The organism is Streptomyces boetiae, from assembly GCF_031845405.1.
Classification (GTDB): Bacteria; Actinomycetota; Actinomycetes; order Streptomycetales; family Streptomycetaceae; genus Streptomyces; species Streptomyces boetiae.
Genome location: NZ_JAVREN010000043.1, coordinates 1 through 42,810, shown reverse-complemented (window position 1 = coordinate 42,810; position 42,810 = coordinate 1). Strand labels below are relative to the sequence as shown.

The following is a 42,810-nucleotide window of genomic DNA, read 5'->3' as shown; positions in this document are numbered from 1 at the left end:
CCCCCCCCCATCGGATGAGGGGGTAAACGTGTTTTGTGGTGACGGTCTGTGGTTGGCGCAGTCGGGAATCCTCATATGGGTTTTAGGGGGTGAGAAATTAATTAACCCATCCGAGGAGATTTACCGTAATGGCTATGCCCATCCCCCACTACCAACCTAATACCGGAGATGACGACTGGTTCCCGTCGCTGGTGATTCCAGCGGGCGGCACACATAGCGTTGAGCTGGGGGAGTTCGAGGACGAGCGCCTGATCCCGCGCTTTGTCTTTGAGTCCACACCCGGCGAACCGTCCAGCATTACCCACACGGAGACCCGCCGCGTCATGCCGGACGGAATGATCTGGTTGCAGTTGGACTTCCAGAACTCCGGGCCGGTGGCGACGACGGTGCGAGTGCGGGAGGTTGTGGAGTGAGGCTCGGGTGGTCGGTCGTCGGGGTTCGACAGGCATTGAGGAGGCGCAGCGCGGGCAGGCGTGCAGTCCCTGAAGGTCGTGCCGCGAGATAAATTCACGCTGGGTACTTCATCATGAAGCTCCGCACGCCATCGATAAACAACCGCACCTGATCCTCGTCGTAATCGGCGTAGTCACCGTGAGCGGCCTTATTGCGCAGGTCCATCCAGGCCGTGATCTGCTTCTGGCGCAGCCCGTCATAGACGCCAGCCTTCTTTAGGTCGGCGTTCATGGTGTCGGCCTTCTTCGGCTTTCCCGCCACGGCGGTTGTCAAGTTATTCTTCACGCAAAGGGCGCGCACATGCACTTCAAGCGAGGTCCCGGTGATCACCGCTGCCGCGTCCTTGTATCCCTTGTTGAGCAAGGCATCGGCCATCTCTAGGTAGTCGCTGTACGTGTCAGCGTGCACCAGCTCGACAACTGTCTCAGTCCATCCCGCGTTGAGGTCGTCCCTCAAGGAAACAGCAACCTGCCAGTTATGCTGCAATCGATACCGCGGGACAAGCCCCTTGCCACGCCCGAGCTGCTCGGTATACACAGACCCCTTGATCGTCAGTCGAGTTACTGCTGCTTCCAAGCGGTTAGCCAAGATGCTGGCCTGAGTGGCCTCTTCGGAGCGGTGAGACCAGTCTTCGTCGGCCAGAAGAACATCGCTCTTATCGATCAACTCGTCCAACTGAGTAACCATGTTCGCGATACCTGACAACGCAGTCTCCTCCGTGGGTAGTGAGCCGAATAAGTGAACATACAATCCGCAGTGCTCTACGAGCTAGTGCAATGCAGGCGGGCCAGCGTCATCCACAGAGAAGGGAGCCGCAAAGTAATCCCGGATGGCGCGATCGGTTGCGGCTGCACTTCCAAAACTCCGCGGCGGTGGCGGAGACGGTACGGGTGCGGGGAATCACGGAGTGAAGCCCGACCGGTCGGTCGTCAAACCAGCGCCGGCCCCCGCGGTCGTGGTGACGCTCCGAGCCTCACCTTCACCGGCCCATCGTCGTGACCAACGCCGGGATCACGCGCACCCTACCAACAGGCTGCCCCACAGGATGCTAGGGGCGCCCGAAGCAGCGGATGACCTCCTCGGGCATGACGCCGAACTCGACGCTGAAGTCGCCCAGCCCGACCGCTAGGCACAGACGATCACCGGCTCTACACTCCAACTCCCCCCACCTGTCGGTCTCCATCCAAGTTGCGCAGTGGGCAAAATGAGGTACCCGTGTCACTGATCCCCGATGGCCTCCCTGAGTCACACCGCGCCATCGCGCAGGAGGCCGACCGCATCCACGAGAGCGCCATGTGGAGCGCCCAGGGCCAGTTCGAGCAGGCCAAGTTGTGGCGCCTCATCAATCTTGTACTCGGTGTGCCAGCGGCAGGACTTGCCGCAGTATCCGGTGGAACGGCGCTTGCGGGTGACGTCGGCATCTGGCCTGGCGTCCTCGCCCTCGGCGCTGCGGCGCTGAGCGCGACGCTCACAACCGTCAACGCCTCACGTCGCATGACGCAAGCGCAAGCCTCGGCCAACGCCTACCTACAGCTCCAGACGGCGGCGCGGCAGTTCCTCACCATCGATTTGGCCGACATGAACCGCGAGGACGCACGGGACGGCCTGCGTAACCTCACCAACACGCGAGACGAACTCAACAAGACGTCCGACCCGCCGGGCCGCCTGGCCTATAAGAGATCGAGCCGGAACATCAGCGGCGGCGGTCAGACGTACGCAACCGATGAGGGGGAATGAGACGGATGGCAACGACCACAGCTGGCGCTTTCAATGAATTCGACACCATAGTCACTCCAACGGCATCGACCTGGGAAAAGGTGTATCAGCGCCGGGATGCCGTCATGTCGGTCATCAAGGAAGCCTTTCCCTCCACGGCTAACGTGCAGTTTGAATCGCACAAGCTTATCGGTTCCCTGGGGCGCAGGACAGCTAGCAATCCCGTTGCTGACATTGACCTGATGGTGCACCTGCACGTCGATAACGACCTATGGGCCGATAGCTATCGCGACGACTCGTCGGACTTCCTGTATCGCGTCCGTCGAAGCCTGAACAACGCATCAACCGTGAAGAAAGTTGGTGCCAGAGGCCAGGCCGTGCGCCTCTTCTACGCTGATGGACTCTACGTTGATGTGGCGGCCGTCGTGAAGTACACCTCTGGGGGCTACGGCATACCGGATGGCTCAGGCGGCTGGCTCACCACCGATCCGGTGAAGCATGAGACGTATCTCAACGAGTGTAATGCCAGGCTCACTGGCGACCTGAAGAAGGTCATCCGGTTCGCCAAGAAATGGAACGCGGCACACAGCTCGCGCCTGGCCTCATTTCATCTGGAGATGCTGGTCGCGCGCACCTACGCGAAGTTGGGAGATAACCCCTGCTCGGCACTTCGATTGTTCTTCGACTATAATCATCAGTTTCTATCGGTGCAGGATCCTGCCGGGTACAGCGGGGATCTTTCCACTTACCTGACATCGACAAAGCGTGATGCAGTTAATGACAGCCTTAAGAGCGCTCGCGATAGGGCAGACCTTGCGCTCGAAGCGGAGCGCGATGGCAACCACCGGGAGGCCATTCGGCTTTGGCGGATCATTCTGGGCGATCAGTTCCCGACGTATGGGTAAGGCCAGCAAGGATTCGGAGAGTAGACAACTCGCGCTAAGAGCTCGTAACACGATCATGGTGTGTGGTGTTTCAGGCGTCGCCAGCAGATGAGGCCGCTGGCGAGGGAGACGAGGGCGTTGTGCAGGTCGAGTCGGCGTTCCCAGCGGTTGGCGAGGCGTTTGAACTGGTGCAGCAGGGCGAAGGTCTGCTCGACGACGTAGCGGAGCTTGCCCAGGCCCTCGATGTTTGGGGTTCCCTTGCGCGAGATGACCGGCAGGATGCGGCGTTTCCGCAGCTCACGGCGGTTGGGGTCGCTGTCGTAACCCTTGTCGCCCAGGAGGGTGTCAGGGCGCTTGCGCGGGTGTCCGACCCGGCCGGCGACGGGCGGGACGCCGTCGGCCAGGGCAAGGGTCTGCGTGACGTCGTTGACGTTGGCGGCGGTAGTGATCACCTTCAGCGGTGTGCCCCTGCCGTCGCAGATGAGGTGGTGCTTGCTGCCGGTCTTGCCCCGGTCGACAGGCGACGGGCCGGTCGCCTCGCCCCCTTTTTCGCCTTCACGTGGGAGGCGTCCACGCAGGCACGCGTCCAGTCGATCTGCCCGGCCGCGTTCAACTCGGCCAGGAGTATGCGGTGCAGCTGGTCAAAGACACCGGCCTCGTGCCACCGGCCCAGCCTGCGCCAGCAGGTCTGACCGGAGCCGAAGCCCAGTTCCAGCGGCAGTTGCTGCCAGGTGATCCCGGTGTACAGCACGAACAGGATGCCTTGCAGGCACCGCCGGTCGTCCACCGGCCGCGGGCCCGGTGACCGCTCGGGCCACTTCGGCAGCAGCGGCTCGATCACCGCCCACAACGCGTCGTCCACGATCCACGGCCTGTTGTTCACACCCTCACGAACGGCCCAATCCTCACACCGACACGGCCACCAGCACCGCATCACAAGATCGTGTTACGAGCTCTAACTAGCGGGACGAAAAGCATGACTTCAGAGACGCCGGTTTCCTATCGATTGAATTCCACCAGCACAGAAGTCACAATGACCATTTCCTCAGTCAACGGAAGTAAGTGTTTCAATGAGGGAACGGAAACCTTCGTCGTGTGAGGCTAGAAGTTCTACATCGATTGCACACGCCATGTGGTGAAGTTCCTGAAAACCATGATTCTTTGCCTCATCTCGAGAGGTCATTCCGACCCACCGCTCGACGCCCGGGTCAACCACAACAACCGAAACGTGGTCCTTTCGGCCAAGTTCGGCAAGGTGAGTTTCTCCATATCCGCCATCCGTATCTGCCAATACGAGAACCTCACCTCCGTCATCTTCGGCGAGAGCTGATGCGATATTGGGGATACCTGCACGCCCTCGCGCGACAATTATTCGAAATTTACGGACTTGAATCGACCTTGCACGAAGACCCTCGACAATACCTTCCACGATCACCTGATCTCGATATCCCTCAACGACGAGGGAGATTCCATCGAGTTTGAGCGAGTCCTGCCACTGCGTATCTGTCGGGAGCTGATCTCCAACCCTGCCTTGAGCGACGTAGGGCATGAATACCTCGCCCCGCTCAGCCGCCACGCGAAGCTTGAAGTCCAGCACTCTAGCAAAGCCAAACTCGGCAGCGAGGTAGACATCTTTCCGGTCGAATAGGACAACGTTGAGCTCCTTTCCGACCCGCAATGCATCGACCGCATCATCACTATAGCCTGACATAGAGATGAAAAGGCCAACAGTCCCGCTCAATTTGCCGTCGACCTTACCTTTGAACTGGTAGATCGCCGAGGCCGGAACCGGGTCCTTCCACCACTTCGCTTCAATCAGGTACACCCTTCCGCAGCGTATGAATGACCCATCGACCTCTTCCCCGTCCGGTCGATAAGAAGTTTTGGGACTCAAGTTCTCCTGAGAGAGAAGGGTCTGGAGCCACTTCTCGAAATGCCGACCCCGAGCTTGCGGCGACAACCTGCTCCGTTCAGAACCAGCCAGTGTCTTGAGGTCCTCCAAGAGCGTCACTCTATTTCCTCTCCTATGCAATTGAGGGGCTGTATTCGCTACGTTCGGCAAGGGAGAGCACGCTGCCCCCAAAGCCGCCCAGCACCACCACTGACGATCCGATGGCGGCCACATCCTGCTATGGCGATGGAGCCCTACGCGGTGCGCCGGGCTCGCCATCACACATCGGAAACCTCGGGTCCGACAAGCGCCCGAACGCCGGCGATCCGTCCCCTCACCGCGAGGACGTCGGCGATGAGCTGCACGACAGGCGTCGTGATGTCGTCGGCGGCGTACTCGGCTTCCGCCTTGGCAAGCAGGGTCGGCCAGAGCAGGCCGGCCAAGGCGACCTTTTCCTCACGCATACCCAGTCGCCCCAGTGGTGCCTTGATGTCGAGGTGCTTGCTCCTCGCCTCCGCGAGATACGTGCGCGCGTTGTGCTCCCAGTCGGCGGCCGTGACACGCGGGTTACCCTGCCGCGTGGCCAGGGTGGTGATCGCTGCAACCAGCTCGTCGTCGGTGAAGTTCGCCAGCTCGTACTTGTCCTCGCCCCAGACGCGGATCTGAACGAGATAGTCGAGGAAGTCCTGGCCGATGTCTGCGTCCTGGTAGCGCACTTCTTCGCGGATGGCGTCTTGGAGGTCGCGCCGTACCTTGTCGCGGTCGGCCTGGGTGGCGAAGTGGTTCTCCGGGTCCATGGCGATAACCAGCGCTGTCGGCGTGGCGTCGAGCAGCCAGCGGTCGCTCAGTCGCCGGCCGACCCGCGGCGTCACGCCGTAGCGTGCGATGAGATGTGCATTGATCTTCGACCCCTTCGTGCGCTGTACCCGGACATCCTGTGGTCGGTTCACGCCGAGCTCCTCCAGGAGGCGGGTGACGTGGTATAGCTCCGTCTCGCCCTCGACCAAGAGGATAACTTTCGGGTGGGGTGACAGGCCGAAGTCCGCCAGTGCCCGCTCCAGCGTGGTGGCCTCGACATGCCGCTGTGTCAGCCGGTCATGCTGCACCGTCCACCATGTGGTGCCCGTAAGGTCGGGCAATGGGTCGAGGACGCCACTCGTGGTCAGGTCCTCGTGTGCTCGTAGGAGAATCTCGGCCGCGACCCGACGCCACATGGCTTGCAGCGGCTCGCCGCGGAGCTGCGACCAGGCGCGGTAGCTGGCGTGGCGTAGGATGGGCAGCCACTTGTGCAGGGGATCGCTGTGAGCGTCGAACAAGAAGCGCTCCGCCGCGCCTCGAAGGTCCGCCGGATCGAAGCCGACTCTGTGGAGCGTGTCCAGGACTTCGGCCCCCGTGCGGTAGCGGCGCAGCGGCTCTTCTTCTTTGGGGTTGGAGAACCGAACCCTGCCCAGCACACTCGGCAAGTACTGCGTTGAAAGTGCAGACAAAGCCAGCATCTGGCGACGGTGCTGCATCATGTCCTTGCGGCGCTCGACCGGCCATGGGGGTCGCTCGAAGTGGAGATTTTGGTGGCGTCTTAGCAACCGCGGGAGATCGAGAAGCTGCCAGGACGAGTAGACGAACCCGTTCCACCATCCCCGTTGAGGCTCATCCGACGGGCGAACGTGCGGCCAAGCCGCTGCGTAGCCCTCCTCGGCGGGGTCGCGCAGACGGCCTTCCGACGCAGCGCGGAAGACTTGGAAGCGGGTGTCGAAGGTGCCAGGATCGGCGATGGCTATCTGGCGGCCGGCCGCTGGCGTGTCAGATACCCGGTAGAGCGGAAGGAGCAGCCGCTCGCTGTGGAGCACCTGCAGCAGATCGAGGCTGATCCGTATCCCCCGGTCTTTCGCCTGCGCAATGAACTTGTCCGTGCTGAGCAGGTCGTCTTGGGTGAAGATGTACGGCTCGATCAGGAGGGCGAGAGAGCTACCGGGTGCTGGCCACGGTGCTTGTACTGTCGGCGCTGCCATGCGGCCATCGTAACGACACGTCGCTGGTTCCCAGCCCAGCAAGGTCAGAACTGAAGGAGAGCGTTTCAGCGACCGTCTGCGCGAGCGGCTTATGAAGGTCGCGGTACCAGTCAGCAATCCAGGAAAACCCGCTATAAAAGCCGGGAGGTACCCTCCCAGCTCTCTCGTCTTGTGGCTCGTCGGCGTCAGCCTCGTCGTCGCGTTCGCCAGTCACGTAGGCATCTTGCCACCAGTTCCAGTGTCCTTCTAGTGATTCGAGTAGACCGGACAAGAGATGCGGCTGTCGGGCTTGGGCCTGCCCTCACACGTTCAGGTCCTCGCCGTGCTGGTATCGCAACTGCGTGAGAATGAGGCTCCCAATGCCCAACACGCCAAACGCATAGCGTTTAGCGTCATGCCGCTTCTGGATATTGTGGCGATCCACGTTACTCAGAGCTTGCGCGAATCCTGTCCCAAGCGCACGCCAGCCCTCCCACTCGCCCGGTTCTTTTCCTAGTCGGTACTGCGCATCGTTGGCGAAAACCTTCACGAAGAGGTCCTTACCAACAAGCGTCCTGCCTTCTCTGCCTCTCGGGTCGCCGCACCACTGGCGCACGTGATGTTCAACAAAGATAGCCGTCTGGCTCGCAACTGCCTGCCAGTCCTCGTTTTGCATATGCGTCTGCACATGTGCCCACAAGGCTGGGTCGAACGCGGTCTCGTCCACCGCGTCATCGCTGGTTCCGGCGTCTTCAATCTCGAAGATGGCGGCCTCGATCACCCCACACGCTCTGCGGACTCCTCCCAAAAATGCCTGGTCGAACGCCGAATCGGGCGTAGTCGTTGAGTACACGGAGAGGCTGTATCTGACACTCTCGAAATCTGCAAGAAGGTGATGATCCTTCCCGAGCGCCCGGATGAGGACTGACCGTACGCGCCCCTTCCACGAAGAAAACTGACCCGATCTTTGCAACCCAAGACCTTGCGTATCCGCCTCAGCCTTGAGCTGCTTCAAATTCTCGATAGCTCGTTGACTCTTCATGAACTACCACCTTCTCGCCTTTGATCAATAGCAGCACTTGCCGCCGCCTCACGGGCGTCACGACTCCAGAGCCCGCCGCTACCGCCCCACCCGTGCCGCCAACACCGGAATCCCCGCGATCTTCTCCGCCGTCAGGTCGTCCCACAGGATGCCGCTGGGCCGCCGCCGTTCGGGGCAGCGGATGACCTCGTCGGGCGTGACGATGAGGTCGACGCTGAAGTCGTGTGGTGTCTCGGGGATGTCCTCCTCGACGACCTGGAGCTGGTGGACGGGCGCCACGATGACGGTCTTCTCCGTGACGAGCCCCGCCTCGATGAGCAGTGCCACCTCGATGTCGGAGTAGCCGGCGCCCTTGCCGATGCGAGCCCCGGAGCGGTTGACGGCGACACTGCCACAGATCACCAGGTCGATGGGCGTCATGTCTTCGACGCCGACGCGGCGGGCGTGGTCGCGAGCCGCCCGCTTGTCGGCGGCTTCCTCCGGCGGCAGCGTCAGCGTGCGCGGGTCGAGCAAGAAGAACGGCTTCAAGCTCGCCATCCTGGGCACGGCCATGTAGAGGAGCTTGCCGTCTGCCAGGGCACGCACCCGCACCGGGAGCTGCGCCCAGTCGGGGTTGGCCTTGACCGTGGTGGCCTGCTGCCACTCCGATGTCTGGCTCAGGAGCTCTGCGGTCGCCGCGGTGCCGGCGAAGCCGGGGATCTTGCCGTAGGAGTCGGGCGGGGCGGCACCTGATTCCACCAGCCGTCGCCATACCTGGTCGCGGACGTGTTGCTTGGCCTGGTCGATGGTGTTCACGCCCGCCCCTGTTCTACATCGCGGCCATGAGGGCAAGCAGTCGGTCGTTGATCTCCTGCGCCCATGGCTCCTGTCGCCACTGCCGCAGCTCGCGTCCGGCAGCAAAGGCCAGGTTAAGGCCCCCGCCGCCCCTGGTCAGCTCCACGGCGTCGATCGTGCGGTGCATGGTGGCCGCCGCCTCGTCGAGCTTGCCTTGCCGGAGGAGCGCCAGGGCCAGGTTGCCCAACGCGATGGCCTGGCTCTTCTTCTTGCTGACCAGTGCGCTCGCCGTCGTGGCGAGGACGGTCTCGGCCTTCGCCGGCAGGGAGAGGAACAAGTAGCACGACCCGGCGAGCCGGTGGTACTCGTTCACCGTGTAGTAGGCCGCCGCCATGTCGTCGGCCCCGACGCGGCCGAGCTGCTCCTCGGCCTTGCCGATCGCGCCCTCGCACGACGCGACGTCGCCGTTCATAGCGTGGCCTTCGGCAACGTGCAGCAGCGCCAAGCCGGTGAGCGCCGGACTGGCCGGTCGCGCCACGTCGGCCGCTGCCGCTGCCAGGGCCGCGCCCTTCGTGGGTTCGCCCTCGCCGTAGAGCGCCACGAAGCTCTTGCGCAGCGTGGCGTATGCCTCGGTGTAGGGGTCGCGCACCTGGCGGGCGGCGTGCACGGCGTTGTCGAAGTAGAGGTTCGGGGCGACGTGGTCCCGCCGGTGGCTGACGTCCCAGACAAGTTGTCCCATGAAGGTGGCGGAGTCGGCCTCGACCTCGAAGAGCGCCCGCTTCACCCGCGCGTCGGTGGCGTTCTCGCGCAGCAGCTTGACCTGCCCGTGGACTTGTCCGGCCGGGCCGAGCAGCGCGGTAGAGGGCACCCGGTCGTAGCGTTCATCGAGCTGGCGGACGCGTTCGTGGAGGTGGGCAACGGCCACCAGGTCGGCGTGCGCGGGGTGTTCGAGCACGTAGGCGATGCGGTCGCTGGGTTCCGGCTGGACGACCGTCACGTCGTCGAGAAGCTCTTGGAGCTCGTCGGCCGTCACCCGGAGCGCGGCGGCAACCTTCGGCCGCTGCCAGGGCTGCGGGTCGTTCTCGGCGCGTTCCCAACGCGCGACGGTTGACCGCTCGACGCCGAGGGCCTCGGCCAGCTTCTCCTGGGTGAATCCCGCTGCCTTACGGCGCTGGGCAAGTCGTGCTCGTTTAGCCGCCATTGCGCGCTTCCTCCCGGGGCGGGGCGTACCCACCATAGCCACCCCGGCGGCAACGGCGCAGGCCACGGGGGCCGTTGCCCCATTTTTGCGCCCTTTCCGCCCCTCTTTCGCTCTGGGTTTTGCCTGGTCACCGCCGCTTTCCTGGCACTTACGCCGTCCCCGGCGGGCCACCCCCCATAGGGCCCGCTGGCCCGGGATTTGCGCACCCCAAGGAGCCAGATGCGACCCCTCATGTACGCGTACATGCGCGTCGTCGGCAGCGACCACCCCGACGCCGACATTGATGCGTTGAAACGCGAACTCGCCACCTACGCCGCCCGCGAAGGCTTCACGCTCGACCAAGTGTTCACCGAACACCACGGCTCGTCCGAGTCGGCGTTCCTCACCATGCTCGACGCGCTGCGGCAGAGCACCGTGACGCACGTCATCGTGCCCTCGCTGTGGCACTTCGCCCGGCTGCCGGGTCTCCAGGACGCCATGCGCCAGCACATCGAGAGGGAGACCGGCGCGCGGTTGTGGGTCGTGCAAGGAGCGCGGCGATGACGGACCCGGCGCGCCCGCTGCTCGGCTACCTCCGCGCCCTGCCAGATCTTCCCGATCACGCCCTTGACCATCTCTGCGACGAACTGCGTCGCTTCGCCGAGCGGGAAAACTTCGTGCTGCTCGACGTCTATGTCGAGCGGCAGTGGCTCCAGGACGCGGCCTGGGACGTCCTGGTCGAGCGCTGCGCCCGCGACCAGGTGCGCCACGTCGTCGTGCCGACCTACGAGCACCTGCACGTCATGCCCGCACTCAGCGTCGTGATGCAGCGCGCCGTCGAGGCAGCCATAGACGGCTACGTGTGGTTCGTCCACCCCGACGCCACGGTGCCGCCGCGTCCCCTACCCGGGCTGAGGGGAGTGGGAACGTGACGGCCGACCAGGGCAGCCCGAGCTGGTTGTACGTGGCGAGCTTGCGCCTCGCCGCCGTCAGCACAGCCGCCAGCGTGGCACGGGCTTTCGTGCGGCAGCACCTGATGTACCTGAAGCTGCCCGATCAGGTCGAGGACGCCGAGCTGGTGGTGAGTGAGCTGGTGAGCAACGCGGTGGTGGCTACCGGCATCGCTGACCCAGACGTGAAGCTGCATGAGATACAGGGCGAGCACCTGATCGCGGTGCAGCTCCGTGTCGTAGACAGTCGCCTGTATATAGAGGTCTGGGACCGGAGCACCACGGCACCCGTGAAGCAGGACGCCAACGACGAGGCGGAACACGGCCGGGGCCTGGTGCTCATCGAGGGCACAGCCAAGCGGTGGGGCGTCGCCCGGCCGCCGGCCGGAGGGAAAGTGGTGTGGGCAGAGCTGGTGATCGGGACGCCGCCCATCCCCCGCGACTCACCCAGTACCCGACCAGACCTCCAGCGGCGGGTGCCGCAGGCGACCCGACCACCGCGGGGCGAGGTGTCGGAGATGGCGAGCGTGGCGTTGCTGGAGCGGGTGTTGGAGGGGTTGGGGAGGGTGTAGACGCAACGACGCTGGACGGCCGACTAGCTCAACAAGTAGCCCCCGGGGTTCCCCATCCACCCATCAGTGTGATTACAGTATGTTCTGTAATGTCGCGGAGGGTGGGGGAAGGTACATGGAGGGGCGCTGTTGATACCGCCGCTGACCTCGGGGGGGTTGCTGCCTCCTGGCCGCCACCCGGCCACGCTGGAGGAGATTCGCGACGCCTTCGTGGAGCTCGCGCCTCACTCGGCCCACCGTGCTCGCCTGTTCGCGGCACTCGAACTCTACGTTTCACTGGTGCGGGACCTCGTTCCACGCGCCACACTGTGGGTAGACGGGGGTTTCTGTACCTACAAGTCGGCAGCCCCTGCGGACATCGACCTTGTGCTAGTCGTGTCCGAGCACGCACTTCAACGCTTGGGAGAGGAGGAGTGGAAGCGCATGCACAACCTGATCACGCTGCAAGGCGTTTCTGCTCAGCACCCCCCGTGGGTGGCCCATCGCGCTCAGCCCATGGGCGGCCTCATCGATGCGTTCCTGGCCTCTGCTGACTCTCCTGATGAACTCGCTTACTGGCACGAGATGTGGTCGAGCGTGAAAGGGCCGGACGGAAAGATAATCGAGGACGCGCGCAAGGGGTACTTGGAGGTCTCGCTGTGAATTCACACCTTCGCGACCTTTATCTTCGCGCACTAGCCTCGGCCGCCGGGAGTGACGAGTCCTCGAAACTTCGACGGGCTTCCCTACAAGCTTCCGCCGCAGAATTCGGCATAGCCTCAGAAAGCGAGGCAACCTCTGCAGTGCAGCTTCGACTAGCTGACATAAATGCGCCTGATAATGAGGTTGCCGCTATCGAAGCTGGTGACTTCCTCCAGCGTATACAGAAAGCTGTGGCACGGCTCGCTAAGGCGCGGCGCGCACGGTTGGCTGATGTGGCGAGGCTCTCTCAGGTTGACTTCGAATCCGCTCGGCTAAATATGTCGGCGGCGACATCCGGATCTTGGGTCGTTCAGCTAAAGTACGCCCAAGATAGTGAGCGTCGAGTCGTCCCCACTTTCGATACAACATGGGCCGAGCTGGGCTTGGTCGAGCTCATGCGAGCCCTACCCGAGGACAGTAATGACGATAGGTCCATCGAATCAGTGACTGCCGCTTCCCCCGTGATCAGGCGAGCAGTATGGGACTTGATATCTGATCGTCAGGAGTCCAGCCTCAGTATCCAACTTGATCTGGTCAGGTTCACGGGAGAGTCACTCAAGTCCGTGATCACGCCGGCCCAAGCAGTTTCTTTGCGGACAAGGCTCGACGCTGTGCGGGAAGAACGTGAGATCGTCCGGCATCGGGGACGCCTAGATGGATTGCGTACACGCCGTCAGATCTTCTATTTTGAGACAGAGGCTGGGCGCGAGATTCATGGCTATGTCGATGACTCACTCATGGCCGCAGTAAAGGAGAATCTCGACCGAGAAGTAGATATCACCCTCGAAAGCTTCATAAATCGGGCTCGATCTGGGAGAGTAACCCAGAGGCAGTATCGACTGATAGAAGTAGCAGGACACCAGTCACAGCTACCTGTGGGCGAAGACACCGAAGACGAATTTTGATCTCTCGCCTACGTCGATAGAAGCCTTCTTGGCTAGCCAAGCCCAGAGCATAGGCATATCTCAGCCAGCCAGTGGCGCTGCTGTGTTCTCTACAACGTGAGATGTTTACCCACCACGCTGCCATAATTAGCCCAGCAACAGCGGTGCGGGGAGATATGTTCACGCGGAGGCTCGCCCGAAGATTCGAGCGAGCCGACGATTTTCCTCCTCGCCGCGATGCGTCATAAAGGAAGGCGCCGGGGCGACCACCCTCGGCGTCGTCGGTGTCCTGCGGCATCCGCGATGAACCCAACAGGGGGTTCGTCGGCCGCAATTCACCGAGGAGGTGGCTCGCAGTGAGCGAGTCCGAACCGAACGCGGGAGGCCAGCTCCGCACGCTGGCTGTCCGCATCACCGAGGATCTGCGGGCGCGACTTGACGTCGTCGCCCAGATCACCGGGCGCAGCACCACCGAGGAGATCCGGGTCGCCCTGGAGCACTGGGTCGAGCGGACGAAGTCCGACCCGACCATCCTCAAAAAGGCGGCGGCGATCCGGGCCGAGATCGAGCGTGAGGCGCAGACGCGCCGCAACGCCATCTCGGCAATCTTCGGTGCCGAGGAGCCCGCGGAGCCGGAGACCGAACCGTCTCCGCCCGCCGGCCGCTCCTCTACCCGTCGAGGCAAGACGCCAGACGGGGAGTAGCGTCTCGCCTTTGAACGTCAGCATCGTTCGGGCAGAGCGTGAAGGCGGGAGCCTGCTTGGACACGACGCACCGTCGTTGTCTGGGCAGGGCTCCCGCCTATTTCATCTTGCAATCTAAATTTATCGCTCCACACGCAATGACAAATGCGTTGTTTCGGATTACCAGTAGCGCTCTGGTCTGAACTGATAGGGCGAGGCAAAATTCGATCCGTACTCCTATTTCTTGGCTGCCCCAAAGACCTCTGGGAAGACCCGGGTACCGAAGCTGCGGTCATGGTTACGAATAAGGTCGAGAAGGAGACTCCGCAGAGTAGGCGTAATGTTGGCGCGGCTGAGCGTTTGAAGGTGCTCGCGAGCGTCGGCGTAGTGGCGCTCGGCGATAGCGGTTGTGATGACCTCAGCTATGTTGTCGTCCATGATGCGGCAGGTGGTGACAAGAGATTCGATAATCTTCCGGTCGTCGTGTGCGCAGGCATGTTGGACGGCATTGCGGAGTTCGCGCCGCCACAGAACGGGCATGATACCGTAAAATTCGCCGCACGCCAGTGCTGCGAGGTAGTCGATAAGGTTCTCCCCGGCTTGGCGTGGGTTCGTTTGGCCAAGGCGCGCGAGATAGTCGCAGACGATAAGGAATTTCCTGCCCTCGACGAAAATCTCATCCTGCTCGACCTCGTAGAGCCCGAGCGTCCGCACCAGGGGCCAGCGGTCGGTGTTGGCCTCGGTGCGACTGCCTAGGATATAGAGCATTGCCCAGGCCGATGCAACGGCGACCGAGATCTCGATGGGCCGGCCGGGTGGACGTGTCACCGGTCTTTCGGCGTTAGGCTCAATCACGATGAACTGGCCGAGGTAGTCGAGTTGGGCAGAGACATCCCCGGCGGGCGTCTGCTGCCAGAGTTTCTGGATGAGCTGAACGAGAATCTTCGGGTCGTCGACCTCATCGAAGACGGCGCGTAGTTCGGGCCATGCCATCTCTGTGTCGATCGTGGCCATGAGTTCCGCGAGAAACTGGCTGCCGCGGCGCTTGGACTCGTCGGAGCCCGCCAGAAGTTCGCGGGCGTGCATCAGGAGCGCTGGGCTGTGCTTGTCGATACGCCTGTCTCGGCGCTCGGTGGAGTGAACGATCTTGTTCAGGTCTACCGTCCGCCCAGTCTGGGTGGCGATGGACATGATGATGTCGAAAATTTCATCCCTTTTGGGCGTGTGCACGGCTCGGGTGGAGAAGAGCGTATCGAGCTGGGCTGTCAAAAGCATCCGTGGATTACGGTTCACCCGTTCCAGAAACCGTTGCGCTGAGAGGTGCCCGTGGTCGGCTGCGGCTGGTGTGATCCGTAGGAGACGGTCGTCGCTCGTCCAGTCTTGGCTTTCAAGGTGCGGGGGGAGAAGCCGGGCGAGGAGCCCTTCAGGGAGCTGAGCCTGAGCGAGCAGATCAAGGAGGAGCTGCTGACGGTTATTGATCAAACCGCGCTGGGCGGCATACCCAATGGTCGCGAGCGAGGTCGTGGCGACGCTGTCGAGGATGGCGGCGGCGTCTGATTCGGACGAGAGAATGTCACGGAGCACGCTCTGGCAGGCGAAATCGCGCACGCGCGGGTCCGTTGCGTCGAGCAGCGCCTCGATGGCAAGGCGGATACGGTCGTCGTCGTTCGTGGTGACGACAAAGGCGCCAATCGCGCCCAGCGTTGCTTCGCCGTGCAGCGTGAGTTCGGCGGGGCCAGGATCGATAGCATGTGCGAGGAAGTCCGTCCAGGTCTCGGCATCCTCCCAGATTCCTGTTCGGTGCCATTCCTTTGCGATGATCTTGCTGAGTCTCGCAGCGACGGTGTGGTTGGGTGGGCCGTCGGCGTCGAGTTTCCGGACAACCTCAGCCAGCAAGTGGTGGTCGCCGATATCGGACCATTGACCGGCTAGGTAGTCCAGTTCGATAGACGCTCGATCGTCATCACTACTCATGAGCATTCCGACAAGCGTGGACCGTACGAGGGAGCGCGCCTCTGAGGAGATCGCATGGAGGACATTGAGGAGGCTATGCCGCATGGTGTGAGTGACAGTGGTACCCGCGAAGGCTTGTAGCGGCTCCAGATAGTTCAATGCCTCGGCCACGTCCCGCGCTGCGCGCAATGCGAGGCGAGCAAACGCGTCGAGCACCACAGCTCGGACATGCGGCTCGCTCGTGGACTGCCAGATAAGAATGAGCTGACTGATTGTCTGCCCGGTCGGTTTGGCCGCGATAGTAGGCAGGATCCGCGTCACACGTTCAAGCGCCGATATCCCAGCCGCCCGCAGGCTGTTGGTGGCGCTATCGAGGAGCGCTGGGTAGTGAGCCCAGGCCACGAGTCCGATCCCCTGAAGGGCCTCGCTGTCCGAGGTGACCAACGTTTCGACGGCGCCTTGGGCTGCGGCCTGGAGAAGCGGATTGGCACCCGCAAGAATCAATACCTGCTCGAGAACGGCGCCGACGAACAGGTCTCCACCGCGACTGATTGCCCGGATCGCCAACGTGTCGATTGTCGCCGGGTCTGAGCGAGCGAGCAGCCCCTTGGCGGCGGCGAACTCGAACATGACCTGGTGAAAAAATCCGAGATGCTCCCTGCTGGGGACGAGCACACCGCGTTCAGTGAGGATCGCGAGCCCTTCTTCGACAGACGCGACGTCGCCCGGTGATCCAGCCGCCGCAGCGGTCGTGTCGCGCAGTATGGCGCCGGGCAGCTCAGGCAAGCCGGACGCAAGCAACCCGATCGCCGTGTGGCCGGCCAAGGCGCTGAGATTATCGGCGGCACGGGCACGCAGACCGGTCTCGGTATCGGTGCGGGCGTCGCGAATCACTCGTCGGTTCCAGTAGGCGTCGAAAAGCCGAGTGACGTCTACGTCGCTGAGTTCGGGCTCCGCAGGCGCGGAGAGGTCGAACAATATGCGCAGGAGCAACGGGCTTCTACACACATCGGCGACCGGCAGGCCGCGGGCGGTCGCCTGGCGGACACGCTTGGCAACCTCGACGTAAGGAACATCCGGACAGTAGCAGGCCACCAGGGCGGCAACAGCGCGATCAAGCTCGGTGTCGTCGTAGGGCTGAAGGTCGTGACGACGCAGGTCCTCGTGCGAAAGGAGTGCGGCCTCCTGTGGCCTGGTGGAGTACAGACCGGTAAAGCCAGCCGCCCGAACCGTATCGAGGAGACGCAATAGCGTCTGCCTCATTTCCTCATCATGGAGCATCAGGTCGGCGGTGTCGAGTAGCAAGACGGGCGTGCTGCCGACTTGGGCGATCTTTTGAAACGATCTGGCGAGTCTCTCAGCGAGTTCGTTATTCCGGTCGTGTAGCAACCACGTCGCGGGCAGCAGCACCGGCTGCATATCTGGCTGGGCGGCCAGGCTTTGGTGGAGCGACCAGAGCAATGTGCTTTTTCCGGATCCAGCTTCCCCGACGATCACCCGCGGCCATGGGTGGCTCGTATCCTTGAGCTGTTCAAGCAGAGCGGGTTCGAGAGTGCGCACTACATGCAGCTCGGCGTCGATACTGATGTCATGCACATACATGGCAGAGGTCGCGAGCAACTCGCGGACGCCGGTGTCGTAGTCATCCGTGGACGGCGACCGAACGGCCGACACCCGGCCTGCCCGCACAGGCTCAGGCGCCACGGTGAACGGGAAATCCGGATCGAGGAGGATCTCAGCGAGCCGGTAACGAAGCTTCCTCAAGTACGCACGAAGCCTCTCGTCGCTTCTGTCAAACGCTATAGCATTCTTTAACGCGTGAAAGACTTTGACATAGCGATCACCTCCAAGACCGTCGAATGACGCATCATTGAAGTCGATAGATTCGACCCTTCCCAGGTCCGTCGAACCGTCGAGGTTGAAATAGCGCAGAGCTACTTCTTCGTTTGTGATCCTTCTGCCCGGTTTCCATGTTGAGTTGCTGGCGAACTGCCCTTTGAGCTGACCTATCGCCCGCTTAAGCGTTAACTCAAGCGCGTGGCCCCAGTCTCCTCTTCGCCACTCATCGCGAAAGCTTTGTTCCGCGATGCCCTTCAGTATTGGAATGTCCAGCGGCTCCCGTGACTTCTGGCCATCCTTGGCATCGACACCGAACGCACCGGGGACCAGTCGGTTCACTACGCTGCCCAACTCGTCCACCAATGCGTTGACGTCCGGAACGTCGAGTGACACCTCTACCTCCGCCAGTTAAGCATGTGGCACGCACGCCGCTGAGGTCAGCATCCCGGCGCGCTTGGGGAGCGCCTACCAGCGCTGCGCCTCGTCAGGCAGGTGACTGTCGAGGAAGCGCGCAGTGGGCTCGTCAAGCCAATCAGCCTGCCAGACAAGTTGGGACACGATCAGGCGGGCTCCATCATAAGCCAAGCCGCCACCTCGGAGCATCGCCACGAGCGAGTCGGTGATCTGCCTTTTTACATCGGGGTTATCCAGATGCCGACGGAGCAGATCAGGAACCATTTCAACTGCCCCTCCTTTCGAGGCATCGGTCGATAGGTCACTTTCCGTAAGCTCTCGATAAATTTCCAGCGCTTTATCCGACGTGCGCGCCACCTCTCTCAACTCCCCATAAAGGCTATCGAGTAACTCGTCATACAGGGCGACTTCTGGCGCCGAATGGCTAGAACCATCTGCCTCTCGCTCCTTGGCCTCCAGTGCCACACCTAATGCGCAGACGAGACCAACAACTTCACGTGGCTCCATCCGCTCAACATTAAATAATCGTCTCGGGTCTTCCCCGTTTTCGTGTCGCTCTGGTGTCGGTGCCGATGGCCTGCTTTCGTGATACATGGCTGTTTCCTGTTTACAAGATCAACTATGTGCTGGGGCATCACTTTTGTCAACATCCCCTATAGCGCACGCACGCACGTAACCAATGTTTGTCAGTTAGCCAATGACTTGCCGCTTGACTTGGCGTTCAGGGTAAGAACCAACATGAACGCCAAGTCAAGCGGCAAGCAATAGCCCCCTCGCCCATCGATCTCTACCTTCGATATCAGTGAGGGATTCACCCGGCGGCCGACGGCAGGGCTTCCCCGCTTCAGTCCTTTTCCCTGAATGACGAGAGGAGCACCCCTATGCCTCGAAACCGCTACACCCCGGAAATCCGCAAGGTCGAGCGTGCCCAGATGGAGCGCCAGATAGAGGAGCTGGCCGTACTCGCGAAGGAGCTGCGCCGTGAGACCACGGAGGTCACCACGGCTCCCCCGGCCGGCGGCGCCAAGGAACGTCGGAGCGCTCGTCTGGCACAGAAGCAGCGGCACAAGCGTGACCGCCGGGGCGCCGCCGACGCCAGCTAATCCCTGGTCCAGGGCACCGGGGGCTCTCAGGCGAGGAGCCCCCGGTGCGGATCACCTCGCACGCCCTTTCCACCACGCAGATTGGAGGCATCTTCATGCACAAGGACACCCATTCCGGGACCAGGCAGCGGCGTTTGCGGCTCGTCGCCTCGATTGCGCTCGTGGTCGCCGCAACCGCAACGGCCTGTACCGTCACCCCGTCCGCACGCGGCGACCTGGCGGAGAACCGGCAGATCCTCGATGCCTGCGACGCGTCGGCGCCGCCCGCCGCGGACGTGCAGCTCGATGGCAGCGGGTCGAGCGACTCGGCCGCCATCGTCGCGGAGCGGATGGCGGCGGTCGAGGAGATCGTCCGCCAGACCGCTATATGTTCCGGCCGCCTGCGGGTGAGCGTGTTCTCCGCGTCCAGCGCGGCGAACACCGTGCTCTTCGACGAGCCACTGCACCTCGACGGCGCGACAGAGAACGCGCGGCTCAAGCGGGTGCCGCACGTGGTCGAGGAGACCATGTCGGAGATCGAGGAGGCGTACGAGCCCGCGGTGGCCGAGCTGCCCGGCGGAGGTAGCGACATCCGTGGGCAGTACCGGATGGCCTCGGAGTGGTCGGCCCAGGTGGGCGACGACTTCCGACTCCACCTCTACGTCCTCACGGACGGCTTCCAGAACGTCGGCGTCGACGTCGGCGGCCAGGCGATGACCCCGCAGGAGGCCGCGGCGCTGGCCGACGAGACGGCAGTCCCGACGCTGCCGGGCGCGTTCGTCACCGTGGCGGGCATCGGCAGGGTGGCGGGGTCGCCGCCCTCCTCGACGGTGACCGAACGGCTGGTCGCCTACTACGACGCCGTGTGCGCGCAGGCCGAGGCCGACGTCTGCACCTCCGTCACCGACTACACGTCGGGGAGCTGGTGACCGGCGTGCGGCGGCGGTCGCCCATGCGGAACAACACGGCGGCGGACGACTGGCTGCGGGAGGCGGACGCCATCTCGCTGCCCCGGCTGGACGAGATCGGCGGACACCCGCGTCCGTCCGGCGTCGGCACCACCTACGTCGAGTACGAGTACTTCGCGCTTGCCGATGAACAGGAGCTGCTCTGGCCGGCGGAGGGCGAACGGGCCGCGCGTCGCTTCCAGATGCGGGCGCGCGGCTTCGACGGCGCCGCGGCGGCCACGGAGTTTTTGTTGCGGGAGAGCGAGGCCGAGGTGCGCCAGGCCCGCGCCGACTACCAGCACGCCGTGCGGGTGCTGACCCCGTACGTCCGGCGGGAACCTGCCGCCAAGCTGCGGTACTGGATTTGTTGGCTGGTCCTGTGCGGAGGAGATACCGCAGGCGTCTGGTCGGCCGCGATCACTAACGGCGACGTGCCCTTCATCGCGTTCGGCCAGGCGCTTGCGGCCGGGGTGAGCGCGGCCTGCGCCGGGTTGGTCGGCTCGGAACTCAAAGACCGGCGTCTGGCACGGGCGCGGCAGCGCGATCCCGACTCCTTGAGCGAGGACGAGCAGCGCTACCGGCGGCTGTTCACGACGGGCGGCGGCATGGGCGTCGTGATGCTCATCGGCGTGCTGTCGCTGGTCGTCGTGGCCTTGCTCTCCGTGGGCATCTTCACGCTGCGGGCCGGGATCGAGGGCAGCACGGCGGGGCTGACGTTCGGGTTGCTGGCGGCGGCCACGGCACTGGGGTCGGGGCTGCTGGGCTACGCGGCGGCCGACGAGGTGGCGGATCTGCTTGCCACCATGGCGGGCCGCGTGCACAAGGCAGAGAAGCGCCACCTGAAGCTCGCCACCTCTGCACCGGTGCATCGTCGTGCTCAGGCGGAAGAAGCCGCACGGTCGCTCCACACCGAATACCTGCTGCGGGGACAGGCTGCTGCCCGCCGGGTCGAGTCCTTGTCCTGGCGCGTGCAGCGGCGTAATCCACAAGTCCTTGGCCACGGCTATCCGGTGGGCGATCAGAGCGGCGTCATCGGCAGGCGGTCGCGTCGAGGCGGTGCGGCGTGAGGCTACGCGCCCATCTGCTCGCCAGCGGCTTCCTCCCCGGCGGCCTGCTGGGCCGGACGACGCCACGCAGGCCGTCCCCGTCGCCTCGGCTGCGTGCCCGCCTCGGTGATCCCGGGCGGCCGGCGCTGGTGCCGACGCTGCTCATCACCATCTTCGACGACTCCGGCTCGGTCGCCGGTCCGGCGGGCACGGACCCGCTGTCCAACCGGTACGGCGAAGCGGCCTACGCCTTCTCGGTCGTTGCCCGCAAGGGAGGACGACACGAACTCGGCGCGGTGCTGCACTTCGACAGCCCGTGCAGCACGGACGTCGGCCCGGTGCCCATCACCAGGCGCGGTCTCCTCATGCTGCGTTCCGGCTTGCGGACGCCGGGCGACGGCGTGGGCAGCAGCGAACTCGCCCTGGGTCTGGAGCGCGCGGTGGCCTTGGCCGAGACGCACGCCGACCACGAGGTGACGCTGGTGGTGCTGTCCGACTTCCTGCTCATGGACCCCGAACCCGGCCCCGTGCTCTCGGCGTTGGCGGCCTTCCCGGGCGCGGTACATGCCGTCGTCCTCGGCCATCGCCTGCCTGCGGGGGTGTTGGACGAGCGCATCGTCGAGACGCACATCCAGCGGGGCGATCCGCCCGGCGCTTTGGCCCGCGCGTTGTTTGCCAGCCTCATCACGCATCGGCCGGGAAGCTTTCTCGCCGGGTAGTCGGGGCGCCACCGCGACGCGAATCGTTGACCATTCCGCAACACGTTCTCACCGCCCGCCCGTGCGCGCAAACAGCAGCAGCTACCAGCGGCGAACGCCCGTCAGTTCGGGCGACGCTTCGGTCGAAGATTCGCCCGAACTGACGGCTTCCCAAATTCATCCCTGAGCCTCATAACGAGGCACATCCCAACCGAGCGAGCGGCCTGCGTTCCCGCCCTTGCAGCGCCGCTCGCCCGTGGCGGGATACGAAAGGAGGAACATGCATGACAGAAATCTCGAACGTGCCGCAGCGGTTCCGGACGATCCTGGCCGACCCGCCGTGGGATGTCCACCAAAGCGGAGAACGCGGCGCACAGCGGCACTATCCCCTGATGAACCTCAGCCGCATCAAGGCCATGCCCGTCGCGGCCCTGGCCGAGGCGGAAGCCCACCTCTGGTTGTGGGTCACCAACGCCACGCTGCGCGACGGCTACGACGTGGCCGAGGCGTGGGGCTTCACGGTCCGGTCGCCGCTCACCTGGATCAAGTTCCGCCTCGGCCTGGGCCACTACCTGCGCAACGCGACCGAACACCTGCTGTTCGCCACCCGCGGCCAGGCCCCGGTCCTGTTCCGCTCGCAACCAACCTGGATTACCGCGCCGGTCCAAGACCACTCCCACAAGCCGGAGGAGGTCTATCCGCTCATCGAGCGGGTCTCGCCCGGACCGTACCTGGAACTGTTTGCGCGACGTCGGCCGCCGAGCAACCGGCCCTGGTCCGTCTGGGGCAACGAAGTTGACGCCGACATCGTGCTGCCGGGCTACCCGGTGCCGAGCGACGTCACGAATCGGCCGCGCCAGCAAGGCCGGCCATGACCAACAACAAGAAGCCGGAGGAACCCATGAACCCGATGGAACAACTGCTCCGCACCAGCGTCCTGATCCTCGCCACCGTCATCGCGCTCAACCTGGCTGTCGTGCTGCTGCGCCCGATTCTGCCCTGGGTGATAACCGGCGGCGCCCTTGCCGCCGTCATCTGGCTGACGGTGACCGTCGAGCGATGGCGGCGCTCCAAATGGTAGTCGTCACGACGGCACGGTCGCGACAGAGGTCAAATGATGTGGAATTTACAAACGTCATTGACGCATTGGCCAAAATTGGTCATAAGTGGGGCGACCACCCATGCTGCTTTTGGGCAGCACCCTATCCGTGTAACTGAAAGGAGGTGATCTATGGCATCAAGAAAACGAATCAACAAACGCCGTAACCCACGTGAGGAGCGCCGGTTGACGGTGCGCGGCATCCGCCGCGACCCGCCCGACCTGCGCAAGCTGAGCAAGGCGCTGACCGCCCTGGCGATGGCCGAGGCGGAACGCGAAGCCCAGGCCGAACAAGCCGCCCGCGACGCTGCCGACGAACAGCGGGGTGAGCCGGATGCCTAACGCCAGCCAGCTCGTGTTCTCCGAACTGCACCTGCCCCGGCCGCTCGACGCGGCGGCCGTCGAACGGCTGCTGACGCGCTTGGCTTCCGACCGCGACGCGCCCCGTGTCGTCCTGGAAGTCCGTGCCGACCACGATGGTCTTCGGCATCTGCTCGCCTGCCGCGCTACGGACATCGACGCGCTCCGCCGACTGCTTGCCGATCTGCTCCACGGCAGCACGCTCACCGCGCACAGCACCAAGTCGCCTCGCCCGACGGTCGACGTCGCCGGACGCCTGCGCGTCCATCCGCCGGGCTTGCCGCTGCGCACCGATAGCGCCGAGGCCACCACGCGCGCGCTGCTCTCCGGCCTGGCCACGCCGCTCCGCAAGGGCGAAGTCATCGCCTTGCAGGTGGTGTTGGGGCCGCGCCACACGCCGCGCGCCCTGCCGACCAACGCGCCCGACCCAGGTACCACGCTGGCCCAGGCTCTCACCCAAGGACAGCGTCCGGCCAGCCCTGATACCCGGTCGCGGCTCAAGGAACGTCTGTCGCGGGCGGGCTTCGCGGCCACCATCCGGATCGGCGCGGCCAGTTCCGATCCCGGCCGGCGGCGCCGGTTCGTCATGACGCTGCTCGGCGCCGTCGCCACCGCGCAGAGTCCGGGCGTGCACATCGACCTGGTGCAGGGGCCGGCCAAGCACTTCAACGATGTGCGGCTGCCGTGGCGCTGGCCGCTCCATCTGAGCACCACCGAACTGGTCGGGCTGCTCGCCTGGCCGATCGGCGACGACGACCTCCCCGGCCTGCCGCCCGCCCATCCCAAGCCGCTACGTGCCAGCGCCACCGTCCACACCGGCCCGCGCGTCTTCGCCGCCAGCGCTGTCCCCGGCGACGATCGCCAGCTCGGTATCTCGCCCACGGACCAGACGTTTCACGCCGTTGCCTACGGCCCCAGCGGGTCGGGCAAGACAAATGCCCTGCTTCACCTCATCCTGGCGGATATCCGAGCGGGCCGCCCCGTCGCCGTGCTCGACCCCAAGCGCCAGCTCATCGACGACATCCTGGCCCGCATCCCGGACGACCGCGTGGCCGATGTGGTCGAACTCGACGCCAGTCACGAGACGCCGGTGGGCTTCAATCCGTTGGAGGTAGCGGGCCGCGACCCCGACGTGGTGGTCGACGGCATCCTGGCCGTCTTCGAGGCGGTCTTCCACGACGGGTGGGGACCGCGCACAGCCGACATTTTCTCCGCCAGCCTGCGCACCCTGGCGCGCGCCAGCACCCCGGACCGACCGGCGACCTTGCTGGATCTGCCGCGCCTGCTGACCGATCCGCGCTTCCGCCGCAAGCAAGTCGGTCGGGTACGGGGCGACCTGGCGCTGGCGGGCTTCTGGTCCTGGTACGAGGCGCAGTCGCCCCAGGCCCAGGCCGCCGTTATCGCGCCGCCGCTCAACAAGCTACGTCAATTCCTGCTGCGTCCGGCGCTCACGCGCATGCTCGACCAGCCTGACGGCCGCTTCCGGCTGCGCGACATGTTCCGCGACAACAAGATCGTGCTGCTGCCGCTCAACGAGGGCCTCATCGGCCCCGGCACGGCGTCGCTGCTCGGCAGCCTCGCCATCGCGGACCTGTGGCAGGCCACCCAGGAACGCGCCAACGAACCCGGCGCCGACCAGCGGCCCGGCACCGTCTACGTGGACGAGGCGCCCCGCTTCCTCAACCTGCCGGTGTCGCTGGCCGACGCGCTCGCGGTCTCGCGCTCGCTGTCGGTCGGCTGGTTCCTGGCGGCCCAGTTTCGCGGCCAGTTCCCCGCGCCGCTGCGTGCCGCGGTGGACATGAACGCCCGCAGCAAGATCGTGTTCGCCACCGAGTACGAGGACGCCCGCGACACCGCCAAACTCACCCACGACCTCACCACCGACGACTTCTTGTCGCTGCCGCGCTACCACGCCTACGCCAACCTCGTTGCCGAAGGCATCCCCTCCGGTTGGGCCTTGGTGCGCACCCTGCCGCCGCCACCGGTCACCAGCGACTCCGATGTCGTGCGCCAGGCATCACGGGCCACCTACGCGCCCCTCCCGACCCCGACACCCGACGAGACAACCCCGCCACTCCCCGACGACCAGGGGACGGCCGCGCCGCCTCCAATCGCGCCGGAACGCATCGGCCGGAAACGGAGGCAGCCATGACGACGCCGACCAAACGAGACCATCAGATCGCCCCTGCCTTCGCCCATCGGTTCGTGTTGCCGCCCTCACGGCGTTCGCCCAGCTCATCCGGCGGACCCTGCCCCTTCCGGGATGGGACTGACTCCCTACGCGGGAGTCAGACGGCCGTACCGGACGGCCGCGACGCGGCGGCACGTACCGAGGGAGGTGCGGCATGAGCCCGACCGCTGTGGCCACCCTGCTGCTGCGCCTGTCCGACCGCGACATGGCGGTGCTGGAATCCATCCGCAGCTACCGCCTGCTCAGCACCGACCTGATCCGTCGTCTGCACTTCGCCCAGGGGCACGCCACGATCGGGGCGGCGTCCGGCGCCACGATGCGGGTGCTCGGTCGCCTGGAATCTCACGGGTTGGTCGCGCGGCTCACCCGGCGCATCGGCGGCGTGCGGCGCGGTTCGTCGGGCATCGTCTGGCAACTCGGCGCCACGGGCGAGCGGCTGCTACGCACCGTCCACGGCGAGAAACGGCGACGCCGCTACGTCGAGCCTTCGGCGGACTTCATTCTGCACACGCTGGCCGTCGCGCAGCACGCCATCCGCCTGCACGAGGTCGCCGGCCGGGGCGCGATCGAACTGGTCAGCGTCGAGACGGAGCCGTCGTGCTGGCGCTCGTTCGTCAGCCCGCACGGCACGCTGGAATGGCTCAAGCCGGACCTGGCGGTCGTCACCGCCAGCGGCGACTTCGAGGATCACTGGTTCTTGGAGATCGACCGGGCGACCGAGCACCCGCCGGTCGTCGTGCGCAAGGCCAAGACGTACCTGCGCTACGCCGCCACCGGCGCCCACCAGGCGCGCCACGGCCTGTTCCCGGCCGTCGCCTGGGTCGTACCCGACGCTGCCCGCCAGAAGGCGCTTGAGGCGGCGCTGTCGGCCGACAGCAGCGTCCAGCCCGGGGTGTTCCAGGTGGTCACCAGCGACGCGTTCGAGGCGCTGATCACCGGTCAGGCGACCGCTGAGGAAAGCGCGTCGTGAACCATCGTCCGGCAACAAGAACTATCCGCGACGGATAGCACATCGGGACGCGGCGCAATTCCTGTGCGTAATTCCGGTATTACGTTGCGGAATTGGCAACAATCGCCGCCAATTCCCCCTAATTCGAGGTAGAATAGGAAAACAGAAAAGGAGTGCGCGGAAAATATGAAACATGACGCAGGACAACGGTTTGGCGAATACATCACGCACCTTCGCCGCGAGAAGAACCTCAGCACACGGCGGCTTGCCAGCCTGGCGGGTATCGACGACGGCGCGCTAACCCGACTGGAATGCGGCAAAGTACGGACACCACGCCCAACGACGGTGAAGGCGTTAGCGACCGCGCTGGACGTACCTTTGGCAGATATGTTCGCGCGAGCGGGCTACGTCATTCCCTATGACCTTCCTGACGTCAGCACCTATCTCCGCGTGCGCTACGGCCACCTGCCGGACGAAGCACTCTCATCGCTCGACACGTATCTCCGCGACCTCATCGACAAACACGGCCTCGACCCGGACGGCCCCCTGAGCCGCGAAGACGAGCGCGAAGATTTCCCCACGCAATAACGAAGAGGGCGGGGAAAGGAGGAACACGATATGAACACCACCGACAACACCGCCCCTGGAGCACTGACCTCGCTGCGTGCCCTCGGGGGCCAACCCGACAGCTCCCTGGCGGCGCTGCGACGGATCGCGGCCGAGCAGGCGCGACTGCTGCGCGACCTGTTGACCGTCCCGGTACCGCAGACCCCGGCCCGCCTGAGCGTGCTGATCCCCAGCCTGCTGATCGAGTACATCACCCAACTACCCACACACGGGATTGCCTTCTGGGCACGGCCGTACTGGCACATCCGCATCAGCGCCAGCGATCCGTCAGCCAGGCAGACGTTTACGGTGCTGCACCAGTTCAAGCACATTATCGACCATCCGTTACGCCAACGACTCACCGCTCTTGGCGACGCGGATTGGGAGGAGCTGGCGGACTATTTCGCCGGGCAAGCACTGCGCGAGAAAGCCAGTCCTGACCCCAGCGGTTGGGCGAGCGACACGTCGGAGCTACAGGCAGCAACACCAGGAAAGGGAGGGACGAAAAAATGACCAGCGCCTACACCAACCCGTACGACGACGAACTGTACGAGGACTTCCCAGAGATGGCGGCCGTGGCGACGCCACCCACTGCAACAGCCAGATCCGGCACCCGCGCGGTCATCTATCTGCGCGTCTCCTCCCCTGGCCAGGTCAAGACCGACTACGACCCCGAAGGCATCTCGATACCCGCTCAGCGCGTAGCCTGCCAGCGCAAGGCCGAGCAACTCGGCCTGACCATCGTGGACGAGTACATCGAACCGGGCCGCTCCGCCACTGAAATGACCAAGCGGGTCAAGTTCCAGGAAATGCTTGCCCGTGTGCGAACCGCCCGCGACGTCGACGTCATCATCGTCTACAAGCTCTCGCGCATGGCGCGCAACCGCCTCGACGACGCCATCGTCATGGCCGACCTGCGCAAGCGCGGCGTCACCCTCGTCTCGGCCATGGAGTCCATCGACGACACGCCAGTCGGCCAGCTCATGCACGGCATCCTGGCCACCTTCAACGAGTACCAGTCCCGCGAGTCCGGCGCCGACATCGCCTACAAGATGGGCCAGAAGGCCAAGAACGGCGGCACCCTCGGGCGCGCACCCCTCGGCTACCTCAACGTCCGCGACTACGTTGACGGCCGCGAGATCCGCACGGTCGCCATCGACCCGGAACGCGCTCCCTACGTCCAGCTGGCCTTCGAGCTGTACGCCACCGGCGACTACACGCTGGAGGACCTGTCGGACGAACTGTACGACCGCGGTCTGCGGACCCGGCCCACCGCCAAGTACCCGGCGCAGCAGGTGTCGGTCAGCAAGCTGTCCGAGATGCTCCACGACCGCTACTACCTCGGCTACGTGACCTACAAAGGCGACGAGGTCGATGGCCGTCACGAACCGCTTATCGACGAGGACCTCTTCGAGCGTGTCCAGGAGATCAGTGAGGTCCGGGCCGCCGCCGGCGAACGGCGACGGGTGCATCACCACTACCTCAAGGGGTCGTTGTTCTGCGGTCGCTGCAAGCGGAAGGGCATCAGGCAGCGCCTGATCCTCCAGCGCGCGGTCAACTCGCGCGGCACGGAGTACTTCTACTTCTTCTGCCGCAACCGGCAGCAGGGCACCTGTGACAGCCCGTACGTCAACGTCGTCTACATCGAAGACGCCGTCGCGGACCACTACGCCTGGGTGCGCTTCACCCCGGAGTTCATCGCGGACGTCCGCGCCTACCTGGCCGCGCGCATCGACGCGGAGGCCGCCGCCACCCGCCTGCTGCACCAGCAGCTCACCACGGAGCTGCGGGCGCTGGACACGCGCGAGGAGAATCTCATCGAGCTGGCGGCGGACGGCACGCTGCCGCAGGCGAAGATCAAGACCAAGCTGCGGGAGATCGAACGGCAGCGACGCCACCTGACCGAACGCCTGGGGCAGACGAACGAGGATCTGGCGGACGAGGCCCGTCTCATCGAGGTGAGTCTGACGCTGCTGGCCGATCCGCAGGCGCTGTACCGGCGCTGCGACGAGCACCAGCGCCGTCTGCTGAACCAGGCGATCTTCCACAGCCTGTACGTGGAGGAGGATGCGGTCACCGAGCACAGCCTCAAGGAGCCGTTCGCGCGGCTGCACGCCGTGCAGCGCGCCGGTGCCGTGCCGGAGGCCCGGACGGCGCTGTCAGCGCCCCAGAAAGCCGCCAGGGCCGCCTCCCCGGAGGGAAGCGGCCCTGGCGGCCTGGTTACCGTCGAGGACCTACTAGGGGGCGTTTACGTGGCCCCGTGTTCTAGTAAGCCGTCGATGGTGGAGCTAAGGAGAATTGAACTCCTGACCTCTTGCATGCCATGCAAACCGACCGCCCGATCGACGACCAGCCGAAACGGGCTCCCCGTCCACAGTCCGCCCGCATCCTCCCGGCCGTCGCCGACACCGGCGGTCTCACAGTCCCCAGCAAGCCCTGCCCGCCAACGCCGAGGCCTCGACCATTCACTGATCCAGATTTCCTTAGAGCTCGTAACACGATCATGGTGTGTGGTGTTTCAGGCGTCGCCAGCAGATGAGGCCGCTGGCGAGGGAGACGAGGGCGTTGTGCAGGTCGAGTCGGCGTTCCCAGCGGTTGGCGAGGCGTTTGAACTGGTGCAGCAGGGCGAAGGTCTGCTCGACGACGTAGCGGAGCTTGCCCAGGCCCTCGATGTTTGGGGTTCCCTTGCGCGAGATGACCGGCAGGATGCGGCGTTTCCGCAGCTCACGGCGGTTGGGGTCGCTGTCGTAACCCTTGTCGCCCAGGAGGGTGTCAGGGCGCTTGCGCGGGTGTCCGACCCGGCCGGCGACGGGCGGGACGCCGTCGGCCAGGGCAAGGGTCTGCGTGACGTCGTTGACGTTGGCGGCGGTAGTGATCACCTTCAGCGGTGTGCCCCTGCCGTCGCAGATGAGGTGGTGCTTGCTGCCGGTCTTGCCCCGGTCGACAGGCGACGGGCCGGTCGCCTCGCCCCCTTTTTCGCCTTCACGTGGGAGGCGTCCACGCAGGCACGCGTCCAGTCGATCTGCCCGGCCGCGTTCAACTCGGCCAGGAGTATGCGGTGCAGCTGGTCAAAGACACCGGCCTCGTGCCACCGGCCCAGCCTGCGCCAGCAGGTCTGACCGGAGCCGAAGCCCAGTTCCAGCGGCAGTTGCTGCCAGGTGATCCCGGTGTACAGCACGAACAGGATGCCTTGCAGGCACCGCCGGTCGTCCACCGGCCGCGGGCCTGGTGACCGCTCGGGCCACTTCGGCAGCAGCGGCTCGATCACCGCCCACAACGCGTCGTCCACGATCCACGGCCTGTTGTTCACACCCTCACGAACGGCCCAATCCTCACACCGACACGGCCACCAGCACCGCATCACAAGATCGTGTTACGAGCTCTTAACGAGGGGACACTCAACGGGCCAGAGGGCGCTTGCCGAAGCCAAGTCCTGCCCCCGCAGTACAGCCGCTACGGACGGAACATCCCCGCGCCTGCAGGGTCCACAAGGCCAGTCGGCCGCCGCCGCGGGGGGAGAGGGAACAGCCCCGCACCTGCGGAGTCCACCGATCCGCGAGCCACGGACGCGGGAGGAGATCAGGAACATCCCCGCGCCTGGGGGTCCACTCCGGGCACCGGGCGACGGCCAGTTTCGGGTACGGAACATCCCCGCGCCTGGGGGGTCCACGCGAGCAGCACGCCGACAGGCGACAACCCGGAGGGAACATCCCCGCGCCTGCGGGGCCCACCTGGTCGCCGCCGTCGTCACCGGCCGCAGGGCGGGAACATCCCCGCGCCTGCGGGGTCCACAGCTGGTTCTCGGCCGCCGCCTGGGTGTAGAGGGGAACATCCCCGCGCCTGCGGAGTCCACACCCCGGACAGCAGGGCGATCAGCATCAGCTCAGGAACATCCCCGCGCCTGCGGGGTCCACATCGAGGCCGGGCCGCCGAACGGCTACCGGCCGGGAACATCCCCGCTGTCCCGTCTCATCGAAGGTTGAGCATTCTCATCGAAGATTGCGTGACGGGCGCCCGGACGCCTGGCCGTCCTAGTTCCATGAACGAGGACGGAGCACGCCCTGCGTGTCGGTCTTCAGTTCGCGACGAATCCGCTCCCGCAGCGCTCCCACGGCGCGGCTGCGTGCCTCGTTGATGAGAGCCAGCTCTGCTTTCTCCTCCTCGGAGGGCTCGCCGACGATCTCCTCACTCATGTAGAAGCTCACGTCGAAGATGCGATCAAGAGCCTCCCGCCACAGCCGCGCGACCTCCTCTGTAGCGAAAACATCCACATGGGCCGACAGAGTCCGAAGGAGCTCGTACTCTTCCGCCGTCTCCGGACCGAAGTACCGAAACGTCCACCAGTCCGTGCCCCTCGTCGCTAGGTAAGGATGCTGATGCGTGAGTAACTCCACATAGAGGTCAGCACGCCGCTCCCAGACCCGCGCCTGCTCACCTATTCGCCGTTGATGCCACCAGCCGCCCAGCGCGGTCACGGTCGTCGCCACGATGGCCAGCGCGGGAATCAGGGTCTCAGCCACATTCACGCCCGTAGGGTCGCACGCGCGCTGCCCGCGGACGGAACAACAGGAACAGGCCCGGCATCCCGCCCTCCGCCGTGCCCCGCCCCGTTGGCGCGTGGCATGGCGCGCTGGGCTGTGGCTGGTTTACCGCGGTAAACCAGCGCCTTGAGCGATTCTCAGCGAAGGTTGAATGGAGGCAGAACCGGTTCTGGCGGTAGGGCCCGGCGCTCTCCAGTTACCGACCGCCGAGGCGGCCGACCTGCCAGTGCCCCCGGCCGGTGACGTCCACGAACATCGGGTGGGCGGTCAGCACTTCCAGGACGGTCGCCATCCGCCCGGTGTGCCTGGCACCGGGGACGGCCTCGCCCAGGCGCTCCACTATCGCCGTGCGGGTCAAGGGCTCCCGGGACCCGACCAGCGTTCGGGCGACCCGGTGCAGCAGTGTGTCGCCGGGCGTCCCCAGCTCCGCCTGCCGCCACCGGTCCTCGCCGCGGATGTGCCGCTCGGTGAGTGCGGCCATCCGCGTCGAGAAGTGCTCCAGCACCACGGGCAGCACTGGCTTCCGCTGCGAGGGGACTCGCGGGCGCTTCCGCTGCCGCCAGTACTGAGTCCCGATCACCACCGTGCCCACCACCGCCCCGGCCGCCAGCCGCTTCGGATTGCTGCTGAACCGCACCGCCCCCCAGATCGCCTTACCCGTGAAGTTCAGCAGGACACTGGCCTGCCGCTCCAGGTCGGCCATCCGACCTTCCGTCACCCCCACGTCCCCCAGGGCAGTGCGTAGGGCGACCCAGTCGCCGACCGCGAGCCCGCTGTCGACCAGGTCCGCGTCGGTCCCGATGATGACTACCGGAGCGATTGCCCCGGCCAGCAGCAGCATCGGCACATCGGAGGCGTCCCGTCCGGCGAGAACCTGAGCCTGCGGGGTCATCGGCAGGCCGGAGGTGTCCACGACGTACAGGACGGGCGCGTACCGGGACTGCCACAGCTCCAGCGCCCGCCCCAGGTCGAACCGGCCGCCCTCGTGGTGCCGGTCGGCCAACACCCGCGGCACCTCTTCCCACACGTGAACCGGGATCAGGCACCGCACCGTCCCTGCCCGCGCCCCGGCGACAAACGACGATGGGGCCGGCCGCCGGGTGGCCGCGATGATGTCGGTGGTCAGCACGGAGGTGTCCAGCAGTGCGCGGCGCAGCGGCCCGCGTTGGTACAGGGTGCGTCGTCCAGACGGCGCCAGCTCGCTCATCCGCGCATCGTAGTGCGGGCGTTGACCGGCCGGTGCGGGATTCCGGCGCCGTGCGCGGGCTGCACCGACCCCTTCAAAGAGCGCTGCGGCCTACCGCCAGAACCGGTTCCAGTACCGGACCGCTAAGGGCGCCCACCGGTCAGCGAGCAGGCTACCGGCCTCGGCGCAGGCCGCTATGGCATGCGCTCAGCCTTCGGTGAGAATCGCTCAACCTTCGCTGCGAGGGGACACCCGCGCCTGCGGGGTCCACTCCGGGACTTCCGGGGTCTTCCGCCGTTTACCGGGAACATCCCCGCGCCTGCGGGGTCCACGCCGCCGGGCGCCTCCTGACGGGCCGAGAGGGCGGAACATCCCCGCGCCTGCGGGGTCCACTCGGCGATGGCGGTGAAGACGGGCTGGAGGACGGGAACATCCCCGCGCCTGCGGGGTCCACCCTGCGTCAAGGATCTCTACGTGTTCACCGGGCGGAACATCCCCGCGCCTGCGGGGTCCACGACACGGAGCCGTGCTCCCGCTCGTAGGCGAACGGAACATCCCCGCGCCTGAGGGGTCCACGCCGGGCCCGCCGCCGAGTGGCTGGTCGTTCGAGGGAACATCCCCGCGCCTGCGGGGTCCACTGCGCTCATGCCGCCGCCTCCGTCGTCGCTGCCGGAACATCCCCGCGCCTGCGGGGTCCACACGCCTGGCCCCGCCCCATAGTGGCGCACGCCAGGAACATCCCCGCGCCTGCGGGGTCCACCGCGGGGTGCGGCGCGGCAGCTCGCACTCCGGGGGAACATCCCCGCGCCTGCGGGGTCCACGAGTGGCTGCACCCGGAGTGGGTCAGTGACGAGGGAACATCCCCGCGCCTGCGGGGTCCACTGGGAGCTGTCCTGGCCCAGCCCGGCCGCCATGGGAACATCCCCGCGCCTGCGGGGTCCACTTCGTGGTGGAGGCGCCGCAGGAGGGCTCCGACGGAACATCCCCGCGCCTGCGGGGCCCACCTCGGCGGGCACCCCCTCCTCGATGAGGCGCTGCGGAACATCCCCGCGCCTGCGGGGTCCACGGGGAGGCGGACACCTCCGGTTGGACGGCGGAGGGAACATCCCCGCGCCTGCGGGGTCCACCCGGACAGCCGCCTGGCCACGTCGAAGAGGTGGACCCCGCGCCTGCGGGGTCCACTCCCCCCACACCAGCACGAAGCTGCGTGCCGAGGGAACATCCCCGCGCCTGCGGGGTCCACCTCGCCGCCGCTGACGCACGGGCGCCGCCCGACGGAACATCCCCGCGCCTGCGGGGTCCACTTCGTGTCGCGGGCCCGCGCGGCGGGGCTGCCGGGAACATCCCCGCGCCTGCGGGGTCCACGCACGGACTCCCTAGAGCGCGAGACGGCGGATCGGAACATCCCCGCGCCTGCGGGGTCCACGCTATGCGCCGGCTGCGTCCCAGCGTGTGGGACGGAACATCCCCGCGCCTGCGGGGTCCACGGACGGGTGCCCTGGGTTGCGGCCATAGCCCTCGGAACATCCCCGCGCCTGCGGGGTCCACCTCCGCTGAGGAGATTTCGCGCCGGGCGCGGAAGGAACATCCCCGCGCCTGCGGGGTCCACTCCAGGCCGAGCCAGACGGTAGATACCGTGTACGGAACATCCCCGCGCCTGCGGGGTCCACGAGGCGAAGCAGTCCCCGGCGGACCTGGCGAAGGGAACATCCCCGCGCCTGCGGGGTCCACCTCCCGCTGAAGTGGCGCAAGCCCCGCCGGGTGGGAACATCCCCGCGCCTGCGGGGTCCACTGGCGGCGTCGCGCGTCCGCCCGCTGCTCGTCCGGAACATCCCCGCGCCTGCGGGGACCACCGGACCTTCGCCAGATCCGCCGGGTCGAGAGGCGGACCATCCCCGCGCCTGCGGGGACCACTCCCGCCACCCGCCCATGTCCTCCGAGAGCGAGGGACCATCCCCGCGCCTGCGGGGACCACGCCGGGGCATGCCCCACCCGGTAACCAGCCAGGGGACCATCCCCGCGCCTGCGGGGACCACTGCGCGCGGTACTTGCCGTACCGCCGCTGCGGGGGACCATCCCCGCGCCTGCGGGGACCACCGCGACAGCACCGCTCGCCGGATGCGGCGCCCGGGACCATCCCCGCGCCTGCGGGGACCACTCGCACGTGCCGACCAGCTCGACCTGCACCGCGGGACCATCCCCGCGCCTGCGGGGACCACATCAGCGCGCGCCGGCTGCGCTGGTACCAGCACGGACCATCCCCGCGCCTGCGGGGACCACATCAACCCGACGCTCGGGTGCCCGGCCTGCCAGGGACCATCCCCGCGCCTGCGGGGACCACATCAACCCGACGCTCGGGTGCCCGGCCTGCCAGGGACCATCCCCGCGCCTGCGGGGACCACCCCGACCTCGCCGGCGGCATGTGCGTGCACTGTGGACCATCCCCGCGCCTGCGGGGACCACACCCCGGCGGACGCGCTGTGCGGCTGGCTGCGAGGACCATCCCCGCGCCTGCGGGGACCACGTGATGACGACGAAGCACGAACACGGCCCCAACGGACCATCCCCGCGCCTGCGGGGACCACCCCGGCCAGGAGGCCGACCTGGCCGCCGAGCTCGGACCATCCCCGCGCCTGCGGGGACCACCGCTCGGCTGCGTCGTCGGGTCTGGTGGTCACGGGACCATCCCCGCGCCTGCGGGGACCACTCGATCGGCGGGCGCTCCCCGCGCTCTACGGAGGGACCATCCCCGCGCCTGCGGGGACCACGTCGCTCACGCCGCGGCCCTCCCCTCGGCCGCGGGACCATCCCCGCGCCTGCGGGGACCACTAAACGCGTCCGCCGTACTGCATCCACAGCGACGGACCATCCCCGCGCCTGCGGGGACCACTTCGCCGCGGTCAGCCCCAGGAGCAGCACCGCCGGACCATCCCCGCGCCTGCGGGGACCACGCCTCCTGCGCCTTCAGCCCGGCCAGGAAGCCCGGACCATCCCCGCGCCTGCGGGGACCACTCCGCGGCAGCCGGTATCCGCGCGGTGAGGAGAGGACCATCCCCGCGCCTGCGGGGACCACGCAGCGGGCTCCCTACGTTCCTGGGCACGGAGAGGACCATCCCCGCGCCTGCGGGGACCACGGGTCCATCCGCAGCAGCGCGTCGCTGTTCAGCGGACCATCCCCGCGCCTGCGGGGACCACGTGATGATGCCCTGCTGCTGGAGCTGGGCGAGCGGACCATCCCCGCGCCTGCGGGGACCACGCTTGCCGACCTGCAGGTTTACGGCGACCGACACCCGTTCTTATTCAGTTGGTAATCCATACTGTCTCCAGAGGGAAGGACGACGAGCAGTCAGGGCCGCCGCCGGTTGCGGGCCGACAGGATGAGGCCGTCGTAGTCGACGGGGTGCCAGCGGTCGTGGCCGGCGGTGCGGATGGCCCAGCCCTGTTCGTTGGTGGCGGGTTCGACGAGGACGGCCTGGCCGTCGCCGATGCGGGTGGCGAGGAGGTCCCAGAGGCGGTCGCGGATGCGGCGGCTCGGGTTGCCGACGAAGACGCCGGCGTTGACCTCCACCATCCACCGGGTGAGGTGGCCGCGCAGGCCCTCGGGGGCGGCGATGAGGACGATGACGGTCATCGGTCCGCCTCCGGCGCGTCGGGGGAGTCGAACTCGGGGCCGACGACGGCGATGTGCTGCTCGCCGATCCCGGGCCCGGCCCAGTTGACACCGGCGGGGACGGTGCCGAGGCGTTCGTCCCACAGCTCGCTGGTCTCGGGGGTGTCGAAGTCCGTGCCCTCGGGGCTGAGGAGCGTCTTGATGTCGTCGACGATCCGGCCCAGGAGCTTGGTGCGGGCGATGGCGTCGCGCAGGCCGAGGCGGGCGTCGCGTTCCTCGGTGAGTCCCGCGGCGGCGAGGTCGAAGGCGAGAGGGATGGTGTAGTCGGCCTTGTAGAGGTCGGCGATGTCGAGGACGAACGAGACGGCCGAGCCGGTGTGCACGAAGCCCAGGCCGGGGCTGGCGCCCAGGCCGACGATGACGGCGTGGCTGATGCCGTAGAGCGCTGCGTTGGCCGCCGAGAGCAGGCGGTTGAGGTCGTCCCCGGCGGCGAAGGCGTCGCCCGGCTTGTAGACGCGGCCGTCCCAGGGAACGCCCGTGCGGCGCGCGTGCTGCTGGTAGAGCTTCCGGATGCGCGAGCCCTCGCGGCCACGGAGCTGCTGCATGGTGGCCTGGGAGACGTCCTCGCCGGGGAAGCGCATGCCGTACATCGCCCGCGCGACCGCGAGCCGTTCCTTGGGGCGCGTCACGAGCCAGGCCTGCCGGTGCAGGAGGCCCGCGCCCCGGCTCGGGCCGAGGCCGGCCGCGTACAGGCGAACGCCCTGCTCGCCGACCCAGGCCACGGCGGTTCCGGAGTCGGCGAGCAGGCGGACCGCCCCGTGGGTGACGCGGGTGCCCGGCCCCAGCAGCATGACGGCGATCATGGCCGCCGGGACGCGGACGGTCTCGCGCTTGTTGACGATGACGACGGCGTTCTCGTCGCGGTCCAGGTGGCTGCGTTCGACGTAGATGCTGGAGACGCGGTCGACGAGGCGGTGCAGGTCGTGCGGGTCGGCTTTCCACCAGATGTCGGCCATCGCCTCAGCGGCTCCGTCCGGCCAGCGGGGCGAGGGTGAGCAGGCCGCAGCCGTACGCCTTGGAGGGACCGATGCCGCCCAGGAGACGCTCGGTGAACGCGGCGGGGTCGGTGACGCGCAGGCGGCCCTCGAACGTGGCGGTCCGCAGCGTGACGTTGGCCCCTCGGCCCTTCTTCGCGAACGAGTGGCGTCTGCGCGAGGTGATCCGGACCTCGCGTGCGGGGCCCGGATCACGGGCGGAGCCGCCGGTGTCCTCGGTCTCCTCCTCGCACGGGGTGAACGCCAGCCCCGGGGCCGGCTCGTCGGTGCGCGAGGCGGGGATGTCGAAGCCCCAGCGTTCCGTGCGCGCGAGGAGCCACTGGAGCTGGGCGGCGGCCGTGCGGTGGCTCATGCGCAGCCCCCGGGGGCGCTTCCCGTCGGCGTCGGGGGCGAGGGCCGCGGCCTGAGCGGGGGTGGGCTTGGTGGGCGAGTACGTGTTCTGAACCGGGTGGGCGGTGAGGCGGAAGGCGAACTCCCGCCCCCGAGCGACCTGTTCCAACAGCGGGGCGTAGTCGCGGACGGTGACGTGCTCGCCTTCCGCGTCCGGCCAGCCGGCCTGCTCGACGATGTGGGTCCAGTCGGGCTTGGTGACGGTGAGGACCAGAAGGCTGGGGCGGTAGGGGTTGTCGGCGTCCAGGCGCCACAGGATGCGTTCGGCGCCGGGGTGCCCCGGGACGCCGCCGGAGACGGCGCCGTGCATGGCATGCGGGTTGGCCAGCAGCTTTCCGGCCTCGGCGCGCAGGGGGTTGATGCGGATACGGGAGAGGTAGGTCATGGCGATCACCAGCCCAGGAGGGCGAAGGGGTCGTGGTCAGCGGGGTCTTCCGGCGCGTCGGCCTCGGCGTCGGGCCGGGGAAAGCCAGTCGGGACGCGCAGCCACTCGTGCCGGACGCGCCGGCTGGTGAAGCCGCGCGCACGCGGGTCGAACGTGCGTGGCACGTCGTGGCGGACGTCATCCCCGGCCGGGTCCTCCAGCGTGGCGGAGAGGTCGATCCTCGGGGGGCGGACCGGGTGGCCGGCGCCGCGCTCCCGTCCGAGCAAGGCCGCGTACTCCTCTTGAGCGCGCGAGGATGCCTGCCACGGCTCGGCCGCGAGCGCTTCGCGCAGGGGCAGGTCCCGCAGGCCGAGCACGAGCGGCTGGGTGGGCGGACAGGAACGCCGGCCCAGCGCGAGGGGGAACGCCGGGGCGCGCAACGCCTGTTCCAGCGTGGCGAGCAGTTCCCGGGGCCCGGCCGCTCCGACGAGGAAGACCGCGTCCTGGAGGTAGTAACGGGTCGTGACATGGGTGTACTTGGCCGGGGCGGTCGGCTTCTGCACGCCCTTGGCGGAGACGCCCGCCTGGGGTAGCGGGCGGCCCCGGAAGTCGCTGACGGTGTGGTAGTCGCGCAGCAGGCTGCCCGGCTGGTCGACGCGCACGCCCAGGCGCAGGGGCACCAGGTCCTCGATGGGCTCCTCGCGGGCGCGGCCCGAGGCGGCGGCGAGCAGGCCGACCACTCCTGACTTGGTCGGTTCGGGCCGCGTCTCCCGGTGGTTGAACGCGCTGCGGTCGCCCCAGGACTGCAGCGGGCCGGCGAGGCGGAGCAGGAGAACGGCCTCGGCGGGCGCGGTGGGCGCGGTGGGCGCGGTGGGCGCGGTCACGGCGCGACCTTCTGGACGGCGGTCGTGAGGTGCGTGCGCAGGGAGTCCAGCAACCGGTCGAAGGCGACCGCCTCACCGAAGGCGGCCTCCAGCCGTTCGGCTGTGTCGCCCGCGCCGGACTGGAAGGTGTGGCACAGGCGGGTGAAGGCGGGAGCGTTGCCCCAGACTCGGGTGGCGGTGACGTGCTCGTCGGCGAGACGACGGGCCGAGGCGGCGGCGATGCCCGGTGCCGAGCCGGTGCTCACGGGAACGGTCACGGGCTCCTCGAAGGCGGAGACGAGGTTCACCGGCTGATCGGTGCGCACGGTCACGGCGACGAGGCTGGGCAGCGTGCGGTGGGCGAAAGAGTTTCCGTAGCCGGTGGGGATGGAACGCGCGAAGGAGGTGACGAACTCCACCGCGGCCGAGACGGCGGCGCCCTCGTCGGCGAGGTTGTCCAGGAGCTGGTGCAGACTCACGGTGGCGTAGCGGTAGAGCGTGGCGGAGTTGAAGCCGATGGTGCCGATCATGCCGGCGCCGGTCTCCTCCTGGGTGTTCTCGTCGTCGACGGCCGTGTAGTAGTCGAACTCCAGCTCCGTCGCGTGCGTGGACAGGGCGTGCGCGACCTGGGTGGCGGCGTCGACGTTGAGGGCCGGGATGTCGGCGACCATGCGTCCGAACAGGGCGACGTCCATGGGGTGCGCGGTCCTCAACTGCTCCTGCACCGCAAGCTGCTCGACCTCCTTGGCCAGCGCCGCGTCGTCCAGGGCGGCGAGTTCGGCGGCGCGGTCGCGGACCAGTGCGGCGACCGCATCGAGCTGGCGGCGTCCGTAGAAGAAGAGGTAGGCGGTGTCGCCCTCCTTCTTGCCGGCGCTGAGTTTCAGAGGGGCCAGCAGGGCACCGGCGAGGCGGGCCGCGGGCTCGCCTGCCAGGTCGGCCTGCACGGCGATGCGCTCGGCGAGCTTGGCGGAGACCCGCTTGGTGCGGGTCGCGAGATCCTCCTTCGGAATCCGCTCGGCGAAGTGGAGGCGCGTGGCGCGCTTCCACGCCTGCGACGAGACCCGGGAACGGCGGACGCCCCCGAAGTAGGCCTCCTTCGGGTTCCCTTGGTCGTCGCGGTTGAGGTTGGCCGGGGGAACGGTCTGCAGGATGTGCACGTCGACGTAGGCGCGCGGTGCCATGGTGGTCTCCGGAGAGGTCAAGAGGTTCAGGGGTTCGGTGAACGGCACCCCCTGCGGCGGGGGCGCTGGTGAAGCTGGGTAACGGCAGGAGTGCTGGGCTCAGGCGGACGTTGCGCCCGGGCCCTTGGCGGGCGTGCCCCTGCCTGAGGCGCCGTCGCCGGGCGCGTCCTTGTCGGGAACGGCCGCCCACGCGGTGTAGGCCAGGCCCCAGGCCCGGCGGACGCGCTGCCGGCTGTCCGGGTAGTGCCAGTCCCTGATGTCGCTGAGCAGCCTGTCGTAGTCCAGGGGCTGGGCGATGTCGCGCAGTTGGGTGATCAGGCCGCGGAGCCGGTACAGGAAGGCGGGCACCGAGGTGGCGTTCGCAGCGGCGTGCACCCGGCGGTCCACGGCCTCCTCGCTGAAACGGCCGCTGCGGTGCAGCGAGCGCAGGGCGGCGCCGGGGCTGACGCGGGGCCGGTGCATGGGGAGGCGCTGGCTCTGCTGGTGGAGTCCGAAGAGGGCCAACGCCGCGTGCTCGGCCTCCAGTTCGGTCGTGACCCGGCCGTCCGGGTTCAGGCTCGTGTAGTGCTCCCAGAGGGCGGGAACGGTCCCGGCGGCGCGGCCGAGTCCGGAGCGCATGGCGGCCAGGTGCTCGCCGGGCGCCTCCATCGGCCGCCGACTGCGAGGGTCGATGCGCCAGCCTCCGTCCTGGTCGATCCGGACGCTCCAGTAGCGCCGGGCGGGCCCAGCGGATGCGCGGGCAGCGCTGGGGGCGGGCTCGGTGTCCGCGGGAAAACGCCCTGCGCCGCCCGGGTCGTTGGGGGCCATGGTCACCCTTCGGTGGTCGGGAGGCCACCGGCCTCCGGGTCTTCTGCGGCGGGCGCGACCTTGAGCGCAGCCGCGCGGCGGTGGAGCACGGCGTTCAGCCGGAGGCGGAAGTTCCGCTCGGCGGTGGCGAGGCGGTAGACGTGCTCCTTGCCGTCCTTGCTGGCCTTGGCGGAGACGGTCCGCCCGGTGAAGGCAGCAGGGGGAGCCGCGGCGAGGACGTGCTCGGCGACCTTCCACGCCTCGCGCGCGGCCGTGCGTTCCCACGCGAGCAGGCCGCGCTCGGACTCCTCGAAGTCCTCGCCGGTTTCCCGCAGTCCGGTCAGCAGGCGACGCATGAACGGATCGAGGGCATGCAACAGCGTCTCCCCCGGTCGCTGGCCCTTGTCCCACGGGATCGGGTCGCTGCCGGTGGCACGGCGCAGGTCGGCGGAGAGGTTGTTGACCGCCATGGCGAGCTTCTCGGCCTGGTCGGCGGCCTCCCGCACGGTGCCGTACGCGACGCTGTCCGCGTCCAGGGCGGCGACCGGCAGGGGGATGGCGTCGGCGTAGATGTCCTCCACCACCGCGGACTGGTTGCCGTAGAAGACGCCGGTCAGCTCCGCCTGCAACGGGTACGCCGCAGGCAGGCGCTCCCAGACCTCGCGGAGCTGGCTGAGCAGGACGCTGGTGAACGCCCCGGCGCGGGTCGCGGTCGCGTGGCGGTCCTCGCGCCGGACGGTCAGCAGCGCTTCCAGCCCTCGCCAGGCCGCCTTGCCCATGCGGTGCCTGCGGGGGCGGATGGGGGAAGCAGCCGCGCGTTTGCCGGACTTCTTGGCCCGGGTGCCTGCCGGCTCCACGGTCCAGGCCGTGTGCGGCTCGTCGTCCGGTACGGCCGTCAGGCGGTCGCCCGCCGCGACGATCACGCGGCTGACGCGCGTCCCGCGGGGCGTCTCCTCCGGAACAAGCCGTATGCGGCGGGACTGCCAGGTCCAGAGGTCGAGCAGGCCGCGCGCGGCGCGTGCCTGCCCCGCCGGGGTGGCGCAGCTCAGTGTCTCCTCGACCCGGCCCTCGGTCGCGCGGCGCCGCCACTGGGGCGCGTCGTCGGGTGAGAGTGGTGGGCCGATGGGGACGTTGAGGAGGAGCGTCTCGAACACGGTGCGGCCGACGGGCATGATGACGCCCAACTGTCCCAGGGGCCCGGTCGGATTGCCTGTCGTTTTGCCGGATTTGACGTTCGGGTCTCCCACGGCCCCCGTCTTGATGGCGGCCGTGTCCCAGCAGTGGGTGTGCAGCAGCCACCGCGCGGCCTCGGCGGGTGTCAGCTCCAGCGGATCGCCTTCGGTGCGGGAGGAGAAGAGGGGCACGTTGTTGCCGTTGGCGGCGGTGGCGACCAGCAGCGCCGACCCCTTGGTCTCGTTCTTCGCGGTGCGCAGGCCGGCCACCTGGGCGAAGGGGTCGGCCGGGCCGAACAGGTCGAACGAGGCGGTGTGCTCGTCGAGATAGGCGCTCAGCCGCTCGCGTTGCGCCGGAGTGAAGGCCCCGGCGTTGAACATATCCGCCCACTCGGCGGCGTTGGCCGGGCGGCCCAGAGCGTCTACCAGGAGAGGCAGCAGCAGCTGCCGGTAGATCGCGGGCTTCTGCGTGGGCAGGTCGACGACGAGATCCTGGAACTCATGTGCGTCCAAGAGGAGGCGGCGCGCGCCCACAGCAGGAGGCAGGCAGCCGTCCCCGAGCTGCGGCGGACTCGCGCCCGGTGCCGGGCGCGTCGGCAGCCAGGGTCCCTCGAGTAAGCAGAATGGCATGGCTACTTTCAATTCACTAGGTATAGAGGCTAGTTGGGCGTCCAGTGTGGCACATCACTGACGGCCGCGCGGGCGAATGCGAGAATCCCCCGACCCCGCGGTCCGGGCCAGGGACTCGGCGCGGGGATGTTCCGTCACTCGGTATCCCGG

38 protein-coding genes, 1 pseudogene and 2 CRISPR repeat arrays are annotated in these 42,810 nt (G+C 67.1%); of the genes and pseudogenes, 20 read left to right on the top strand and 19 right to left on the bottom strand.

Annotation, left to right across the window (positions count from 1 at the left end; genetic code table 11):
- Positions 1-134: 134 nt before the first annotated feature.
- The gene (locus tag RM780_RS22405) at positions 135-413 is read left to right on the top strand and encodes a hypothetical protein (RefSeq protein WP_311632649.1); all 279 of its coding nucleotides are present in this window, start codon (positions 135-137) and stop codon (positions 411-413) included.
- A gap of 94 nt (positions 414-507) precedes the next feature.
- On the opposite strand, the gene RM780_RS22400 is transcribed toward RM780_RS22405, so the two are convergent.
- A complete protein-coding gene (locus RM780_RS22400; RefSeq protein ID WP_311632648.1) occupies positions 508-1,128 on the bottom strand; it encodes a hypothetical protein in 621 nt (206 codons plus the stop codon).
- Between the two features lie 540 nt (positions 1,129-1,668).
- Here RM780_RS22400 and RM780_RS22395 point away from each other — a divergent pair.
- Both RM780_RS22395 and RM780_RS22390 read left to right on the top strand, forming a co-directional pair.
- Positions 1,669-2,190: an SLATT domain-containing protein gene (locus RM780_RS22395; protein WP_311632647.1), complete on the top strand. Its 522-nt coding sequence runs from the start codon at positions 1,669-1,671 to the stop codon at positions 2,188-2,190.
- Positions 2,191-2,195: 5 nt separating this feature from the next.
- A complete protein-coding gene (locus RM780_RS22390) occupies positions 2,196-3,074 on the top strand; it encodes an SMODS domain-containing nucleotidyltransferase (RefSeq protein ID WP_311632646.1) in 879 nt (292 codons plus the stop codon).
- A 53-nt stretch (positions 3,075-3,127) separates the two neighbouring features.
- Here RM780_RS22390 and RM780_RS22385 read toward each other — a convergent pair.
- From RM780_RS22385 to RM780_RS22360, 6 genes are all read right to left on the bottom strand, one after another.
- A protein-coding gene (locus tag RM780_RS22385) for an IS5 family transposase (protein WP_311632645.1) occupies positions 3,128-3,987 on the bottom strand; the annotation gives its coding sequence in 2 pieces (ribosomal slippage) (positions 3,128-3,616 and positions 3,619-3,987; 858 coding nt in all).
- Between the two features lie 111 nt (positions 3,988-4,098).
- Positions 4,099-5,064 carry a restriction endonuclease gene (locus RM780_RS22380; protein ID WP_311632644.1) on the bottom strand — a complete coding sequence of 322 codons (966 nt, stop codon included), beginning with the start codon at positions 5,062-5,064 and terminating at the stop codon, positions 4,099-4,101.
- 158 nt (positions 5,065-5,222) lie between these two features.
- Positions 5,223-6,953: a hypothetical protein gene (locus tag RM780_RS22375; RefSeq protein ID WP_311632643.1), complete on the bottom strand. Its 1,731-nt coding sequence runs from the start codon at positions 6,951-6,953 to the stop codon at positions 5,223-5,225.
- 301 nt (positions 6,954-7,254) lie between these two features.
- On the bottom strand, positions 7,255-7,974 hold the full coding sequence (locus RM780_RS22370; protein WP_311632642.1) for a TIGR02391 family protein: 720 nt from the start codon (positions 7,972-7,974) through the stop codon (positions 7,255-7,257).
- 78 nt (positions 7,975-8,052) lie between these two features.
- Positions 8,053-8,769 (bottom strand): 5-formyltetrahydrofolate cyclo-ligase, encoded by a 717-nt coding sequence (locus RM780_RS22365; protein ID WP_311632641.1) that lies wholly within the window; start codon positions 8,767-8,769, stop codon positions 8,053-8,055.
- A 13-nt stretch (positions 8,770-8,782) separates the two neighbouring features.
- Complete coding sequence (locus RM780_RS22360; protein ID WP_311632640.1) at positions 8,783-9,949, bottom strand: helix-turn-helix transcriptional regulator; 1,167 nt, start codon at positions 9,947-9,949, stop codon at positions 8,783-8,785.
- A gap of 219 nt (positions 9,950-10,168) precedes the next feature.
- On the opposite strand from RM780_RS22360, the gene RM780_RS22355 reads away from it, so the two are divergent.
- The 5 genes from RM780_RS22355 (at position 10,169) to RM780_RS22335 (ending at position 13,719) form a co-directional block, all read left to right on the top strand.
- Positions 10,169-10,492, top strand: a complete 324-nt coding sequence (locus RM780_RS22355) for a recombinase family protein (protein ID WP_311632639.1) — start codon at positions 10,169-10,171, stop codon at positions 10,490-10,492.
- Positions 10,489-10,860, top strand: coding sequence for a hypothetical protein (locus RM780_RS22350; protein ID WP_311632638.1), 372 nt, complete (start codon positions 10,489-10,491; stop codon positions 10,858-10,860). Before RM780_RS22355 ends, RM780_RS22350 begins: the two co-directional genes overlap by 4 nt.
- Positions 10,857-11,450 carry an ATP-binding protein gene (locus RM780_RS22345; RefSeq protein ID WP_311632637.1) on the top strand — a complete coding sequence of 198 codons (594 nt, stop codon included), beginning with the start codon at positions 10,857-10,859 and terminating at the stop codon, positions 11,448-11,450. Before RM780_RS22350 ends, RM780_RS22345 begins: the two co-directional genes overlap by 4 nt.
- A 129-nt stretch (positions 11,451-11,579) precedes the next feature.
- Positions 11,580-12,092, top strand: a complete 513-nt coding sequence (locus RM780_RS27895) for a DUF6932 family protein (RefSeq protein WP_394813052.1) — start codon at positions 11,580-11,582, stop codon at positions 12,090-12,092.
- Positions 12,093-13,371: 1,279 nt separating this feature from the next.
- Positions 13,372-13,719 (top strand): ribbon-helix-helix domain-containing protein, encoded by a 348-nt coding sequence (locus RM780_RS22335; RefSeq protein ID WP_311632635.1) that lies wholly within the window; start codon positions 13,372-13,374, stop codon positions 13,717-13,719.
- Between the two features lie 216 nt (positions 13,720-13,935).
- Here RM780_RS22335 and RM780_RS22330 read toward each other — a convergent pair whose 3' ends face one another.
- Together RM780_RS22330 and RM780_RS22325 are read right to left on the bottom strand one after the other, a co-directional pair.
- Positions 13,936-17,883 carry an NACHT domain-containing protein gene (locus RM780_RS22330; protein WP_311632634.1) on the bottom strand — a complete coding sequence of 1,316 codons (3,948 nt, stop codon included), beginning with the start codon at positions 17,881-17,883 and terminating at the stop codon, positions 13,936-13,938.
- Positions 17,884-17,955: 72 nt separating this feature from the next.
- A complete protein-coding gene (locus RM780_RS22325) occupies positions 17,956-18,498 on the bottom strand; it encodes a hypothetical protein (protein ID WP_311632633.1) in 543 nt (180 codons plus the stop codon).
- Positions 18,499-18,836: 338 nt separating this feature from the next.
- Here RM780_RS22325 and RM780_RS22320 point away from each other — a divergent pair, with 338 nt between their 5' ends.
- The 12 genes and pseudogenes from RM780_RS22320 to RM780_RS22265 all read left to right on the top strand — a co-directional run.
- The gene (locus RM780_RS22320) at positions 18,837-19,007 is read left to right on the top strand and encodes a hypothetical protein (protein WP_311632632.1); all 171 of its coding nucleotides are present in this window, start codon (positions 18,837-18,839) and stop codon (positions 19,005-19,007) included.
- A 161-nt stretch (positions 19,008-19,168) separates the two neighbouring features.
- The gene (locus tag RM780_RS22315) at positions 19,169-19,915 is read left to right on the top strand and encodes a hypothetical protein (protein ID WP_311632631.1); all 747 of its coding nucleotides are present in this window, start codon (positions 19,169-19,171) and stop codon (positions 19,913-19,915) included.
- A gap of 23 nt (positions 19,916-19,938) precedes the next feature.
- Entirely contained in the window at positions 19,939-21,000 is a 1,062-nt protein-coding gene (locus RM780_RS22310; RefSeq protein WP_311632630.1) for a hypothetical protein, read from the top strand.
- Between the two features lie 128 nt (positions 21,001-21,128).
- Positions 21,129-21,698: a hypothetical protein gene (locus RM780_RS22305; RefSeq protein ID WP_311632628.1), complete on the top strand. Its 570-nt coding sequence runs from the start codon at positions 21,129-21,131 to the stop codon at positions 21,696-21,698.
- A 263-nt stretch (positions 21,699-21,961) separates the two neighbouring features.
- Positions 21,962-22,552: an MT-A70 family methyltransferase gene (locus RM780_RS22300; RefSeq protein WP_311632627.1), complete on the top strand. Its 591-nt coding sequence runs from the start codon at positions 21,962-21,964 to the stop codon at positions 22,550-22,552.
- The gene (locus RM780_RS22295) at positions 22,549-22,758 is read left to right on the top strand and encodes a hypothetical protein (RefSeq protein WP_311632626.1); all 210 of its coding nucleotides are present in this window, start codon (positions 22,549-22,551) and stop codon (positions 22,756-22,758) included. The genes RM780_RS22300 and RM780_RS22295 overlap by 4 nt, the downstream gene beginning before the upstream one ends.
- A gap of 150 nt (positions 22,759-22,908) precedes the next feature.
- The gene (locus tag RM780_RS22290) at positions 22,909-23,118 is read left to right on the top strand and encodes a hypothetical protein (protein ID WP_311632625.1); all 210 of its coding nucleotides are present in this window, start codon (positions 22,909-22,911) and stop codon (positions 23,116-23,118) included.
- Positions 23,111-25,288: a type IV secretory system conjugative DNA transfer family protein gene (locus RM780_RS22285; protein ID WP_311632624.1), complete on the top strand. Its 2,178-nt coding sequence runs from the start codon at positions 23,111-23,113 to the stop codon at positions 25,286-25,288. The genes RM780_RS22290 and RM780_RS22285 overlap by 8 nt, the downstream gene beginning before the upstream one ends.
- Before the next feature lie 193 nt (positions 25,289-25,481).
- Entirely contained in the window at positions 25,482-26,297 is an 816-nt protein-coding gene (locus RM780_RS22280; protein WP_311632623.1) for a replication-relaxation family protein, read from the top strand.
- A gap of 165 nt (positions 26,298-26,462) precedes the next feature.
- The gene (locus RM780_RS22275) at positions 26,463-26,864 is read left to right on the top strand and encodes a helix-turn-helix domain-containing protein (RefSeq protein WP_311632622.1); all 402 of its coding nucleotides are present in this window, start codon (positions 26,463-26,465) and stop codon (positions 26,862-26,864) included.
- A gap of 30 nt (positions 26,865-26,894) precedes the next feature.
- Positions 26,895-27,395: an ImmA/IrrE family metallo-endopeptidase gene (locus RM780_RS22270; RefSeq protein WP_311632621.1), complete on the top strand. Its 501-nt coding sequence runs from the start codon at positions 26,895-26,897 to the stop codon at positions 27,393-27,395.
- Positions 27,392-28,540 (top strand): annotated as a pseudogene (locus tag RM780_RS22265) (recombinase family protein); the annotation flags it as partial. The gene RM780_RS22270 and the pseudogene RM780_RS22265, both read left to right, overlap by 4 nt.
- A gap of 843 nt (positions 28,541-29,383) precedes the next feature.
- Here the strand turns inward: RM780_RS22265 and RM780_RS22260 are convergent.
- The 10 genes from RM780_RS22260 to casA all read right to left on the bottom strand — a co-directional run bounded on the left by RM780_RS22260 (position 29,384) and on the right by casA (position 42,660).
- A protein-coding gene (locus RM780_RS22260; RefSeq protein ID WP_311632645.1) for an IS5 family transposase occupies positions 29,384-30,243 on the bottom strand; the annotation gives its coding sequence in 2 pieces (ribosomal slippage) (positions 29,384-29,872 and positions 29,875-30,243; 858 coding nt in all).
- A gap of 670 nt (positions 30,244-30,913) precedes the next feature.
- Positions 30,914-31,408, bottom strand: coding sequence for a hypothetical protein (locus RM780_RS22255; RefSeq protein ID WP_311632620.1), 495 nt, complete (start codon positions 31,406-31,408; stop codon positions 30,914-30,916).
- Positions 31,409-31,619: 211 nt separating this feature from the next.
- A complete protein-coding gene (locus tag RM780_RS22250) occupies positions 31,620-32,630 on the bottom strand; it encodes a PIN domain-containing protein (RefSeq protein ID WP_311632619.1) in 1,011 nt (336 codons plus the stop codon).
- Between the two features lie 283 nt (positions 32,631-32,913).
- Positions 32,914-33,736: a CRISPR direct-repeat array (repeat unit 28 nt; unit sequence GGAACATCCCCGCGCCTGCGGGGTCCAC).
- Between the two features lie 87 nt (positions 33,737-33,823).
- Positions 33,824-35,865: direct repeats of the CRISPR family, unit length 28 nt; unit sequence GGAACATCCCCGCGCCTGCGGGGTCCAC.
- A 90-nt stretch (positions 35,866-35,955) separates the two neighbouring features.
- Positions 35,956-36,240 (bottom strand): type I-E CRISPR-associated endoribonuclease Cas2e, encoded by a 285-nt coding sequence (gene cas2e / locus RM780_RS22245; protein WP_311632618.1) that lies wholly within the window; start codon positions 36,238-36,240, stop codon positions 35,956-35,958.
- Positions 36,237-37,235 (bottom strand): type I-E CRISPR-associated endonuclease Cas1e, encoded by a 999-nt coding sequence (cas1e, locus tag RM780_RS22240; protein ID WP_311632617.1) that lies wholly within the window; start codon positions 37,233-37,235, stop codon positions 36,237-36,239. The genes cas2e and cas1e overlap by 4 nt, the downstream gene beginning before the upstream one ends.
- A gap of 4 nt (positions 37,236-37,239) precedes the next feature.
- Positions 37,240-38,049, bottom strand: a complete 810-nt coding sequence (gene cas6e, locus RM780_RS22235) for a type I-E CRISPR-associated protein Cas6/Cse3/CasE (RefSeq protein ID WP_311632651.1) — start codon at positions 38,047-38,049, stop codon at positions 37,240-37,242.
- 5 nt (positions 38,050-38,054) lie between these two features.
- A complete protein-coding gene (gene cas5e, locus RM780_RS22230; protein ID WP_311632616.1) occupies positions 38,055-38,912 on the bottom strand; it encodes a type I-E CRISPR-associated protein Cas5/CasD in 858 nt (285 codons plus the stop codon).
- Positions 38,909-40,072, bottom strand: a complete 1,164-nt coding sequence (gene cas7e, locus RM780_RS22225) for a type I-E CRISPR-associated protein Cas7/Cse4/CasC (protein ID WP_311632614.1) — start codon at positions 40,070-40,072, stop codon at positions 38,909-38,911. Before cas7e ends, cas5e begins: the two co-directional genes overlap by 4 nt.
- A gap of 99 nt (positions 40,073-40,171) precedes the next feature.
- On the bottom strand, positions 40,172-40,879 hold the full coding sequence (gene casB, locus RM780_RS22220) for a type I-E CRISPR-associated protein Cse2/CasB (RefSeq protein ID WP_311632650.1): 708 nt from the start codon (positions 40,877-40,879) through the stop codon (positions 40,172-40,174).
- A gap of 2 nt (positions 40,880-40,881) precedes the next feature.
- Positions 40,882-42,660 (bottom strand): type I-E CRISPR-associated protein Cse1/CasA, encoded by a 1,779-nt coding sequence (casA, locus tag RM780_RS22215; protein WP_311632613.1) that lies wholly within the window; start codon positions 42,658-42,660, stop codon positions 40,882-40,884.
- Positions 42,661-42,810: the final 150 nt, after the last annotated feature.

What these genes read in the sequence shown, in the direction of transcription:
- cas7e (WP_311632614.1), bottom strand. Translation starts at nt 40,072, where the DNA reads ATGGCACCGCGCGCCTACGTCGACGTGCACATCCTGCAGACCGTTCCC.
- RM780_RS22295 (WP_311632626.1), top strand. Translation starts at nt 22,549, where the DNA reads ATGACCAACAACAAGAAGCCGGAGGAACCCATGAACCCGATGGAACAA.
- cas1e (WP_311632617.1), bottom strand. Translation starts at nt 37,235, where the DNA reads ATGGCCGACATCTGGTGGAAAGCCGACCCGCACGACCTGCACCGCCTC.
- RM780_RS22350 (WP_311632638.1), top strand. Translation starts at nt 10,489, where the DNA reads ATGACGGACCCGGCGCGCCCGCTGCTCGGCTACCTCCGCGCCCTGCCA.
- RM780_RS22300 (WP_311632627.1), top strand. Translation starts at nt 21,962, where the DNA reads ATGACAGAAATCTCGAACGTGCCGCAGCGGTTCCGGACGATCCTGGCC.
- RM780_RS22310 (WP_311632630.1), top strand. Translation starts at nt 19,939, where the DNA reads ATGCGGAACAACACGGCGGCGGACGACTGGCTGCGGGAGGCGGACGCC.
- RM780_RS22285 (WP_311632624.1), top strand. Translation starts at nt 23,111, where the DNA reads ATGCCTAACGCCAGCCAGCTCGTGTTCTCCGAACTGCACCTGCCCCGG.
- RM780_RS22390 (WP_311632646.1), top strand. Translation starts at nt 2,196, where the DNA reads ATGGCAACGACCACAGCTGGCGCTTTCAATGAATTCGACACCATAGTC.
- RM780_RS22270 (WP_311632621.1), top strand. Translation starts at nt 26,895, where the DNA reads ATGAACACCACCGACAACACCGCCCCTGGAGCACTGACCTCGCTGCGT.
- RM780_RS22375 (WP_311632643.1), bottom strand. Translation starts at nt 6,953, where the DNA reads ATGGCAGCGCCGACAGTACAAGCACCGTGGCCAGCACCCGGTAGCTCT.
- RM780_RS22370 (WP_311632642.1), bottom strand. Translation starts at nt 7,974, where the DNA reads ATGAAGAGTCAACGAGCTATCGAGAATTTGAAGCAGCTCAAGGCTGAG.
- RM780_RS22280 (WP_311632623.1), top strand. Translation starts at nt 25,482, where the DNA reads ATGAGCCCGACCGCTGTGGCCACCCTGCTGCTGCGCCTGTCCGACCGC.
- RM780_RS22325 (WP_311632633.1), bottom strand. Translation starts at nt 18,498, where the DNA reads ATGTATCACGAAAGCAGGCCATCGGCACCGACACCAGAGCGACACGAA.
- RM780_RS22290 (WP_311632625.1), top strand. Translation starts at nt 22,909, where the DNA reads ATGGCATCAAGAAAACGAATCAACAAACGCCGTAACCCACGTGAGGAG.
- RM780_RS22360 (WP_311632640.1), bottom strand. Translation starts at nt 9,949, where the DNA reads ATGGCGGCTAAACGAGCACGACTTGCCCAGCGCCGTAAGGCAGCGGGA.
- cas6e (WP_311632651.1), bottom strand. Translation starts at nt 38,049, where the DNA reads ATGACCTACCTCTCCCGTATCCGCATCAACCCCCTGCGCGCCGAGGCC.
- cas2e (WP_311632618.1), bottom strand. Translation starts at nt 36,240, where the DNA reads ATGACCGTCATCGTCCTCATCGCCGCCCCCGAGGGCCTGCGCGGCCAC.
- RM780_RS22250 (WP_311632619.1), bottom strand. Translation starts at nt 32,630, where the DNA reads ATGAGCGAGCTGGCGCCGTCTGGACGACGCACCCTGTACCAACGCGGG.
- RM780_RS22320 (WP_311632632.1), top strand. Translation starts at nt 18,837, where the DNA reads ATGGAGCGCCAGATAGAGGAGCTGGCCGTACTCGCGAAGGAGCTGCGC.
- casA (WP_311632613.1), bottom strand. Translation starts at nt 42,660, where the DNA reads ATGCCATTCTGCTTACTCGAGGGACCCTGGCTGCCGACGCGCCCGGCA.
- RM780_RS22405 (WP_311632649.1), top strand. Translation starts at nt 135, where the DNA reads ATGCCCATCCCCCACTACCAACCTAATACCGGAGATGACGACTGGTTC.
- RM780_RS22275 (WP_311632622.1), top strand. Translation starts at nt 26,463, where the DNA reads ATGAAACATGACGCAGGACAACGGTTTGGCGAATACATCACGCACCTT.
- casB (WP_311632650.1), bottom strand. Translation starts at nt 40,879, where the DNA reads ATGGCCCCCAACGACCCGGGCGGCGCAGGGCGTTTTCCCGCGGACACC.
- RM780_RS22355 (WP_311632639.1), top strand. Translation starts at nt 10,169, where the DNA reads ATGCGACCCCTCATGTACGCGTACATGCGCGTCGTCGGCAGCGACCAC.